Source organism: Anaerostipes sp. 992a (genome assembly GCF_001940245.1).
Classification (GTDB): domain Bacteria; phylum Bacillota; class Clostridia; order Lachnospirales; family Lachnospiraceae; genus Fimousia.
The window spans coordinates 979,453-1,037,123 of record NZ_MJIG01000004.1; the positions used below are offsets into that span (position 1 = coordinate 979,453).

Here is a 57,671-nt window from a genome sequence, read left to right on the forward strand (position 1 = left end):
TTAAGTATCCATTTATAAATCTTGTTTATATCATCGGAATCCAAATAACTGATCCGAATCTTTTCTGATGAAGCCTCCATTCCTTGTAAAAGCTTGTCATACACTTTTTGCTCTTCTTTCGAAAGCTGTTCGTAATAGAACCTTTCTTTCCCGGCACCCTCTTGCTTTGTTTCACTTTGTACTGTTTCTTCGGTTCCCTCTTCTGCCGTAGTAGAAGCTTCCTTTTGTTCTTTTACGATTGTATCCTGGTGATGCATCTCAAGTCCGATCTGATCCAAAATCAATTTCCCGGCAAAGAAACATATCCCCATCATAAAAAGCACCACCACTGTTGTTAAACATCCATGTCTCATATTTATCTCCCTTTTATGTATTCCCCTTGAGCTCGTTCTATAAGCAAGTATATCAGTCCCATCCTGCAGATGCAACGAATTTCCTGCCGTTGCAACCACCAGTTGCGTAATTTCTAAGGGCACTTGCTTGTTGCCATAAGCATAATTTACTATAATAAAAGCAGAAAAAGAAAAAAGAATCAATCCATTCTTTTTACGATAGGAGGATATTTATGAACTTATCAGAAAAAATAATTACTTTAAGAAAACAAAAACATTGGTCTCAGGAAGAACTGGCTGAGAAATTAAATGTTTCCCGCCAGGCCGTTTCTAAATGGGAAAATGCTTCTTCCATTCCAGATCTGGATAAAATCATTCTTTTAAGTGAAATTTTTGGTGTCAGTGTGGATGATCTAATTAAAGAAGATACCGAAGAGGTTTTATCTTTCTCCGATACCGAAAATATAAAAAATGATGCTTCCACCAGATTCGTTTCCATGGATGAGGCCAGTTCCTTTCTGCAGATGAAAGCAAAAACCGCCAAGCCTCTGTCTCTCGCCATTGCCATGTTGGTAATTTGTCCTGTTCCCCTGATTCTTCTGGGCGGACTTTCTGAATACCATCTGATTTCTTGGTCTGATAATATGGCTGGCGGGATTGGCGTTGTCATTTTACTGTTTCTCGTTTTGATCAACGTAGCCATTATTATCTATATTGGAATGCTGTTAAAGAAATATGAATATCTGGAAACAGAAGATTTGACACTTCCATATGGCATTACTGAAACCGTGGAACAGAAAAAAATAGCATTTGATAATACTCACCGTATTTGTACCGTTGCTGGAGTCTCTCTCTGCATCTTTAGTCCTATTCCGTTACTGACTGCAGCGGCATTTTCTTCCCCGGATATTATCTATATTTTTTGTGTGGGTATCTTGCTGCTTCTTGTAGCATGTGCTGTTTATCTGTTTGTCTGGTCTGGTACGATCCATGGCTCTTATAACATGCTGCTCCAGACAGACGATTATACAAAGAAGAAAAAAGCAGAAAATAAAAGAAATTCCTCTATCGGAGCAATCTACTGGTGCCTGATCACTGCCATCTATCTTGGAGTCAGTCTTTTTACCAACGCCTGGCATCGTACCTGGATCATATGGGCATGTGCAGGAGTTTTATGGGCAGCACTGTGCGGTATACTAAATTTACTGCAAAAAAACTGACACTATTTTATTGAAACTGCTGAAGAGAAGAGACCAAAATTGTAACTACTGGCGATACCTTACTAAAACAGAATGGTATCCAGCATGGATGTAAGTGCTTAGAAGCCGGTAAACTTTTGGATATCTTCACTCCTATGCGGGAAGATTTTGTCAAATAAATGCGGGTTTCTTTGACTATGGGATAGTGAGTGAGAACGAAATCATTCCGGTCAGCAATCAGGCTACGGAGCTTCCAAATCTGATACATGTTTTCTCTTGTTCTACACCATGACAGACGAAAATCTTATCCCTCGTCCAGGGACAAATGGCTATGTAAGCAAGCTTCCAGCCATTTGTCCTTATGGACGACCAAAAGCATCGCTTTTGGTAAAGATTTTCTGCCTGAGAAAACATGTAAGCTCCTCCGCAGATTGCTTTACCGGAATGGTTTCGTTCTTTGTAGTGTATTGGCTTCTCCCGTATTCATATGGAGAAACGGAACATGGAAAAGAAGAAAACTTCTCCGAAAGCGACATATGCGGAATGTTAGAACAACCTGTTGGCTGGATTCTATCACCAGAACTGCTTCAGGCATCGAAGATGACTGTTTTCCATAGGACAGTTGGTAGGGAAGTTTACTTACCTTTCCAACTGTTATGGAAAAAAGGAATGCAGTTCGTCTTGTACCATGCCAAGCCCGACTAGCGGAGCGGATTAGGGTTTGGCTCGGGGTAAATCCAGACAGCTTTGGTTGTTCTTACGTTCTGGCATCCTGGGCGCAGGAGGAGAAATTTTCTTCTTCATTTAGTCCACAAAACCCGTATTTATTATACCTATTTTATCATCTTCCTCATATCCTCCGGCACCTCAGCTACAAATTCCATTTCTTTTCCTGTGATAGGATGTGGAAACCAGATACGATAGGAATGCAGTGCCTGTCTTCCAATGTGGGTAAAATCAGGATAATACAGAAAATCTCCTGGAAGCGGATGCCCAATATGCTTCATATGCACTCGAATCTGATGAGTCCTTCCCGTTTCCAGTTGAATCGAAACATAAGAATATCCACCTCCATATCCAATTCTTTGATAATGAGTCACCGCCCTCTGACCATGGTAAGTATCCACCATCCGTTCAATAATCGAATCCGGCTTTCTGCCAATGGGTGCAGTAATGGTACCTTTTTCCGGAAGTTTTCCACATACCACCGCCCGATACTCTCTATGTAATCCACCTTCTTTTACACATTTCGACAATATGGCCCCGCTTAACATATGCTTTGCCAATAAAACCAGGCCGCTGGTATCCCGATCCAGACGATTCATACAGCGAAATACATATGCAATCCCCTGTCTATGATAATAGCCTGCAATTCGATTGGCCAGCGTACCATTCCGATGGTTGATGGATGGATGAACCGGAAGTCTGGCCGGCTTATTTACTACCAGAATATCCTCATCCTCATAGACGATAGACAATTCCCCCTCTTCCGGAACAATTCCAGGAGAGGGTTGATCCTCCACAAGAATGACTTTCAGAACATCTCCTACCTTCACATTGAGATTAGTAAAGGCAGGAGTATCGTTTAATAAAATCTGATTGGGTGCTTTCTTTAAAGCAGCAATCACCTTTTTGGAATACCCATGTTCCTTTAGAATTTTTTCAATGGGCTTTCCATCGCTTTCATTTTTTATTCTGTAACTGATTGTTCGTTTCATAATTTTTTCTTTTCTTCACCAAATATATACCATAGATTGGGATGACACAAAATCCTGCTGCTATGACATAAGGTACCATCGTTTTTGACTCTTTGAATACCACACCAGAGAATACTCCTTCCTCCGTCATAGCTTCCTCGTCTACTACCTGTCCTAACTTTCCTATAAAATCAGAGCATTCATAAACCTGTCCATTTTCAAATGGATATTCTTCAATTGCAGAAAAATATGGAATGATGTATTCTTTGCCAGAAGTAGTCTCAATATAAACAAAATTGGATTGATACATGGCTGCATGGACAAATTTTACTTCTGTCACAGTTTCCCCAGAATCTATGATGCTATTCTTCACTTTTTCTAAAATCGTTTGGTTGCTTTCAAATAGGATATTGGTATTTTCTACATGACTTTCCCATCCATATAGGTTGAATCCATCCGTAGATTCTACATGAATACTGCCGGATTCTCCATCCACAGTCGTCATTGGAATATCGATATAAGATTCGTCAGAAATCATATTTTTTAGCTTACCCATATTCTGATAATCTGTAATCATGGTAGAATCAATGCTATAAATACGCTTTGCTTCTTCTAAATCATAACTTGCAATTTCGTTGTTATCTACTTCTAAACTTCTGGATGTTCCATCCGAATGATGTTTCTCTTCCTCAATATTTTCTTGGATCTGCATCAGATTTTGCTGACTTAAAGACAATTCCTGTTCCAGAAGATCATTCAAATAATCGGCAGTCGCCATAACCTGTGCTTCCAATAACCATAGCATCATAGCAAAAACCGTACCATATCTAATTATTTTTTTCATAGTGCCCACTCCATTTCATTAACTTCAGTTATCAGAACTACAATGAATCAGAATTCAGAACCTCAACAAGGACTGTATTGGATGACTCTTGAATATAATTGATAGAAATATCACTTGAATCAACTTTAATCTCCTGTTTTTTCAATTCTGCTTTTTCCACACTGGAGTTTAGTAGTTCCTGTTTTTCGTTTTCAGTAACATCGCTCTCAAATTCAACTAGAGTTTTTACAGCAATTTCAAATTCATCGCCTTGCAACTGATTCACTTTATCGAACTCCACTTTTCCATTATTAGCACTGATAATTGAATAATCACCACTAGCCGTATCATTGCTTAAATATAAAATATATATCTGTCCTTTTTCTAGCTTTTCATACCCCTCTATATGGATATAATTATTATCATGAATTGCTGCATTATCTATAATTGTCAGTTTATCACCTGACTGAAATTGATCAGCATTATCCCCTCCATAGATCTCCAAAAGTTCTATATTTCTCAAACTATAAGCACTTGATATAGAATCAGTGTCTTCGGTATCCATTTCTATTACACTATTCTCTTTCGAAAGATCATCCATAATTTTTGCTTTTACGATTAACTTAGAAGTCTCCTTCAGCTCTTGGTAATCAAATAGAATAAATTCTGACTGAATCGGAATATCTTTTAATTTAGCAACTGACTCACTCTTTCCACAAGAACACAGCATAAGCATGATACCAACCATAATTGTCATCACAAATACTTTCTTTTTCATCTATTTTCCCCATTTCTTTCTCAACTCATCTTTTTCATAACTGGATACTGCAGCATAACTTTTTAATCCTTGATGCATAATATGCTGTTTTTCGCTATGACTACAATGAGCCATACTGAAAGCATGACCTGCCTCATGAATTAATGTAGCATGTTTATTGACTGAACTTGCAGATGAATTTTTATATACCGAACATGTTGCTTTCCACCAACGATCATTAATTCCCAATTCACTCCCCTCTTTTGTAAAAAGAAATGTCTGTACCAGCAATCCCGCAAGAGGTGGTTTGGTTAAATTGTATCTTATTCTGAATCTTGAATATTTGTAACTATCCCCTTCCTTCGTTAAATTTAAGTTACTTGAAAGAGCAGACCATTTTTTGGGATATGCAATCAACTTTTCCTTGATATCATTTTTATCCACAACTATAATTAGATTATCCATACATTACAGTTATCTGATTTTCTCAGATGTTGGTTTGCCGCCATTTGTTTTGTATGGATTTTTTATTTTTCCATAAAGCATCACTCCCTCGTATAATAAGTTTGTAAGCAAGAAAAAAGCTTACAGACTTTAATTACCTGATAAATAAACCGTTGCTACATACTGTCTATGAGTAGTAGTTCCATTTTTGAACGAACTATAAGTCATTGTATGATAACTCCCTCCATCCCACGGATCAAAATATCTAATCTTATTATTAGAAGTATTATACCCATGCATTGTAACAACATGTCCCCCTCCATTTTTATAAGAACCAAATAATAAAATAACATCACCTTGATCAATCTGCGTTTTTAAACTCGGATAAGAAAATGCACTATTACTTGCCTTATATGTTTTAGTATAGTTACTTGCATAATTAGCACTATTCTTTGTTTGGTTAATTGTTCCTCCTTTATTCACTTCACTACCATAAACTTTTTTAACAATACTATTTTGTGACTTCCATCCAGTTTTTCCTTTTTCAAAATATTCATATCTAACCGCATTTCTTGCACATGCAGCCCAGCACCATTTTGTTTTTTTCTGCGCTTGCCATCGTATACCATCCATAGTCAAATATTTACTAGTTGCACTTACTGTTAAGCAAGTGCTAAAGCTTAAAATCAATACTACAATTAAACAACTCATTTTCCTTTTCATATTTACAACACGCCTCCATTCTTCTTTTCCTCATACTAACCTGCACAAAGGAATTCCTCAATAGAATGGAGATTTTCGGTAACTATTTAAGATATTTGGTTATAATAATCCAATGAAAAGAAAGTAATCGTAGTAAGAAATGTTTTTTCTTTATATTCATATCGAATACTTCCACGATATTTTTTTACAATATCATTGGCATTGCTCATTCCGATTCCGTGAAGAAACTTTTCTTTTTTGGTCGTCTGTATTCTTTGATTTTGAATCGTTCTTTTCATCACAACTGGATTTTTGATTTGGACCTGCAGATGTTCCTGTACAAACCGCACATGAATATGAATCACAGGAAAGGATGTTTGTACCGCTGCCTCGGCTGCATTTAGAAAAAGATTGGAAAAAAGAATACACAAATCTGTATCTTTCATAGATATCCACTCTGGAAAGACTCCTGACCAATGCACGTCTACTGGATAGGTATGCACCAAATCATTGATTAAAATATCTAAAATTATATTTCCCGTCTGAATGACATAATTCATTCGCTCTTTCTTCTCCAGGCACTCCTCCAGATATGAAATTCCTCTATGATAATCCTGCTGACATAACAATTCCTTCAGACATAAAAATTGCTGATTCATATCATGTCTGAATTTTTTTGTATCTTCTTCTTTTTTTAGAAGCAATGTATAATATCGCTCCTGCTCCTCCAATAATCGATTCTTTATTTCTAATTCCTGCCTTAATTTTTGTTTCGATATATGGAAAAACAAAGCCTGCATGAGAAATAAACTAAGAAAAAAACCACAACATAAAATCCATTCTATCTTATCTGGAGAACTTATATCTCCTGAAAATTCCACCGTTCGTTGCTTTAAATAGAATAACTGTATAAAAAGAATTCCCAATAACAACTCCAGTAAATAAAAAAGTTTTCTTTCCATCTCTCTCCCCTTATCTCATTGGCATCAAATATTGATGGAATGCTTCCAAAAATTTCTTTTTCCGTGCTCTGGCCAGTGGAATCTCCGTTTGATCTTTCAATCTTATCGTTCTCTTTTCATAGTCCATAATAAACTGAAAATTTACGATATATTGATTGTGACACCGATAAAAACGATGATCTAATTCCAACTCCATTTTCTTTAAAGAGGCCCTTACGATCACTCTTGCATCTTTTGTATAAATACAGCTAAAATCTCCTAAGGATTCCATATAAATAATATCATGGAACCGAAAAAATACATTCTTCCTATCATCAGAAATGACAAACAATCCCTGCCTATCATCCATTTCTTCCAACAGCTCCCGCAATGCTTCCTCCGTTTCAAACTCCCACTGTTTCTTATACAGGTACCGGTATGCCCTTACCTTAAAGGCTTCTCTGACCCATTCTTCATGATTGGTAAGAAAGATAATCTTGCACTCTCCATGCTGTTCTAACAACTGTTTTGCCACTGCAAATCCATTTTCTTCTGGCATTTCTACATCCAAAAATACAAGATCAAACTTCTCTTTTTCATGTTCTCTGATCAATGCCTTTCCATTGAAAAAAGCAGAAAGAGAAACCATTCTTTCCCTTCTGGCAAAATACTGATTCAAAAACCTCCAGATACTCTTACAAAAAATCTTTTCATCATCACATATCGCAATCCGCATATTATTCCCCCTTATCACCCATATTGTATCCCAGAAAATGGAAAAAGACAAGAAAAAAGAGCTGCTACAGAGGAAAGAAATCAAACATTCCTTTTCTCTGCACCAGCCTCTTCTTTATACAAATTCCATATACTTCTTATAACATTTCTTCTAAGGTTGCTCTGACTGCTTTAATAAATCCTTCACTGTTTACTGCATTTACATTTTCAAGGCTTGTAATCAATGCCAGGTCTTTTGTCATAGTTCCGTTTTCGATGGTATCGATGGTTGCTTTTTCTAACTTATCTGCAAATGTCATTAACTCTTCGATTCCATCCAATTCTCCACGTTTTCTTAACGCACCTGTCCATGCAAAGATGGTCGCAACAGAGTTGGTAGAAGTTTCTTCTCCAGCTAAATGCTTGTAGTAATGTCTCTGTACAGTACCATGTGCTGCTTCGTATTCATAATATCCCTGAGGAGATACTAATACAGATGTCATCATAGCAAGAGATCCACATGCAGAAGAGATCATATCACTCATAACATCTCCATCGTAGTTCTTACATGCCCAGATGAATCCACCTTCTGCTCTCATAACACGTGCTACTGCATCATCGATCAATGTATAGAAATATTCAATTCCTAATTCATCAAATTTTTCTTTGTATTCTGCATCAAATACTTCCTGGAAAATATCTTTGAATGTATGGTCATATTTCTTAGAAATCGTATCCTTTGTGGCGAACCATAAATCCTGCTTGGTATCGATCGCATAGCTAAAGCAGCTTCTTGCAAAGCTTTCAATAGAATTATTGATGTTGTGCATTCCCTGTACGATACCAGGACTTGTGAAGTTATGTACCAATTCTCTTACTTCTGTTCCGTCTTCTGCTGTATAGACTAATTCTACTTTTCCCGGACCAGGAACCTTCATTTCAGATCCTTTGTATACATCGCCATAAGCATGTCTTGCAATGGTAATTGGCTTTTTCCAGCAAGATACCTTTGGTTCAATTCCCTTTACCTGGATTGGCGCACGGAACACTGTACCGTCTAAGATAGCACGGATGGTACCATTTGGACTCTTCCACATTTCCTTTAAGTCATATTCGGTCATACGCGCTGCATTTGGAGTAATTGTTGCACATTTTACTGCAACACCATATTTCTTTGTTGCTTCTGCAGAGTCTATGGTTACCTGATCGTCGGTTTCATTTCTATGTTCCAAACCTAAATCATAATACTCCGTATTCAAATCAATGAACGGATATAATAATTCGTCTTTAATCATCTGCCAGAGGATTCTGGTCATTTCGTCTCCATCCATCTCAACCAATGGTGTTGTCATTTTAATTTTATCCATATTGCATTCTCCTTTTCCATACAAAACTGGCTTTCTGTCTCTATTCTTTCATATCGGAAAGCTTTCTTATCTATCATACGCTCTCTATTATACAATATGAATTTTCATTTGTAAAATATTTCATAAATAATTTTTACCATGCATCAAATTTTATACAAGAAAAAGCACAGGATATCCATAATTTCCTATAAATATCCCATGCTTCTCTTTCTATATCTTTTTCTTTCGGAAGTACATGTTTCGTTTTAAAAATGTTGTCATTTAAACAAAATCATTCAAAATTTAATCTTTTCTATGTACTTTTTCCATGAAATTTATCTTTTTACCGGTGCCTGTGGCATTTCCCATGCATCATGATCTGTATGAAGAAGTGCGTGTGCCTTATGAGACAGCGGAGCCTCAAAATATTCTTCATAAGCCTGCAGTACAGAAGGATTCTCATGTGAAAATCGAAGTTCATAATTGCGGTCTAAGAAATATAAATTCTCTCCACGTACCTGGGCCAGCTCTTCTCCATCATGAATTGGCTGTCCGCCGCCTCCTACACATCCGCCAGGACAGGCCATAACTTCCACAAACTGATATTTTACCTTACCCTTCTTGATCGCTTTGATCAGCTTTCTCGTATTGCCCAATCCATGAACAACCGCTACTTTAATCTCTGTTCCAGCAATGTCAAAGGTCGCTTCTTTCCAGCCGTCCATACCGCGTACATCACGGAATGCGTCCGCATCTGGATTCTCTCCGGTAACCAGATAATATGCAGAACGAAGGGCTGCTTCCATTACTCCTCCAGTTGCACCAAAGATGACACCTGCACCTGTTCCTTCTTTTAATGGATCATCAAATTCTTCCTCTTCTAAAAGAGTTGCATCAATATGATCCGCACGAATCATACGATCGATCTCTCTCGTTGTTAATACCAGATCCACATCTCTTCCTGCAAATTCTTCATGGTATAATTCCATGGTACTTTCCTGCTTTTTGGCAAGACATGGCATAACAGAAATACAGAAAATCTTCTCTGGATCAATGCCTAACTTCTTGGCAAAGTAAGATTTTGTAGTTGCACCAAACATCTGCTGTGGTGATTTGGCAGAAGATAACTGAGGCACTAATTCCGGATACTGTGATTTAATAAATCGAAGCCATCCTGGACAACAGGAAGTGAACATTGGATACTGTTCCATATCTCCTTTTTTCAATCTATCAATAAATTCGCTTCCTTCTTCCATAATCGTCAGATCGGCAGAAAATACCGTATCAAATACATAATCTGCCCCCATCTTACGAATGGCGCTGACCAGTTTCTTGATCGTAGCATCTTCTCTCTTTAGGCCGAGACTTTCTCCCCATGCAGTCCGTACTGCAGGTGCAATCTGAACAACCGTTACTTTATCTGGATCAGCAAATGCCTCAAATGCCTTATCGGTATCATCACGTTCTCTTAAAGCACCTACTGGACAATGCGTAATACACTGACCGCATAATGCACAGTCTGCATCTTCAATCTTACGATTCAAGGATACATCAACATCGGTCCTGGATCCGGTATTGGCCACATCCCAGATATTTAATCCCTGTACTTTATCACAGATCTGCACACATCTCATACATTTTACACATTTGGAAGAGTCACGTACCAATGGAAAATCCTTAGACCAAGGCTTTTTTGTAAATTCCTGCTTATACGGAATATCAAGAATGCCAAGGTCATTGGCAAGTGTTTGTAATGTACAATTTCCACTTCTTACACAGGTCGCACAACGGCAGTCATGCTGAGATAAGATGAACTGTACCGTTCTTCTTCTGGATTGACGTACCTTCGGACTATTGGTATAGATGACCATTCCTTCTTCTACTACGTTATTACAGGAAATAATCAGTTTTTCTTTGCCTTCTAATTCAACCATACAGACACGACAGGCACCGATCTCATTAATCCCTTTTAAATAACAAAGCTTTGGAATTGGGATACCAGCCTCTTTCGCAGCGTCCATAATTGTAGTCCCTTCTGGTACACATACTTTTTTATGATCAATTGTAAGATTTACCATATTGTTTCCCTTCCTCCTTTAAAGATTCCATAGCCAAAGTGGTCACAGCGCAGACATCTGGAAGCTTCCTGTTTGGCTTCTTCACATGTCATACAGCCTTCCACGCCTTCAAAATCACATTTTCTTTCGTTCGCTTCTCTTTCTGGAAGTTCGACTCTGCCACATGGTGGGCGATCATCTAAACTTGCTGGTGGGATTTCAACTTCGCAGCTGATCTTATGATTGAATCCTAAGTATTCATCAATATTAGCTGCTGCAACTTTTCCTGCCTGAATCGCACGAATTACCGTAGATGGGCCAGTTGCACAGTCACCGCCGGCAAATACACCTGGCATACCATTAAAAGCAGTCGTGCTGTCCGCCTTGATCACACCACGTTCTACTGGAAGTCCAAATTTTTCAAAATGCTCAGATTCAATATCCTGTCCGATGGCTACGATAATAATATCTGCTTCCAGACGCATCTCTGGTTCTGTCGTTGCCTTTACACTGGCACGCCCTCTGGAAATCTTACTGATCATCTGAGGCTGTACCCATAACGCTTTTACTTTATTGTTCTCATCCGTTTCAATACGAACTGGTGATTTTAATCCTAATAATTCTGCACCTTCTGCAATCGCTCCTTCGATTTCTGCTGGAAGTGCCGTCATATCTGCCTGTCTTCTACGATATACGATGCTGGTCTTCTCTGCTCCGAGGCGAATAGAAGTACGCACGGCATCCATGGCTACGTTACCACCGCCGATGACGCATACTTTCTTACCGGTATAATCCATCTTCTGTCCATATCCTACATTACGCAGCATCGAAACAGCAGAAATAACTCCATCTGCAGTCTCACCTTCAATTCCAAGCTTCTTATCTGTATTGGCTCCAATGGTAACTAATACTGCATCGTACTGGTCATGAAGTCCTTCGATGGTAAGGTCTGTTCCGATTCTCTTACCATGTACCACTTTTACTCCAGTAGAAAGAATGACATCAATATCTTCCTGCAGGCGTTCCTTTGGAAGACGATAATTTGGAATACCATACATCAGCATGCCACCAAGTCTTGGCTGCATCTCATATACAGTAACCTGATGTCCCATAAGTTGAAGATAATAAGCCGCACTTAAGCCTCCAGGACCTCCTCCAATGACTGCGACCTCTTTTCCAGTAGATGGCCCACATTCTGGTGCCGGTACATATCCCGCATTATCCACTGCCATCTTCTTCAATCCACGGATATTAATGGAAGTATCGGTCATGTTTCTTCGACAACGTGCTTCACATGGATGTTCACAAATATGAGCGCATGTGGTTGGGAATGGATTATCCTTACGGATCAGACGAACTGCATCTGCATAACGACCTTCCTTTACCAATGCGATATATCCAGGAATATCTACTCTTGCCGGACACAAGGATACACACGGCACTGGGAGATTAATATTACAAATGCATCTTCCGTTGGTAATATGTTCTATGTAATCTTCACGGAATCCAATGATTCCTTTGTATACCATATTTGCCGCTTCATACCCAATGGCACAGTCGGCAGAATCCATAATGACCTTTGCGGTCTCTTCGATCAAATCAATATGAGAGAGCTCTGCTCTTCCCTCTAATACATCTTCTACTAAATTTTCTAATTGTCCTAAACCTACACGGCAAGGAATACATTTACCACATGTCTGAGCATGACATAATTTTAAAAAGGAAAGTGACATATCAATTGGGCATAATCCAGGAGGGCTGGCTACGATACGACTTTCCACATCTTTATACAATCCTTCTACTACTAATTGGGCATGATCTGGTGTCTGAATTGTCAATCTACTCATAACTACTACTTTCTCCTTTCTCGGTGTCTTATTGATATTATAAAGATGCTCTTAAAAAAAAGCAATAGCAAAACCAAAAAATAACCGTTAATTAATTAACACTAAAAACCATTCATTTTTGGCTTAAATAAGCCATTTATCACTTGTTATTTTTTTAACCATTTTCAATTTTAAGTCCAATAAAACGTACTATGTTTTTTTCATGGATTTCTATATTAATATAGAAATTCTGCATAAAACAAAGAAGGATTGTATATGCCTTTATACAATCCTTCTTGTGTATTCTTTTTTTACTTTTTCATCTGAAATCAAAAATTTCCGTTGTTTTTTTCCGTTAAGAAAATAACCTAAGTGAAAAAAATTTTCGATAAGCCTTTCTCAAATTCTATTTATTCACCTAACTTTAAGGCAATCACACATCCAAGAAGAAAGGCAATGACACTGGTGAGCACCGTCATAAGTGTAAGACTCGTAATCTGTGCCATGGCAAGAATCGCAATCGGTGATCCTACGATCAATCCCAGAATCGCACAATAAGCGATGGCTGGTGCATGCTCAAATACGTATTCTACGAACTTGGCAATGGCAAAGATACCAACGACCACTCCAATTCCAAACGGAATCAAAATCCATACATAGCTCATCATTCCAGCTGTATCCAAATCTGCCGCTGAAGAGATAAACCCTGTGATCGTATTGAGGATTGGGTTATAATATCCCAAAATCATCAGCATCATAGAACCACTGACTCCCGGAATGACCATAGTTGCTGCTGCAATAATTCCGACTACGATCAGCTTTAGAAACATTCCGATTCCCGGTGTTAAAATTACTTCTGTGCCAGTTCCATTTCCAAAGATCGGAAACAAAATAACAATAGCCAAAAAAACTAAAAATGCAACAATGGCCCCTGCTGTAATTCTCTGTTCTTTCGTCTTCTTCCATATAACAGGAAGTCCTCCTACGATCAGGCCAATAAATAATAAATTGGTCTGTACTGGATAATTGGCAAACAGCCACTTGATGACAAATGCCAAAATTCCAATTCCCAGCACTGCACCTATCACAATCGGAAGAAGAATCCGAAGACTCTTCTTAAAGTCTTTGAAAATATGAGTAACGGCTGTAATCAGCTTATCATAAATTCCCATGGATACTGCCATGGTCCCTCCACTGACTCCTGGAATAATATTGGCCACTCCTACCAATGATCCCTTTAAAATATCTTTCACAAACTCCATAAAATTCCCCTATGATCCTGTTCGGATTAAATTAATAAACCTAAGATTTCATTGCTCCTAGCGATGAATTTTGTCATAGACTCTGCATCCAATGGTCTGTTGGATAATTGAGCAAGATCATATAAATGCTGGCAGATCAATTCAGTATGCTCTCCCTCTGGCTGATCGATCACATATTGTACCAGTCGGTTATTGGCATTTAAGATCAACGTCTCTCCGCCTTCCATGCCGAACATTGCCGGATCCATATCCTGTCCCATATTATACATCTTCATCATTTCCTGCATACGTCTGGATTCTTCGCTAAGGGTTATCATAGCAGACACGCCTTCATTTTTCAATCTTTCTACCTTAATTGTAAGATTTTCTTTGGATAATGCCTTTTTAAAAATGTCTCCAAGCGTCTCACTCATGGATTTCATCTCTTCTTCATTGGCTTCCTCTGTCAGTGTATCGGCAACATCTGCATCAATTCGCAAGAATTTTACTTCCTGATTTGCCTGCTCTAAATGTGTGATAAAAGCACTGTCAATATTCTGTGTCAGATAAACTGCATCCATTCCCTGTTCCTTGAACATATTAATATACTGAGACTGTACCACTTCATCCGTTACATAAAATACCTTATTCTCATTCTTATCCTTGGCAGCTTCCAAATATTCCGGTAATGTAATATATTTTTTCTCCAAATTCTTAAATAAGATGTAATCTTTCATCTTTTTATTGAATTTTTCATCTTTTAAGCATCCAAATTTGATAAATGGGCTGATATCATCCCAGTATTTCTCATAAGATTCCTTTTCTGTCTTGCAAAGTCCAGCAAGCTTATCCGCAACCTTCTTTGTAATATAATCAGAAATCTTCTTTACAAATCCATCATTTTGTAATGCACTTCTGGATACATTCAGCGGCAGATCCGGACAGTCGATGACACCCTTTAATAATAACAGGAATTCAGGAATTACTTCCTTAATATTATCTGCGATAAATACCTGGTTATTATACAATTTAATCGTTCCTTCAATAGATTCATATTCATAATTAATTTTTGGGAAGTATAAAATACCCTTTAAGTTAAATGGATAATCCATATTCAGATGAATCCAGAACAATGGTTCCTTAAAGTCCATAAATACTTTTCGATAGAATTCTTTGTATTCTTCTTCCGTACATTCATTTGGATGTTTTGCCCAAAGTGGAACCGTATCATTGATTGGTTTTGGTTCTTCTGGTTTTTCTTCTTTCTCTTCAGTTTCCTCTTCCTTTACATCCTCATTGGTAAAATAGATTTCTTCTGGCATAAAAGAACAATATTTATTCAATATTTCACGAACACGGAACTCATTGGCAAATTCCACACTGTCTTCTCCAAGATATAATGTGATCTCCGTACCTCTTTCCGTACGCTCTCCATCGCTCATGGAAAATTCCGTTCCTCCATCACATTCCCAATATACCGGCACGGCATCTTCTTTATAAGAAAGTGTCTGAATGGTTACTTTATCCGCCACCATAAATGCAGAATAAAATCCCAGACCAAAATGACCGATGATCTGATCTTCGTTTGTCTTATCTTTATATTTTGCAAGGAAATCCTCTGCCCCAGAAAATGCGATTTGGTTAATATATTCTTCTACTTCATCGGCAGTCATACCCAGACCATTATCGATGACCTTAATCGTCTTATTCTCTGGACTTACCTTTACATCTACTCGGTAATGATTGTCTTCTGGTTCTTCAAATTCTCCAATCATATCCAGCTTTCTTAACTTTGTAATAGCATCGCATGCATTGGACACTAATTCTCTTAAGAAAATATCATGGTCGGAATATAACCACTTCTTAATAATTGGAAAAATATTTTCACTATTGATGGATAAGCTTCCTTTTTTGTTGCTCATGCTGATACATCTCCTTCTTTTTCTTATATCATGATTCATTCTATTCTAAATTTTGAAAATGCCTGCTGCATTTTCATCTGATATATATATTAATACCACCGAATTCCAATGTCAAGAAAAAATTAGCACTCATTCAACATGAGTGCTAATAATTTGTTTTTGTCCAAAATACTTCTCTACCATATCCTCCCAAAGCCGTTCCAATCCTTTTTCCAGCGTAAACGTCTTTAACGATACACCAGTAGTACAGCTTAACTGCCCCTGCTTATAGTAAATATTCAGGAATAACCCCCTTATATCCGACGGATGAATGGGCAGATGATTCTGCAGAATCATCTTTTCGGTATTCGTCGGTGAAAGCATCAGGATAATCTGCATATTCTCCGGAGTTTTATGTCCTCGGATCATGGAAAACAGCATATTCTTCTGCTCCTTCCACAGAGCATAGGTACGTCCACTCAGCAGTTCCTTCTCCGATTGATCATAAAAGTCCAGATTCAGCTTCCCATCCACCACATAGGATACGGACATCTTAATCTTGGCTTCATATAACCAGAAAGCATCAAAGGTATCCTTTGAAAACAATTGCAGCATAAATTGTTTTACGTCTTCAATCTGTAATGCCAGCATAAATATCTTCTCCATTCCTAAAAAATAATAGCCTAACCTGTCATATTTATGAAAACAGGTCAGGCTTATATTATAACATAGATTTTGAAAATGCACTTCTCATTTCGAAATGCAGATCAGGAATTTTGACTATTGTGCATCCTGCTTGCTGCCCAAAGTTACATTTAACGTCACATCTTTGTACTCACCCATCTGACTCTGACGTTTTACTTTTATCGTTACCTTTGTTCCAGCTGACTTTTTCTCCAGCTTATTCTGTAGATTCTCCATAGTGGTAACAGAACTTCCGTCAAATTCTACAATGACATCCCCAGCCTGCATACCAGCCTTCTGTGCCGGTGAATTCTGCTGAATCTCACTCACATAGATACCGGTTGGCATTCCATAGGCATTGGCCATATCCTCTGTCATATCGCCGCCTGTAATTCCCAGATATGCTTGCTTTGATTCTGGAATGGTTTCTTCATTGATCAGAGATTCAATGATCGGCTTGGCCGTATTGATCGGAATTGCATATCCCATGCCTTCCACTTCTTCAGAAGAATATTTTACTGTATTGATTCCCATCAGTTTACCTTCTCCATCCAGCAATGCCCCGCCACTGTTACCTGGATTAATAGCTGCATCTGTCTGAATTAGGGTCATCGTCTTATCCGTCAGCTGCACTTCTCGATTCAAAGCACTAATATAGCCAGCTGTCACAGATTGTCCATATCCCAATGCATTTCCAATGGCAATTGCCTGCTCACCAACATTAAGCTTATCAGAATCTCCCATGGTAATGATCTTAATCTCCTCCAACGTGGAAGATTTTATCTTTGACAAATCTACTGTAACCACTGCCAGATCCGCATCGCTATCCGTTCCTTTTATCTCTGCTTCTACGGTAGAATCATCGCAAAATCCAACAGCAAGTGAGGTTGCATCCTCTACGACATGGTTATTGGTAGCAATATATAAATAGTGGCTGTCCTTTCCCACAATAATTCCAGATCCACTTCCTTCAGATTCCTGTGAAGACTCTCTTCCAAAAAATCCATAACTATTCGTCTGGAAAGTTCCGGTAATAGAAACAATCGATGGCAATACACTTTCTGCTACAGCAGAGACATCGGATTTACTTCCAGATGATGTAGATACCGTCTGTGTTGTTGCTAGCTGCTTCTGGTTACCTCCAGCTATGCCCACTTTATTCAATCCATAGCTGACTCCCTGAAATGCAGCACCGCCAACCAAACCAAAGACAAGACCATATGCGGCCATTCTGGTCAGCTTTTTCGTAAATTCACTCATTGGTTTTCTTTTTTTCTTTGGTTTTCTTTTCTCCTTTTTCGGTTCCTCTTCTACCACTTCTTCAATCACTTCTTCTACGTATTCTACATTTGGATCATGTTCCACATTGGAATCTTCTTCTACATAACTATAATGATAGGTAGAATCTTCTTCCTGTTTTCCACTTTCTATATCCTTATCAAAAAATTCACTCATTGTTATTCCCCTTTCTGTTATAAAGACTGGTTCTTTCTATTTCATATGTTTCTTTCGTTTTTATTATCATAGCAATCAAATGTGTAAAAATTATGTTTTTTTAAGGTTTTTCTTAAGAAAATAGTCATTGTTTATCATATAGGATTATTGTAGAATAAATTATAGTTTAGAACAACAGGAAAAGAGGGGAATCCTTATGAGTAAAAAACAAAAGAAAAGAAAAAAGCAGAAACATTCTTTTTTTTATAAGTTTCTTCTGCTTTTAGAAATTGTAATCATCTTAGCATTTATTGTGCTAGGTCTGGCAATCAAATGTATCTCTGGTGTCAATACCACCGCTTTGGATGAATCACAGCTGGTAACGGTAAACGAAGATATTAATATGAGCAATTATACGAATATCGCACTCTTTGGTGTAGACACCCGTTCTGTTGACCTCGCCAGTGAATCCAGTCGTTCAGATGCCATCATCATTGCCACGATCAACAACAGCACAAAAGAAGTGAAACTGACTTCTGTATATCGTGATTCCTATGTAAGCGTCAACGGCACCTATACAAAAATCAATCATGCTTACGCTTATGGTGGTCCGGAACTGGCCATCAGTACACTGAATCGAAATTACGATCTGAACATCACCCAATATGCTACCGTCAACTTCAAGATTATGGCAAATATCATCGATGCGCTCGGAGGCATTGAATTAGAAGTAGAAGAAGACTTTATTGACGATTTAAATAAATACATCAAAAGCGTAAATCATTATAATGGAGGAAACTCTCCCGGATTTACTTCTGCCGGCGTCTATACCTTTGATGGGAATCAGGCAGTTGCCTATGCGAGAATCCGCCACAATCAAAATGGTGACATCAGCCGTGCCAATCGACAGAGGATCGTCTTAAAATCCATCATGAATAAGGCAAAATCCCATCCAATTACATTTATGAAGGCGATCAATCAGGTACTTCCTCAGGTACAGACCAATATGTCCACCAATGATCTTATGATGATGCTCCTCAATGCTCCACGCTATGAGCTGACGGAACAGGATGGATTCCCATATGACCATACGGAAGTTCGATTATCCGATGGACTGTTCTATGACGTACCTACCACATTAAAGGAAAATGTCATAAAACTTCATGAAAATTTATTTGGAACAGTAAATTACGAAGTCAGCGATGAATTAAATCGGATCAACGATAAAATCTGTTGGCAGACAGGCTATTATTAAACAATCAATGAAAAAAACATCCTTGATGAAATCACTATATAAAAACTTCGGATTCTTTTATCAAGGATGTTTTTTAGTATGTATTTTCATAGTAATATAAATATGGGTTTCTTTGACTATGGGATAATGTGTGAGAACGAAATCATTCCGGTCAGCAATCAGGCTACGGAGCTTCCAAATCTGATACATGTTTTCTCTTGTTCCACACCAGGACAGACGAAAATCTTATCTCTCGTCCAGGGACAAATGGCTATGTAAGCCAGCTTCCAGCCATTTGTCCTTATGGACGACCAAAAGCATCGCTTTTGCCAAAGATTTTCTGCCTGAGAAAACATGTAAGCTCCTCCGCAGATTGCTTTACCGGAATGGTTTCGTTCTTTGTAGTGTATTGATTTCTCCCATATTCGTGTGGAGAAACGGAGTGTGGTAAAGAAGAAGGCTTTTTCATAGACCATATCCCCGTTTTCCCAACCTATATAGATGCAAGAAAATACAAAAAAAGAACGGAAATGTTCCAGCAAGGCAATATTTGGAGGAGCTTGCTTAAGAATCATTTGCGGATGGGCGGCATATAAGATTTTCGTCCAGTCCCTACCACGAGAGCACTAAAAGCGAAGCGGCTGTGGCGAGTGGCAAAAACGCAAAGCATGTTAGTGATTGTTAAGCTCTGGAAACCTGATTGCCGGCTGGAATCATTCCGTTCTCATCGCTTGCATCTGTATTCCAGAAAACCCGCACTCTGCACCTTAAGAAGATTACTTCCTAGTTTGATAAACCCTTTGAACTTCACTTACACTTCCACTTGCAACAATCCTTCCATTCTCCAATAAAATCGCTTTATTACATATCCGCTCGACCTGTTCCATTGAATGAGAAACAAATAAAACAGTGGCACCACGGTCCATCATCTCCAGAATTTTTTGCTCGCTTTTTTCATGAAAATCCTTATCCCCTACAGCCAATACTTCATCCAGAATCAAAATATCCGGATCAACCTGAGTAGCGATGGCAAACCCTAATCTTGATCGCATTCCTGAAGAATAATTCTTTACTGGTATATCAATAAAAGAACGAAGACCAGAAAAATCTACAATCTCATCAAACCGTTCCTGTACGAATTTTTTAGAGTATCCCAAAACGGCACCATATAGATAGATATTCTCTGTCCCTGTATACTGCTTATCAAATCCTGCTCCCAATTCTAACAGAGGAGCAATCTTACCTCTGGTATGCACCGTTCCCTCTGTAGGTTTTAACACCCCTGCAATCACCTTCAAAAGAGTACTTTTACCTGCTCCATTCAACCCCAGAATTCCCAGTCGGTCTCCCTTCTCCAGCTGAAAGCTGATATCTTTGAGTGCCCAGAATTCCTGAAACTGTATCTGCTTTTTTAATCTACCAATGACATAATCCTTTAAGCTATCCACCTTTTCCGTACTCAATCGAAATTTCATTCCTACATCTTTTACTTCTAATGCAATATGCTCTTCCATAAATAACTCCTAAAGATATAAAATAAATTGATCCTCTTTTTTATAAAATAAATATATACCAACTCCTACTGTTAATACACAGCTTATCACTGCCAGCTTAAGCATACTAAGATCTAAGGGCTCTCCAAAGATTGCGCTGCGAAACATATCAATACAGGCATATAGCGGATTAATCTTAAATACCCATCCATTTCCCGTATTGATTACCTTTTCGGGCTGATAGAAGATGGCTGAAGTATACATGATCAGCATCAGGGCAATTCCCCATAAATATTCCAGATCCCTGAAAAATACAGCCAATGTTGCCAGAATCATTCCCGTTCCAAACGCCAATACCAGAAGCAAAAACAGAGGAATCAGTATCTGCATCAGATAGATGGAAGGTCTTACTCCCAATATTCCTCCAATGAGTACCAGAACACTTAGGGAAATCAGAAAGATCACATACTGAAAAAGTACACTGGACAAAGGATACATGTATTTGGGCACGTACACCTTCTTCATCATACCTGCATTCTTCCGCATAGAGCGCATACAGCCCTTGGTAGCGGTATTAAAAAAGGTGTACAGCAACCTTCCTGATAAAATATAAACTGGATATAGTCGGTCTCCCTGACCAAAAAAACCGCCGAATACTATCGTAAGGACTATCATCGTGCACAAAGGTTCTAACAGCGTCCAAAATAATCCCAGATAAGATCTTCGATATTTTAATACGATTCCCTTCTTTACTAGTTCACGAAGCAAAAATTGATACTTTATAAAATTTTTCCAAAATCCCACTACTTCGTTTTTCAAAATTTCACCTCATAACTGCAGATAGCCGCCCTGGTGAAACCATCAGAGATGGTTCATTTTCACCAGAACAGCTATCGAAATTTTCCATACTAATTTTCAGAAAGTCGCCTTATTCAATGTCAAATTTATCTTGAATTAATGTCACCAGATAATCTAACGCATGAGCTTCATCCGCACCTTCGCAGATCATTTCAATCTCATCACCTTTTTTTACACCTGCAGATAATACGTTTAACACACTTTTAGCATTACAATTTTTATTTCCGAATGTAAAATGTACACTACTGATAAATTTTAACGCCTCTTTACATAAAACTCCTGCTGGTCTTAAATGAAGTCCTTCTTCATTTGTAACTACAACTTTCTTTGAAACCATATTTTAGTCCTCCTCAGTTTGTGAATTTTCTTCTTCAACGATAATCTTAATCGTTCTATCCCCCGAAATCTTCACATTACTAATTTCTTCTAAAATAACTGAAACATTATGTTCACCCGGTTCTAACTCTCCAATATCAATCCGTGGCTTTAAATTATCCAAAGTTGCCTGCTTCAGACTGGAAGTTAATCCAGTCATATGAATCTGAATGGCCGAATCCACGAATTCCACCTTATACTGATGTGAATTATTCAAAATCTGTATATCTTTGTCTGATATCGTTAAATCCTTCTCCGATAATTTATCAATATTAACCTTTACCATAATTTCTTTCTCCTGCTGTGCAAGGGAAATTCCTTCTGGCAAAGTGATTGAATCCAAATTAATGCTCTCCTCAACTGTCGATTTCTTTCCATCAATGTCAATAGCCGGAAGATTGATCTCAGACAGATCAGAAAGATCTCTGGATTCCCCTGTTACATAAATATACTTTGGCTCATAATCAATCGTACCGACCGTATATCCATCTGCCGGTTCCCCTGTCGTCTCTATGGACAGTGGAAGCTTCTTGCTCTTCCATACGGCAATTTTAACCTTAATAGTATTCACATCCATGCTAATACGGCTTTGATCCACCTCTATCCCATCTGAATCATAGCACACCGGTCTCACTTTAGTAACCATGTCCTTGGAAATACCATCCACAGCTACCAGAACCTTTACCTGCTTGATTCGCTTTACAATACTGACTGGTCCTTTAATATTGACCAGATTAGGATTGGTCGTCTTCTTTCCTACGGTGTAACCACTCTTCGGTTCTCCTGTTGTTTCTGCCACAACAGGAACCTGCGCCTGCTGCAAATCTTCAATCTCCAGTTTCAGCGTCTTCTCATTGCCATATATGATCTCTATCTCATCTGCATATTTCTTCGCCTGAATCTTAATCGGAACTGCATTCACACTGGATAATTCAGACAAATCTGCAGTTACGGTAAAATCAGACTTCTTCAGCTTATCTACAATGGTCTTCTTCCCTTTTATCGAAAATGTAATCTTTTCTCCTTCTGTAATCTGATACGTCTGATTCAGACTATCCAGCACCTCTGTATGAATGATCTTTACCTCCATATTGGTAAACGTGCGGGTAGTAATTGGATCATCCGTATTAATTACAAACACCCACAGACATGATGCCAGAAATATCGAAAGAATTCTCAGGGATAAATTACTGGACAAATTATTCGTGAGTTTTTGTTTCATTTTTACCCCTTCCTTTCCATAATTTAAATATTTTCGAATCAGAATTGGTGTTCTTTAAAATCTGTAAATACTTCTTAAGAGACTCAGCATTCAGATTGCGATAAAGCTTTCCTCCACGGGCAATGGAAATGCCTCCTGTCTCTTCGGATACTACAATAGTAATACTATCAGACACCTCACTGATTCCAATGGCCGCACGGTGTCTGGTTCCCAGTTCCTTTCCAATCTCCAGGCTGTCCGTTAATGGCAAATAACAGGTTGCAGACACAATCCTGTTATTCCGAATCAATACCGCACCATCATGCAATGGTGTATTATGTTCAAAAATATTGATCAAAAGCTGACTGGTAATCTTTGAATCAATCGGTATCCCTGTACGCTCGTACTCTCCAAGTCCCACCTGGCGTTCCATTACGATCAATGCTCCCGTCTTCGCTTTTCCCATCTCTACGCAAGCCTTTGTAATCGCCTGAACACTCTTATCATCAAAAACCTCTTCCTCTTTGGAATCATCAAAATTGAAGATATTGGCAATAATATTTTTCTTTCCCAACGATTCCAGCGCCCTTCGTAGTTCCGGCTGGAAAATAATAATGGCCGCTGTGATACCAATGCTGAAAATCTTATCTAAGATCCACATAATCGTATGTAGCTGTAATATAGCTGCAACGATCGTAAATGCCAACAAAACGATCAGACCCTTGAATAACATCCAGGCCCTGGTATTACGAATCCAGCGTGCTACTTCATATATAATAATGCTTACAATCAAAATATCGATGATATCATTTACTCGAACATGCGGAAACGAAAACAAATTCAAATACTCTTCTAAGTTCATCAATACATTCTGCACAAAAAATCCCCTTTACTCTTTCTTATCTCTACGTCGGATCAAACTCTTTCTCCGTACATTTATCTTTTTTACATTAATGTCTTCTTCTGAAACAGACATCTTTGGCACTGCCTTAACATAATAATAATATTCATCATCCTCAAATTGCAAATTCTCCACTCTGGAATAATCAATAACCGAGCGGAAGAACTGAAGCACTTCCAATATCACTACGGACAGGATAAAAGATAGGATGCTATCAAGAATAGAAGTTCTGATCTCCATTAAAAAGCTTCCGTATAAATAGATGACCGCGTATATGATCCCTCCCAACGGGATGGATGCCTGCCATGCATAATTAAACTTCATCCGATACATCTGTCCTGCCACCAATGCGGTAATCACAAAGCAAAACAGATATAAAATCATCTCTTTATTGGCCATCATGGAATCTAGAACCATCTGATATAATGGCTGTGTATTCACACTCTTGGTCATTTCCAGTATAGCACGGTCCAAACTGGTAGAAAAGAAATAGATCATAATTCCCATTAACATCGGAGGAATTCCTAAAGGACCAGCAAAAATCCCAACAAAAATTGGCACTAATGCTGAAAGCTTGGTAGGCAGCAAAATAACCGTCAAAATTGCCACATAACCAAACCGAATAAAATTCCGGTTATAAATAATATAAAAAAGCAATAATGCTGCCGCCATCAGTAACATGATATCCATGGATACCTTTAACAGATTCAGGATACAGATTACACCAAACACCACATAGCTATACGAAAATGGAATAAACACACAAATCAGGGATGCCGCTGCCATAATAGATGGCTGCCGCAGAAAAGCAGAATATCCCATAAGCCCATTGATGCTTTGTATCATGATCATAGCTGCAACAAATTTACCAATAACACGAAGAATCAGATTTCTTTTATTTATAAACGAATTCACTTTTTCCCTAAAAATCAATAGTTTCTCCATCTAATTCCTCCTCAATTCTATCTTCTAGTTTCTCCTCTTTCGGATTGGTAATATTCTCTTCCTCCAATTCATACATAAAATGAAGTTTTGCAAGATTCTTTTTATAGGCCCGTACTCTGGGCCTTGCATCCAGATATCTCTGCTTCGCCCTTCCTCTCACAATCATGCCTTCTAAAAAAATAAATAATAAATATGCTACAACAAACAACAACATATACTTTCGAAACTGATGATTATTGACAGCTTCAATTACTTTATCCATCATCAACAAAAGGATAAAGCCCAGTGCAGCACAATACACAATAGTATTGACAATGACGGACTTAACAACTTCCATCTTCATATATTCATTTATATGAAAATGGCTGATTTCTAAATCCATCTTTCCTTTTCCCGATTCATAAATTGCCATCTTTGTCATAAGTTTTACTTTTTCTTCATTGACCATATGATTCACTCCTTTTAGAATCCGGTTTCTGAGACATAGCTAATCTATAATATTATATCATTAATAATTTCCATTTTCAATTATTTATAAAAAGGCAGAATAGTCACTACAACAAGGACCAACGATTACCGCAGATACGATATTCGTTGGCCCAGTTATTCTTCATTTATTCTTCTACTTTTCCACCTTCTACGACCACACTATCAATATCAACTTCTTTTCCATAAACTGGTTCCAAAGTTTCTTTATAATCTTTATGGAAGAATTCTTCATCTGCCAGACTCTCAATTTCCTTATTGATCCAATCTTTTAAGGTATCATTTCCTTTTGATACTGCTGGTGCAATGGTATCTGTATTACCTAAAGACGGAATTCCAACAGAATATCCATCATTCTGTAATGCCCATGCAAGAACTTCTGTATTATCCGTAGAAAGAGCATCTCCACGTCCATCTAATAATGCATTATAAGCTTCTGTATACTGGTCAAATTTCACTAATTCTACATCTGGATAATTTTCTTCAAAATAAGTTTCTGCTGTTGTTCCCTTTGCAACGATCAATTTTTTGCCATTCAGATCATCTGGATCTGTAATCAGCTTATCGTCAGGAGATACTACACCAAGTGCTACTTTCATATATGGAAGTGCAAAATCAACTTCTTCCGCACGTTCCTTTGTTACTGTAAAGTTCGCAAGGATTACATCTACTTTTCCAGTCTTTAAATATTCTACACGGTTGGCTGCTTCTGTAGACACGTATTCAACCTTTACTCCCAAATCCTTAGCCAGTCGTTCTGCAAAATATACATCATATCCCTGATAATTTCCATCTTCGTCTACATAGCCAAATGGATTCTTATCGCTGAATACACCAATTTTAATGGTTCCATCCTCTTTGATCTCATCCAATGTACGATAGACTTCTTTATTAGAGCTTTCTTTCTTTGTATCTTCTGATTCAGAAGAACCGCCACATGCAGTAAATGCAGTCACGGCCAATACAAGTGTTAATAGTAATGCAATGATTTTCTTTGTCTTTTTCATATTTACCCTTCCTTTTCTTCAATATTAAATGTAAATGTATTCAAAAACCGGCGTGCCCGCTCGGTCTCTGGATTTGTAAAAAATTTCTCTGGTGTACCAGTCTCTACAATATCTCCTCCATCGAAGAATACTACTTTATCCGCAACTGCACGTGCAAACTGCATCTCATGGGTCACGATAATCATTGTAGAACCGCTTTTTGCCAGTTCCAGCATAACATCCAGAACTTCCCTTACCATCTCTGGATCCAAAGCTGCTGTCACTTCATCAAATAACATGATTTCCGGATGCATGATCAGTGATCTTACAATTGCCACCCTTTGCTTCTGTCCTCCAGAAAGCTGTCTTGGATATGCATCCTTCTTATCCAGAAGCCCTACTCGATCCAATAGACGTTCCGCTTCCTGAATCACTTCTTTTTTTTGTTTTCCCTGAGCCTTCAGTGGCCCTAATAAAATATTATCAATGACAGACATATGTGGAAACAATTCATAGCTTTGGAAGACCATTCCAATCTTCTGTCTTACCTGTGTCCACTTTGTCTTTTCTGCCGTAATGACTTGTCCATCCAGAATAATTTCGCCTTGTTGTATGGATTCTAATCCATTCAAACATCGAAGAAATGTACTTTTTCCACAACCAGATGGTCCAATGATCACGACCACCTCGCCCTTCTGGATCGTCATGGATATATCTTTCAGGATTGGTCCGTTTCCATAATCCTTACTAAGATTTCGTACTTCTAATACAACTTCTGATTTTTCCAAATATATTCACCTCAATTCTTCCATCTCTTTTCCAGCCTTGTGGCCAAAAGAGAAATCGGCCAGCACACGATAAAATATAGGAAAAAGATGGTTCCATAAATCCAGAGAGCAGAATCCGGTACCGTATATCGGTTCGCCTCAATGATCTGTTGTGCTACCTTCATGACCTCAATAACTCCAATCAAAACGATCAAAGATGTGGTCTTAATCATTCTGGTAGTCAGATTGATGGCCAGAGGTATCAGTCTTCGCAATGTCTGTGGAATAATGATATAACGATAAATCTGTATACCAGAGAGCCCAAGCGCTGCTCCACTTTCATACTGATGCTTTGGAATAGAGATTAAGGCACTTCGGACCAAATCTCCCATTTCTGCTGTTCCCCAGAGGGTGAATACGATGACTGCTGAAAGCTCACCAGAAAGATTGATTCCAAAGGATTTTGTCAATCCAAAATATACTAAAAACAGCAGTACCAGCTGTGGCATAATTCGGATAAATTCTAAATATATCTTACTAACTGCCCTGGTAATTGGATTTTTCAAAGTCATGACCATTCCCAGCAAAATTCCAAATAGAATAGAAAGGATCACTGATATTAGCGAAATCTTAATGGTCACCCATAAACCGATCAACAATCTTTCAAAGTTATTTCCCATGAACAAGACTCTAATTCCCAAATCCTGCATATCTAAGCCTCCTTTCCAGCACAGCTGCTATGATGGAAATCGGAAGCAGCAAGATCAAATATGCAATGACCAGCATAAATAATGCTTCATCCGTTTTATAGTGCAAACCGATCAGATCCTTTGCCACATACATCAGGTCTGGCAGTGCCACTACGCTAAATACAGAGGTCTCCTTGATCAAAAATATCACATTGGCACAAAGTGCCGGAACGGATATGGAAAGTGCCTGTGGAAATACAATATACTGCATCACCTGTCTATGACTGAGTCCTATGCTGAGTCCTGATTCTAACTGAGTCCGGTCAATGGCTTCTAGTCCACTTCGAAATGCTTCCGCCATATAACTTCCACCTAAAAAGCTTAGTCCCAGTATGGCACATGCCTCTGAAGACCAACTGACTCCGATTTTGGGCAATCCAAAATATAAGAAAAATAATTGTACCAGCAATGGTGTATTTCTTGATAATTCTATGTAAATTCCTGTCACGCTTCGTAACACAGGTACTTTATAATATTGAATCAGTGAACAGATCAGACCTACTGCCAGAGAAAGTAAAATCCCAATCACACCTAACCGAAATGTCAATTTGGCTGCTTCTATATATAAAGGTACCTTTTCTACCATATACGCAATATCCAATTTCTCACTTCCCTTCCACCAATATTCCTATATCCATATAGGAACAATAGGATTATTTCCATAAAAAGAGACGCTGCACAAAAGTACCACGTCTCTATCATAATAACTCCTGTTTCTAAGATCGCAGATATTTTTTAAATATAATACATCCCCTGTTCATAATTACAGTAATCCAAATAATCATCTTCCAGATCGGCAAGAGTTACATTGCCTAATATACGATCCAGTTCCTGATTCACCTGATCAACTACCAGCTTCTGGATAGCTATCGAGATGCCCTGTACCTGATCTTCTTCAAAGACCTCCTCATCTTCAAGGTGATATGTGCCTTCCAGGATCTTCAGGATATCTGCCACCGTAATCTTCTCCGGAGCATGATTGAGCAGGTACCCTCCCTGTGGCCCTTTGATGCTTTTTACGATTCCTGCCCGGCGAAGACTGGCAAATACCTGTTCCAGATATTGGGGTGAAATATGATTTCGTTCCGCAATGCTGCATAATGATACATGTTCGTTTTTAGAATTTACGGCCAAATCAATCAATGCCCGTAAACCATATCTGCTCTTTTTTGAAAATTTCATAATTACCCCCATTCACAGTTCTTATAAAACGGCTTTAAATGCTTCATCCAGATCCTGAATAATATCATCAATGTGTTCTGTACCAATAGACAGACGGATGGTATTTGGTTTGATTCCCTGATCTAATAACTCTTCTTCTGTGCACTGGCTATGTGTTGTTGTTGCAGGATGAATCACTAAGGATTTTACATCTGCCACATTCGCCAATAAGGAGAATAATTCCAGATTATCGATGAAGTCTTTTGCCTTCTGTGCATCTCCTTTAATTTCAAATGTAAAGATGGAACCACCTCCATTTGGGAAATACTTCTTGTATAATGCCTGCTGACTTTCATCATCAGATACGGAAGGATGATGCACTGCCTCAACCTGAGGGTGATTATTCAGATATTCTACAACCTTTAATGCATTTTCTACATGACGTTCTACACGAAGAGATAAAGTTTCTAATCCCTGTAAGAAGAAGAATGCATGGAAAGGAGAAAGTGTTGCTCCTGTATCTCTTAACAGAATCGCACGAATTTTTGTAACAAATGCTGCTGGTCCTACTGCTTTTGTAAAGCTGATTCCATGGTAGCTTGGATTTGGTTCTGTTAAGGATGCAAACTTACCAGATGCTTCCCAATCAAATTTTCCACTGTCTACGATCACACCACCGATGGTTGTTCCATGTCCACCGATGAATTTAGTTGCAGAATGTACAACGATATCTGCTCCATATTCAATCGGTCTTACCAAATATGGTGTTGCAAATGTATTGTCTACTACTAATGGAATCTTATGAGCATGTGCAATCTGTGCAACCTTTTCAATATCCACAACATCAGAGTTTGGATTTCCAAGAGTCTCAATAAAGATTGCTTTTGTATTTTCCTGAATTGCTGCTTCTACTGCATCATAGTCAAAGATATCTACAAAAGTAGTTGTAATACCATACTGTGGTAAAGTGTGTGCTAACAAGTTGTAAGATCCACCATAAATATTCTTTGCTGACACAATATGGTCACCACTCTGTGCAAGGTTTTCCAATGCATATGTGATTGCTGCTGCTCCAGATGCTACTGCTAATGCTGCAACCCCTCCTTCCAAGGCTGCAATTCTTCTTTCAAAGACATCTTCTGTTGGGTTTGTCAGACGTCCATAGATATTACCGGCATCTGATAAACCAAAACGTGCTGCTGCATGATCACTGTTGCGGAATACATAAGAGGATGTCTGATAAATCGGAACTGCTCTTGCATCCGTAACTGGATCTGCTGTTTCCTGTCCTACGTGTAGCTGTAAAGTTTCAAATTTTAAATTTCTATTTTCTCTTGTAATTTTTTCACTCATTACTCTTACCTCATATTCTTTCTTTTCTTCTCTGTCCTTTGTATCAATCTGAATCTATTCTTATTCTGCAAAAAGTGGTGTGGAGTAGTATCTATCTCCAGTATCTGGAAGCAATGCTACGATTGTCTTTCCTTTGTTTTCTGGACGTTTTGCCAACTGGATCGCTGCATACAGTGCTGCTCCTGAAGAGATACCAACCAATACACCTTCTGCTTTTGCTAATAATTTTCCTGTTTTAAAAGCATCATCATTTTCAATAGGAAGAATCTCATCATAAATCTTCGTATTTAAAACATCTGGTACGAATCCGGCTCCAATTCCCTGGATTTTATGAGGACCACCCTTTCCTGTAGAAAGAACTGGAGATCCTGCTGGTTCTACTGCCACAATCTTCACATCTGGATTCTGAGATTTTAAATATTCTCCAACGCCAGTAAGTGTTCCACCAGTACCAACACCTGCTACAAAGATATCTACCTTTCCATCCGTATCCTTCCAGATTTCTGGTCCGGTTGTCTCTTTATGGATTCTTGGATTTGCTGGATTGACAAACTGTCCTGGGATGAAACTATCTGGAATTTCTTTTGCCAGCTCATCCGCCTTTGCAATGGCTCCCTTCATTCCCTTTGCTCCTTCTGTTAAAACCAATTCTGCTCCATAAGCTTTTAAGATGTTTCTTCTTTCTACGCTCATAGTCTCTGGCATGGTTAAGATTACCCGATATCCTTTTGCTGCTGCAATAGCTGCAAGACCGATTCCTGTGTTACCTGAGGTTGGTTCAATGATAACAGAACCTTCTTTTAATTTTCCGTTTTCCTCTGCATCTTCGATCATCGCCTTGGCAATTCTGTCCTTTACGCTTCCTGCTGGATTAAAATATTCAAGCTTTGCAAGAACAGTTGCTTCCAATCCTAATTCCTTTTCTACATTTGTTACTTCTACCAGTGGTGTATTACCGATTAAACCGAGTGTTCCTTTATATACATTTGCCATAATTGATTCCTCCTATATTTTTATTAACCCTATCAATTTACTATGTTTTAACGATAGGCTTATTATATTCCCATATCTCATATTTGTCAACTGGGTTTTTAAATTTTTTTCAACTTTTCCTATTGGAATACTAGTATATAGATTTTTCCCCCTTGCAAAAGGCCGGAATTGATATTCTATTCCAAATGATGTAAAATTAGATTAACGTAATGTATTTATTTTTATACAAGGAGGTATTTGGGTTATGAAGAAAATTATCAATGCAGTAGATCAGGTCGAGAATCAGATGATCGAAGGTATGGTCAAAGCGTATCCTCAGTATCTAAAGAAGTTAGACTGCGGTAATGTAGTCGTGCGTTCCAGCAGAAAAGAAGGCAAAGTAGCATTGATCAGTGGCGGCGGCAGCGGTCATGAGCCAGCTCACGGGGGTTATGTTGGCGAAGGAATGCTGGATGCAGCAGTTGCCGGAGCAGTTTTTACTTCTCCAACTCCTGATCAGATTTATGAAGGAATCAAAGCAATTGCCACCGATGCAGGAGTTCTGATGGTAATCAAGAATTATACTGGTGACGTTATGAACTTTGAAATGGCCAGAGAAATGGCTGAGATGGAAGGCATCAAGATAGAACAAGTCATCACTAACGATGATGTTGCTGTAGATGGAAGCCTTTATACCGTAGGAAGACGAGGCGTGGCCGGTACTGTTTTCGTCCACAAAATTGCAGGTGCATTAGCTGAAACTGGAGCTTCCTTAGAAGAAGTAAAGGCAGTGGCGGAAAAGGTCATTGACAATGTACGCACAATGGGAATGGCCATTCGTCCATGTACCGTTCCTGCTGCAGGTGTTCCTGGCTTTGAGCTTTCTGATGATGAGATGGAAGTCGGAATCGGTATTCATGGAGAACCTGGTACCCACAGAGAACCACTAAAATCTGCAGACGAAATTACAGATATGCTGTTAGATAAAATTTTAGCAGATATTGATTATGCCGGAAGTGAAGTTGCCGTTATGATCAATGGCTCCGGTGCGACTCCTTTAATGGAGCTCTTTATCATCAACAATCGAGTGGCTGATGTTCTGGCAGAAAAAGGTATCCAAGTTTATAAGACTATGGTTGGGGAATATATGACTTCTCTGGAGATGGAAGGCTTCTCTATCTCTCTTTTAAAACTGGATGATCAGTTGAAGGAATTACTGGATGCAAAGGCAGATACTCCAGCATTAAAGGCATAAGCAAAAATCAGGCTTGAAAGGAGCGATTTTCAATGGACAGTAACAAAGTACTGGAAACAATCAAAGCAATCGGAGATAAAATTGACGCAGAAAAAGATTATTTGACAGAGCTTGACAATATTATTGGTGATGGAGACCATGGCATTAATATGGCCAGAGGCTTTCAGATGGTAGAGAGTAAACTTCCTTCTTTAGAAGGAAAAGATATCGGAACTATTTTAAAGACGGTAGGCATGACCCTGGTATCTACTGTAGGAGGTTCTTCCGGACCATTATATGGAACTGCTTTTATGAAGGCAGGAATGGCTATGGCTGGTAAAATGGATATGGACTTGAATGATTTTCTATCCTGCCTGGACGTTGCCATTGAGGGGGTAAAGATGCGTGGGAAATCCACACAGGGAGAAAAGACCATGCTGGATGCCATGATTCCTGCTCTGGATGCTATGAGAACAGCTACAGAAAATAGTTCCGATTCTAAAACAGTTCTTGCTGCTGGAATCGAAGCTGCCAAAGCCGGTGTAGAATATACTAAAACCATTATTGCCACCAAAGGACGTGCAAGCTATATTGGTGAACGAAGCTTAGGCCATCAGGATCCAGGTGCTACTTCCTTTACTGATATTTTAGAAACCATTGGTTCCGCTTTATAAGAGTCAAGGAGAGAGAGCATGGTAGGAATTGTAATCGTATCTCACAGTCAGAAGCTGGCAGATGGTGTAGTGGATCTGACAAAGATCATGGCAGATGGTTGTCCCATTGCAGCAGCCGGAGGCATGGATGATGGAGGCTTTGGCACCAGCTATGAGAAAATCATGATGGCAATTGAAGAAGTCCACGGCACAGATGGCGCTATTATCCTAATGGATATGGGAAGTGCAGTTATGACTACCGAGATGGTGTTGGAAGATTTAGGATATGAAGACGTAAAAATGGTTGACTGTCCGATTGCTGAAGGTGCCGTTGCTGCTACTGTTGCTTCCATCAGTGGCAGAAGCCTGGACGATGTGATACAGGAAGCTCAATCAGCCGTACATACATCAAAGCTTTCCTAAACAACCTAAATTATTAATATAAAACGATGAGACTCTATTCTTTTTAGTTCTCATCGTTTTTTGTTCCTTTATCTTCTCCATCGACATGAGCTAGAAACTACGGGGTTTGTGGACTAAATGAAGAAGAAAATTTCTTCTTTGCCGCACTCCGTTTCTTCACACGAATATGGGAGAAGCCAATATACTACAAAGAACGAAACCATTTCGGTAAAGCAATCTGCGGAGGAGCTTACATGTTTTCTCAGGCAGAAAATCTTTGGCAAAAGCGATGCTTTTGGTCGTCCATAAGGACAAATGGCTGGAAGCTTGCTTACATAGCCATTTGTCCCTGGACGAGGGATAAGATTTTCGTCTGTCATGGTGTAGAAAAAAGGAAAACATGTATCAGATTTGGAAGCTCCGTAGCCTGATTGCTGACCGGAATGATTTCGTTCTGACACATTATCCCATAGTCAAAGAAACCCGCATTTATCATCATACCAGAATACTTATACTTTCTATAAGTTCAAGTTCTTTTCTTTATAATCCTTTGCCAGAGCAGCAAGTGTGATACCGTCTGCATAATCATTGATCACTTCTCTCATTCCTTCCCAGAAGGACAGTGTCGGACATTTACCACACCGAACACAACGATTAGGATAATCCTCAATGCAGGCAACTGGTGAGAGGCTCCCTTCGGTTGCTCTCAAAATCTCACCTGCTGTATATTCTTCTGGATTCTTTGCCAACATATATCCTCCGTTATTTCCCCGAAAGCTTCTCACATATCCAGCCCTCGTCAGAAGTGGCATAATCTGTTCCAAGTATTTTAACGTAATCCCCTCTCTTTCAGCGATATCCTTCAATCTCACACATGATCCATTCTCATAAACTGCCAGATCGATCATAATCCTTAAGGCATAACGGCCCTTTGTTGATATCTTCATCCTTCGTTCCCCGCTTTCTCCATAAAGTACATAAAATATGATGGCTGAGTCATATGAATCCTCAGCCACTCTCTTTACTACTATTATGATAGAGAATATCCTGTCCGTCAAGTTATTTCCCTATTTTTCCGATAGAAAAAGTCTATCCTTTTACTTTATTTCGTATCTTGCGCCTTGGTTTAATGTCTCTTTATCCATATGATAAATTGCATCAATGATTCGGTTTCGATAGGTTGCATTGACAGGTATCTCCGTCGCTGACCAGATCAATAGCACCAGTAACGGCTATGATACATCCTGCTTCTTTTGCAAAAAACTTTACAAATTGTATGGCTTCTGACAGATTTTCTTCTGTCACCGCATCTGCCACATCGTTAACGGTAACATAGTTGGTAATATTATGCACCAGTGGTGCACTATTTCTTACGTTTTCAATATAGGTTCCTAACATGATATATTCCTCCTAGGTTTTATAAATAATTTTCCTAATGCTTTTCTATCAGTCGAAAATAACTTCTATGGCACTCAAGTATGCCTTCTTTCCTCATCTTACTGATTTCCGCTGACATAGCACTCCTTTCCACACCAAGATAATCTGCCAGTCCCTGCCTGTCATAAGGAATGACAAATGCATCCTTTCCCTGCCTTCTGGCTTCCTGCAGCAGATACGCCATCAACTTTTCTTTTGTGCTCCGTTTTGCCAGAATCTCCATCTTTTGATTGAGATACAGATTTTTTCTCGCCACAATGCTGAGTAGATTTTCAACTAATATCCTATGGAATGGACAGGCATTTCTACAGGTCTTTAAAATTTTTTTACAATTAATCAGCATTACTTCACTATCCACAGTGGCATGAACGCTGACCGGCATTTTTTCAACCCCCGCACATGCGAAAGTTTCTCCAAAAAGCTCTCCTTCTCCTACCGTAGCTACAATAGATCGATTTCCATAGTAATCTTGTCTTGTAATCTGAACTGCTCCTTTCAGTACGATTCCAACAAAATCCGCCGGATCTCCCTCCATGAATATCGCCTGATTTTTCGAAATCTTTCTTACTTTTGTATTGAGACATTGCAGCATGTTCTCTAACTCTTCCGCTTCTATATGAACAAACAACGGACATGTCTTTAAAATCGAATCATAGATTTTCATATTTCTACCTTTCACATTCTTTATACATTTTTTTGATTTTGTTGGAATTCCAACATACATTTTACCACAAATATAATAAACTTAGCTTATCAAATGAAAGGAGTTTTTATTATGATTCGAAAAATTATTCGTATTGATGAAGAAAAATGTAATGGATGTGGTGCCTGTGCTGCTGCCTGTCACGAAGGTGCCATTGAGATGATAGATGGAAAAGCAAAGCTAACAAGAGAGGACTATTGCGACGGTCTGGGAGACTGTCTTCCTACCTGTCCAACAGATGCTATTTCTTTTGAAGAAAGAGAAGCACCTGCTTATAACGAAGCTGCTGTACTTGCTGCCAAAAAGCAAAAAGAAGCTGCTGTCCACAGCGGTTGTCCTGGAAGCCGCTCCAGAGCAATTCTTCATGCTCAAGAAGAATCCGAGGAAACCACCACGACGGTAACCAGCAGGCTTGCCCAATGGCCAGTACAGATCAAATTGGCACCGCTTCGCGCTCCATATTTTCAGAATGCCAACCTATTAATTGCCGCAGACTGTACTGCCTATGCATATGGTAACTTTCATAATAAATTTATGAAAAATCATATCACCCTAATCGGATGTCCAAAATTAGATGAAGGAAATTATGCCCAAAAGCTGACACAGATCATAGCCGGCAATGATATTAAAAGTGTCACCATCGCCCGAATGGAAGTTCCTTGCTGCGGTGGATTAGAACATGCGGTAAAACAGGCCTTACAGGCAAGTGGAAAATTCATTCCATGGCAAGTAGTGACCATCTCCACAGATGGCAGAATCTTGGAATCATAATTTAGAGGGGTACGTCTGATGATGTTACCCCTCTTTCCTTTTTTCCCAGACAAGTCACATGCTCTGTTCGAATATATTTTCAAAAATATTTTTGTAACTTTTCCTTTCCTAAGGTATTTCTATTGATTATAATAAAAATAAATATTCTATCAGGAGGTAACGGATATGGTTGATCCATCCATCAAATTTTGCAGTACTATCATGCGGTGTGATTCTATAAACCATTCCGCTTATCCCTCATTGCCTGATAATGTTACGTGTGGAATAATATCAGATGAATCAAATATTTTACAGAACAGGAGCTTACAGATATGAGAAAAAGCGTGAAAAAAAGAATGAATGAACTGTTAGAGATCCTGACAGTTGAACGAAAAATAGAAGTTACCGCTCTGGCAGAAAGACTGGGCGTATCCCAGGTTACCATTCGAAAAGATTTGGATGAATTGGAAGATAAGAAAATCGTAATTCGAGAGCATGGTTTTGCGATCTTGCGCAGCAGCGATGACATCAACGGTCGAATTGCTTACCATTACGAATCCAAAAAGTCCATTGCTCAAAAAGCTGCCACTCTCATTTCCAATGGTGATACGATCATGATCGAAAGTGGGAGCTGCTGTGCCCTTCTGGCAGAAACTCTGACAGAAACGAAAAAGGATCTTACCATTATTACCAACAGTGCTTTTATCGCTGATTTTATTCGAAAACGGGCAAATTTTCAGATTATCCTTTTAGGGGGAACCTACCAGCAGGATGCCCAGGTCATGGTCGGTCCCATGGTACGCCAATGTGCCCAGAACTTTTATGTACCATTGTTCTTTTTAGGCACAGACGGTTATTCCCAGAAAACTGGCTTTACCAATCAAGATCAAATGCGTGCTCAGGCAGTCCGCGATATGGCTCCCCAGGCAGAACAGATCATTATCCTAACAGAAAGTGAAAAATTCTCCCAGCATGGTATCGTTCCATTAAATTTACAAGAATACGAAAGAACGGTGATTACCGATAACCAAGTAAACGATACTATCGTAAAAGAATTAGAAGAACAGGGAATTGCTGTATTAACGGTTTGATAAATACGGGTTTTCTGGAATACAGATACAAGTGATGAGAACGGGGATATGGTCTATGAAAAAGTTTTCTTCTTTGCTACACTCCGTTTCTCCACACGAATATGGGAGAAGCCAATATACTACAAAGAACGAAACCATTCCGGTAAAGCAATCTGCGAAGGAGCTTACATGTTTTCTCAGGCAGAAAATCTTTGGCAAAAGCGATGCTTTTGGTCGTCCATAAGGACAAATGGCTGGAAGCTTGCTTACATAGCCATTTGTCCCTGGACGAGAGATAAGATTTTCGTCTGTCCTGGTGTAGGACAAGAGAAAACATGTATCAGATTTGGAAGCTCCGTAGCTTGATTGCTGACCGGAATGATTTCGTTCTCACACATTATCCCATAGTCAAAGAAACCCTTATTTATCTTCATTCTATAATCACATTTTTCGTACCACCCAACCTGGCCCATGACTCAAATTCTCCCATTTGTTCCTTTGTATAAAGCTTTGGATTTTCTTCAAAGCAATATTCCCTGTCAATCAGGTGATACTTTGCTTCCGCCAGAGGATTATAATTTAAGATCTCATAAGAAACTTCCGGATAAATACTGCTGATATAAGCAGAAATGTCCTGGATATTTTCTTTCACTGCTGTGATTCCAGGAATCATCGGCGTCCGAATGACAACGTGTTCTTTCTTTTCTGATCCCAGCAGAAGCTTTAAATTCTCCTTGATCCTTTTATTGGATACCCCTATATACTTCTGATGCTTTTTCTCATCTGCGATTTTAAAGTCTGCAAAGATATGGTCCAGATAAGGAAGTACTTTTTTCAGTACCTCCCCATCTGTATATAAAGAAGTTTCTATGGCTGTATGGATGCCTTCCTTTTTGCATTGCTTTAAAATCTCTAATGCAAATTCCCATTGGAACAGTGGTTCACCACCAGATAACGTAATTCCACCTCCATGTCGATAGAAAACCAGATCCTTTCGAATCTCCTGCATGATTTCTTCTACGTCACATTCTCTGGAATCCATCTCCAGAGCTCCTGCCGGGCACCAGTCAATGAGCCTCTCCCAATCTTCTTCTTTCTCTATATGAAGCTGGATGCTCCCTTCTTTTTGTTCTACTCCACCGTTTTTGCATTTCGCCACACAGGTGCCACAGTGGATGCACCGATTTTCAAAATGAAGAGGGCGTTTTTTTATAGAAATTCCCTCTGGATTCTGGCACCATGCACAAGCGAGTGGGCATCCTTTTAAAAATACGGTAGTACGAATCCCATCTCCATCATGGGTAGAAAAGCGACGAATATCAAATATTCTCCCCTTCATACTTAAATATCTCCATAACTTGTTCTGGCAATGATCTCATTTTGAAGCTCATCTGCCAGTTCTGTAAAATATGCTGTATAGCCGGCAACACGGACGGTAAGTCCTCTGTATTGTTCCGGATTCTCTTTCGCTGCGATCAAATCTTCCTTGCGAACAACGTTGAACTGGATGTGTGGAATTTCAAGGTCCACAAAGCTTCTTAAAAAGTTCGCAAATTTCTGAATACCTGCTTCATTTTTAAAGAATTCTGGAAGGAACTTCATATTCAAAAGTCCCCCATTGGTCGTTAAGTTCTTGTCCAGCTTTGAAACGGACTTTAAGACAGCTGTTGGTCCAGTAATATCACGTCCATATACCGGAGACATGCCTCCATCTGCCAAAGGTTCTCCTGCATAACGTCCATCTGGTGTTGCTCCTACATTCTCTCCCATTGGAACATGAGCAGATACCGTATACATCCCTGTATGATATGGACCTTTCCGATAATTCTGAAACGTACGCAGGCGTTCCTTAAAATATTCTGCCCATTTTGCTCCCAGTGCATCTACCCAGTCCACATCATTTCCAAACTTTGGTACCTTATTCAACATCATAGCACGAAGAATCTCATAGCCTTCAAAGTTTGCCGTTAAAGCATCTAAGAATTCCTTCTGACTTACCCTCTTTTCATCATATACCAGCTGTTTGATGGCAGCCAGACTGTCTGCCAGGTTTGCTACCTGAATCATCTGGATTCCAGACAAATTATATTTTGCTCCTCCTGCTGTAACATCCATCCCTTCTTCCATACAATTGTCAATGGATGCAGATAAAAATGGGGATGGCAATAAGTCAATATGAACCTTTTCCACTTCTTCACATGCCAGAATCATCTTATCCATAAAGTAATCGATCTGCTTTTGGAATGCAGCTTCTAATTCCTCAAAGGTCTGATAGTCTTCCATATTTCCAAAATCCGGAGCAATCTGTTCTCCTGTCAGAAGACATTTTCCACCCGTCATAGTGACCTCCAGAGCTTTATTCAAGTTAAACATAGCGGAATCGCTCCATCCCAGGTTATTTCCCTGTGTGGTCAGTTCCACACATCCAACGATCGCATAATCCAGAGCATCCTTTTCTTCGATGCCAAGCTCCATCATAGACGGAATGACTGCTTTATCATTAAAGAACTGAGGCATACCGCTTCCTTTTGCCACCGTTCGTACTGCTTCCTTTAATAATGCTTCTCCTGTTCCTTCATGAAGTCTGACAGACAAATTTGGCTGTGGAAGTCCAAGATGCTTTTGTGCTTCTAAGAATAAGAAGGATAAATCATTAGAATAATCATTCCCCTGCTCATCCTGTCCACCAATGGCAATATTAAATCCAATCGGAAAGCCCGCAAAGTATTTTGCTCCATGAGAATTTCTCATATATACGATTTCATTGAATTTTAACCACATACACTCTATGATTTCCAACGCATCCTGTCTGGTCAGTTTTCCTTCGGCCAGATCCTTTTCATAGAAAGAAATCAGGTGCTGGTCCAAACGTCCTGGTGAAAAAGAAGATGCATTGGATTCCATCTGAAGAATGACAAATAAAAACCAGGTAGATTGTACTGCCTCATGAAAGGTCTGTGCTGGCCGAATACTTAAATTTCTACAATTCTCGGCAACCTTTAACATCATCGCTTTCTTTTCCTCATCTGCTTCATGAGAAGCCATCTCTACAATCAAATCATGATAGCGAACCATAAAGTTTCTGGCTCCTTCCATAACCAGATCTACACTTCGATAAAAATCCTTCTTATCCTCTCTGCATGTCTTTAATTTTTCCTTGGCTTCCTTCTGCAATCCAGCAGGTCCCATAGCGAGCCATTTTTTACAATTTGGACAAATATGCCCCTGAGCATGATCCTTCTGATTGATTTTTACCACTTTTCCGATTTCATTGATTTCTTTTCCATATCTTTCATTCAACACATCCTCTAAGGATTTTCCTTCCCAATATGGTTTGATGACCTTGCGGAAGGTCTCAATATCCTCTGGATGCACATGGAACCTGTCCTGTGGTCTGGTTGGCAATGTTTCGAACTCTTTGTCTACCCATGTGCTCCCACTTTCTGGAAATACAACCCCGTAGCGGACCCCTGCCGTACGATTCCCAACGATCAACTCCTCTGCTTCCACACTGATCTGAATCTGCTCCAAAGCAGCTTTTAAGGATAATGCACGCTGAATGATTCTTGGCTGATGTTCATTCTGTTTATAACATTCTGTAATGATCAACGCCTGTTCAATGGATGCGTAACGAGGCTCTGATAACATCTTATCCTTCAAATACCCAATTCTATCTGTCTGAAATAGCATAACAATACTCCTTCCCATTATTCGTATTTTATTACTTTCCATTGTTATTTATTATTATAAATTATTTTTTATTGTTTTTCAAGTTATTTCTGTTCCGGTTTGAAATGTCTGATAGAGTTCGCTTTTTTATTAGAATCTATAAAAAAACTGTGAATGAAGGATGTGCACAAAAAAATGGCATCGTAGTTACGATCTTTCAATCGTTACTGCGACGCCATTTTTCTTATTTTTTATCAGTCTTCTACAGACATGCTTTGATGGTCTCCTTCATCTGATCTGCTGTCAATCCAAAGGCTTCCTGCAGATATTCAGCGGTTCCTACCTGTCCAAACTTCTCATCCACGCCAATGCGTTTTAATGGAACTCCAATATTAGATTCTGCCATTACTTCTGCTACTGCGCTTCCCAATCCTCCATAGATAGAATGATTCTCAATGGTTACTATCAACTTCTTTCCCTTTGCCTCTTCTAAGATCAATTGCTGATCCAGCGGCTTAATTGTAAACATATCAATAACTTGAGCAGAAATTTCTTCCTTTTCCAGATTCTTTGCACAATCCATAGCATCAGAAACCAGCTGACCAGCTGCAATAATCAGAATATCTTCTCCTTCCTTTAAGATATTTCCTTTTCCAATAGTAAAAGAAGATCCCTTTTGATATACATTTCTTACCGCCTTTCGGTTACCTCTCACATAATGGATTCCTTCCATGTTGGCAAATTCTTTTAAGATCCATTCCATCTGAACATCATCTGCTGCATCACAAACAATGGCTCCAGGTATCTCTCTCATCAAGGCAACATCCTCCCATGAAGTATGCGTTCCCCCATTGGCACCAACAGCAAATCCAGGATCAGATCCATATATATTGATGGTATTTCCTGCATAAGCTCCAGATAGATACAACTGATCGAACACTCTCCTTGTTGCAAATGGAGCAAATGTGTGTACAAATGGCTTAAATCCAGTGATGGACATACCAGCCGCCACGCCAATCATATTGGCCTCCGCAATCCCACACTGTACAAAACGGTCTGGATTACTTTTTTGAATTTTGGTGAAACCGCTAGCTCCACCTAAATCTGCTTCCAATGCTGTTACCTTATCATCATAAGACATGATTTCCTGAATTGTCTCTACAACACAGCTTCTTAATTCACGTCCTTTTTCCCGTGTATGTTCTGCTAACTGAAACATATTATCTGGCACCTCCTTCAATGAATTTCTGTAAATCCTGAATCGCTTTATGATTTGCCTCCAGAATTTCATCATGATTGAATTTTACAGAATGATTGCCGTCAAGCTGTTCAAAGTAAGGTACGCCAGCTCCTTTCACAGAATCAAGTACGATGCATGCCGCCTGATTTTTCACAAGCTTTGCATTTTCAATGGCCGCATCAATGGCTTCCTCATCATTTCCCTTTACTGTCTGTGTATGGAATCCAAATGCTTTCATCTTATCTGCAATGCTAAATGGATTCATAATCTCTTCTGTAGTTCCATCCAACTGCTTTTTGTTCTCATCAATGATGACAATACACTGATTTAATCGATAATGGGCAATATACTGGAAAGCTTCCCAGCATTGTCCCTCATTCAGTTCTCCATCTCCTACGATCAGATACACATACTGTCCGCTTCCCTTCATACGAAATCCTGTAGCAATTCCAGCTGCGGCCGAAGTTCCCTGCCCCAAAGAACCTGTTGTCATATCCACTCCTGGTGTCTTTAATCGATCTGGATGAGAAGGAAGATTGGTTCCGCCATCATTCAAGGTAAACAACCATTCTCTTTCAAAAAATCCATTTTCTGCAAGAGCGCTGTACCATGCTGGTCCAGCATGTCCTTTTGACAATACAATCATATCTCTGTCTTCCCATTTCGGATTTTTTGCATCATATCTTAACTGTTTTCCGTAAAGTACGCTCATTAATTCTACTATGGATAAAGAACCACCCATATGTCCATATCCACGTTTTTCCAACATTTCCAAAATATCTTTCCGGATTTTTGCTGAAAGGATTTTTAACTCCTGCAATTTTTGCTTTTCCATACTATATAAATCCTCTTGTCTATTTTTCAAATTCTGCTTTTAATTTTGTTTCCAATTCTGCTTTATCCATGATGTTATTTAAAACAACGACTCTTGGAAGATGCTTTACAAAGTTTTCAAGGTCTTTTCCTACCACAAACAGATCTGCTGCTCCTTCTGCTGCATCAGATAAAGAAGAATGTGTAACAGACACCCCTGAAACTCCGATTTTTTGTAATGTTTTTTCTACGTTCATTCTTACTAACATACTGGAACCAAGTCCGGAACCACAACAACACATAACAGATTTAATCATAATACTACCTCCTGATTTGTTTTCTTTTTCTTATTTCTAAATACTCCGGGAACTTAAACAGTTCCCAGAGCATATTTTTATGTTTTACGCTTCTTTTTTCTTAGGTGCAACTATGTTATAAATAATTGGCAATAAGAATAAGATTATACATACTGCAAATAATCCGCCACCTTTTACAAACTGTGCAATATTTCCTAAGATAATACCTGCGATAGAGAAATCTGCATCAGAGAATGTACAGTTTGCAAAGTTTAAAGATCCCATAACCGGCATACAGATAGCTGGAAGGAAGGTAATCAATAATCCATGGAGGAAAGAACCAACCAGGCATCCTTTTAAGCCACCTTCTGCATTGGCAAATACTCCGGCAGTTGCTCCACAGAAGAAATGAGGAATAACACCAGGTAAGATCAATGCTACTGGAATTAATGCTTTGTTAATTCCACCAAGAATAAATAAACCTACGATACCACCTAAGAAAGATACTAAGAATCCCATCAATACTGCATTCGGTGCATATGGGAATACAACTGGACAGTCAATGGCTGGTTTTGCATTTGGTACGATCTTTTCTGCAATTCCACGAAAAGCAGGAACAATTTCACCAATGATCAAACGTACCCCACTTAAGATAATATAAACACCACCTGCAAAGCTTAAGCCTTTGGTAATCGCCCATACTAACCAATGTGTCTGTGTTTCGCCCTGGAAGAACGCTGCAATGGTTGGATCACTCATACCATCTCTGATTACAACAGCTACAAAGGTTACGATAACAAAGAATACAGTCATGGTTAAACCAATGGCAACGGTCGTATCACGTAAGAAGGAAATTCTCTGTGGGAAATTTACTTCTTCTGTAGATTTGCTCTTTCCTTTAAATAACTTTCCGATCTGAGCTGCAAACCAGTATCCAAATCCCCCAAAGTGACCAAAACCAAGTTCATCGGTTCCTGTAATTTTACTCATTGTTGGCTGGCAGATTGCCGGAGAAATCACCATGATCAATCCAAGAATCAGTCCACCAGCAATCCATAACATTGGACCATTTAAGTTTCCTACATTTAAGATTACTGCCAGCATACAAGCCATATATAAGGTATGATGACCCGTTAAGAAGATGTAATGCAATCTTGAAAATCTTGCCAAAATAATATTGGCAACCATTCCGATACACATAATATATGCTGTATCACTTGCAAATTCTGCTAATCCTAAAGATACGATTGCTTCGTTGTTTGGTACAACCCCCTGCATGTTAAATGCATAGTTAAAAATTGTCCCAAAATCATTTAATGAGCCTGTCTGTAAGAAGCTCGCCCCTGCAGTCAGAACTAAAAATCCTACAATCGTCTTAACAGTTCCTTTTACTACTTCTTCTATCGGTTTTTTCTGTAAGATTAATCCAAATAATGAGATCAAACCTACTAAAATTGCAGGTGTTGATAAAATATTAATAATAAAACTCATTTTTATCCTCCTCGATATTTTCTAATTTTTCAATTTCAAATTCTTTATGCTGCTTCCACAAATAAATCATAGATTTCTTTTTCACTAGAAGCCTCCAACACTCTATTCATACTTTCTGGATCAGAGAAAAGCTCTGACATTGCCTGTAGGACTTCCATATGAGATTCCGGATCTGTAGCAGCCAGTGTGACCATAATACGCACATCACAGCCATCTTCTTTAAACTTCACAGGCTCTCTTAATAGCGTAATCGCAATCTGGCGCTTTAACACTCCCTGGTCCGTACTTCCATGTACCAATGCGAGATTCTCGCAAAGTACATAATAAGGTCCCAGCTTTTCTGTATTTTTGATAATTTCGTCAATATATCTTGGTTCACAATAACCACCATCTACTAAAGGCTGAACTGCGACATGAATGGCTTCTTTCCAGTCCTTTACGCCCGGAAGAATTCTTACATTCTCCAATTTCAGCATATTGTATATTTCTTTCATATTCCCTCCTATAAAAGCTGACATATCATATTTTTTATATTCTCAGCAGTTTCTGATTTCCATATCATTTCTTCATTTTCACTTTCGGAAAAAATCGTCATAATATCATTGAGCAATCGAATATGTGCTTTATGGTCCTGTGCAGATAATGTCAAAATAATTTTTGCATACCTCTTCTTTCCATCCAATGCCGTAAACTCAATCGGCTTTTTAAATACAGTAAGCTCAATTCCCATTTTATTCGCTCCATGCTCAATTTCTGAATGTGCCAGAAATACGTGCTTGGTAATAAACATATAGGGACCATACTGCTTTGTTTTCTGGATAATGCTGTCAATATAAGACTGCTTGATGAATTTCTCATTCAAAAGAGTTTCTCCTGAAATCTGTACGGCATTCTCCCAGGGCATGCTGTCTTTTACGATATGGATATATGATTTTTGTAGCATTTCCTGAATCCCCTTTTGTGAACTTCCCCTTTTTACATACTTTTTCAATGAAGTTTTTGAAAAATGTTCCATCAGTTCTGCCTTAAACTCTTTTAAATTTTTCTCTGTCATATATTTGGATGCAATTTCCGTAATCTGTGTAATATTCACATGATTGCTGTACTCATACTTCATACACTTTTTCAACACTGTCATACGATCATTGTCTGTTAGAATCGGATGTACCAATATTAGGTTTTTCTCCTCTTCTATGACAACTGTGGAAATTACAACATTATAATTATGCTGTTTTTGATAATCTTTCAAAGAACGGATATCTACCGTTTCCGCATTTGGAACTAATGTTTTGATTTCACCTCGTATCATGTTCGCTGTGCTCAACCCATTTGGACATACGATCAGAACTCTTAACTGCTCTTCCTGCTGCTGTCCTGATGTAATAAATGCTCCAAAATGTAATGTAAGATATGCAATCTCCCCATCTGGAATCGGAACTCCAATCTCTTTTTCTAAATACTTGCAGGCTCTTGCTGTAACTTCAAACAAATCTCCATACTCACTTTTAATGTTATCAAGCATTGGATTGGCCAACTGTACTCCATATCGATAACGGTATAGAGAAGTTTTTAAATGTGCAGCGATTGCCTGTACTAATTCATCTTCTTTGGAAAAACCGATTCCGGTAATTCTGGAAAATGCTTCTACTAATATTCTGGAAAGCTTTTGCGTCTCCTGCCCTGTTTTTTCATTCATAAAATCAACTGGGATACTTTGTATCCTGGAACCCAGTAAATGCAAAGCCAAGTATAATCGTTCACTTTCATCTAATTCCTCAAATCGCTTAGATACCATTTCATATTCTTTGGTATACATAATCTCAGATTTTTCATCTTCTGAAAATTCCAAAATATCTGTACGATTATCGATAGTTGAAAAGAACACCGCAATGGTATATAACGTCCCCTGTACATATTGGACATCTAACGCGTTCTCAATGTCCTTTAGTTTTTCAATAATCTGCTGTACTTTTTCGGGATCATCCAAAGGTAGAATCTCTTTCTTGTAAAAGTCAGCAATGGAACTGAAATAAGCAAAATAAATGCTTCGTTTCCGCACCAAGTCACCTACAATATGATATCCTTTTCCATTTTCATAAATAAGCTGCAGCTGATATTCGGAAATCACCTTCCCTGCCTCTTTCATATCATTAATGGTCGTGTTCCTGCTTACCTGACAAAGTTCCATAAAATCATCTAAAAAAAGATTTCTATTTCTTTGCAGAATGGAACAGATAATGATTTTGATTCTTTCAACCGGTGTAAAGACATAAGCCAGTTTGGGTGGAATCATCTTAAGCTTTGTGCGTATTAACGTTTTCTGCTCTTCATCAATCCATATTCCCTTTTTTCGTTCAATTTCCAATGGAGTAAGCTCCTGTGCTTCCAGCCATTCATTAATTTTGCGTATATCATAATATACGCTTCGTTTTGAAATTCCTTTTTCTTCTGCAAGCTGTACTACTGTCGTATATCCATCTTGATATAACAGATAATTCAGTATTTCATAACACCTTACATCCAGGTTATATATGATTGACATTTGCTACCTCCTGACATTTGCTACCTCCTTGCGCTTTCCATAATCTAATCATACCCAATGGACCAGAAAAAAGAAAGTCCAAGAAATGTACGAACCAAACCATAGAAAATGCACAAATTATACAGTGCAAAAATGGAAAACTTTATATATTTTTATGTGCAAAAATTAGACGCCTATAAAAAAACAGTTCCGCAATAAAACTACGAAACTGCTTTTTCTAATTCCATTAATCAATTCATAATATTATCATAGCCAAAATTAGCTTAGAAAAAAATATCCATAATTCAGAATACAAAAAATCCCGCTCACACGAAGCGGGATTTCTTTTTTATTGAAAAGAGAGGATAAAAAATATATGAAAAACTATGTTTTTATTATATCCCAATCTACTCATAATTCAATTTCTTCCATATAAACTTTTCTAAACAAAGAATGAAATTATCTTAACTATTTTCTACAAATCTTAAGACTCCCTGATTTTTGTTTACATCCTAAATAAGCTTAAGCTGTCATACCCTAGACAAACCTATAATTCTATCTTCTGTGGAAATGCTTCTCTTCTCCAATACCATCATCTGTAAAGAAGCCAGCCGGTGTCTTCACCGTCTGACTTCTTTTTCTCTCATCTGCTATAATATAGTTGGATTATTTCCCATATTGATGTAGCTTGCCACAGAACAGTCAAAACCTTTGATATGGCCATACAGCCAGTCAATCACATTCTTATTCACCGCCTGAACAAATGCATCCGTTGGTCCTTCTACTTCTTCTAACATCTCATAAAGCTCTTTAATGGAACTTTTAAATTCCTCATGTTTTTGTTTGTGCTCTTTGATTCCTGGGTAATCTACCTCTTCCTGCAGCTTTTCTTCTGCTCCAAAATGAAATTCTGTATAATCAGCCAGATAATCCAGCATCTTGATGGCTTCTAGCTTTCCGCCACCTTCTTCCACACATTTTACCAGCTTATTGATCTTCTCAATTAATTCTTTATGCTGTCCGTCAATGACTTCATTCCCTGTTACTAAGCTTTCATCAAATTCTGCGTACATCATAATCACTTCCTCCTTGACAGATTATTTTTAATGCTATATAAAATTATATCATTAAAATCGTCCAAGTCAATTCGTAGTTTTATTTCATTGATTCAATCAACGCATCCGCAAGAGTTTCAAATTCCGGAGCATTAGATTCCCCGGCTGAAGAATTCACGCTTACCTGTGAGCCAAGTACTTTGCATTCTTTCAATTCTTCATTGATAAATTTCTTCATCAAACTTCCAGATTTGATTGCCCATGTGCCATTTTCAATCAAGCCGAAGGTACGCTTCTGGAAATTTAATATCTTCAGATGATGAAGGAAGTCATACATTAACGGATAAATGTTCAGATTATATGTAACAGATGCAAGTACGATATGACTATACTTAAATGCCTCTGCAACCAGATAGGATACATGCGTTTTTGATACATCATATACTGATACATTTGTCATTCCTTTCTCACAAAGTCTGGATGCTAACTGCTGGGCAGCGGCTTCCGTGTTGCCATACATAGAAGCATATACAATCAAAACCCCTTTTTCCTCTGGTTCATAGCGACTCCATTTGTCATGCTTATCGATAAAATATCCTAAATCTGTACGCCACACTGGACCATGGAGTGGACAAAACATCTGAATCGGAACTGTAGCTGCTTTTTTAAGCAAAAGCTGAACAAATGGACCATATTTTCCAACGATATTGGTAAAATATCTTCTGGCATCATCAATCCAATCTCGATCAAAATCAACTTCATCATTAAAAAGCTTTCCATCTAAGGAACCAAAACTTCCAAAAGCATCTGCTGAGAAAAGCACTCCGTTAGTCGTATCAAAGGTAACCATGGCTTCCGGCCAATGAACCATTGGCGCAGCTACAAATGTCACCGTATGTTTACCAAAGCATTTCGTATCTCCTTCTTTTACGATTTCTTTACGTCCCTCTACAACAAATCCAAACTGGTGCATAAACATAAATGCTTTCTCATTGCTAATGACCTTGCAGTTCGGATAACGAATCAGCACTTCTTCCATAGATGATGCATGATCCGGTTCCATATGATTCACTACCAGATAGTCAAGATCTGCTCCATTTAGGACTTCCTCTATATTTTTTAAAAATTCTCTACATCCAGACCAATCCACTGTATCAAATAAAACCGTCTTCTCATCCATTAAAAGATAGGAATTATAGGATACACCTCTCGGAATTGGATGAATATTCTCAAACAAATGAAGGCGTTTATCATTGACGCCGACCCAATATAAATCTTCTGTTACTTTTCTAACACAACCCATATTCTAACCTCCAATACAATCTAAGATGTTTATGCTGGAATAAAATTCGCTTTTTCTTCACCACAGTCTGGACAAGTCCATCCCTCTGGAAGATTCTTGTAGCTAGTTCCTGGAGGAATATCTGCATCTTCATCACCGCGTTCTGGTATGTATTCATATCCACATCCAAGACATACATATCTGCCAACTGGTGCTGGCTTTGCTTCCTCCACTACTGCACGTTTCATTTTTACCATCGGTGGTGCCGGTTTCTTCGGATTACCATCATCTAATGCTGCAGTTAATAATGGAAGAATCTCATTCACATCTCCTACAATACCGTAATCTGCATTTTTGAAAATCGGAGCATTGGCATTGGTATTGATTGCTACAATGGTTGAAGCATCCTTAATTCCTTTCAAATGCTGAATTGCTCCAGAAATACCGCAGGCGATATAAAGGTTACCAGCAAACTTCTGACCACTCATGCCAACATAACGATCCAACGGTAGGTATTGTAATTGCTCCGCCACCGGTCTGGAACATCCGATTGCTGCACCTGCAGCTGCTGCTAAATCTCTCACCAGCTGCATATTCTCTTCGCTTCCAATTCCTTTTCCTGCGCTGACTACTCTTTCCGCTTGAGCAATCGGAGTATTGATATCGATTCCTACTGTAAAATCATGTCCATCTGCTTTTAATGCCTCTACCAGATTCGCTACGTTATCACTGGCATTTCCACCATTGAAGATTTTGGTTCTTCTTGTGCCGGTAACAGCTCCACTCTTTTTCTTACCTTTTGCCGGAGCAGCAGATGCCTTTGCTGCTTTTCCAAGAATATGGGCTGCAATTACCACGTTCTGAATTTCATTGGTTCCTTCATATATTGTACAAATCTTCGCATCCCGATATGCTCTTTCTACATCCATTCCTTTCAGATAGCCAGTACCACCAAAAATCTGCAGTGCATCATTGACAATCTCCAGACATACATCTGATGCATATTTCTTAGCCATAGCTGCTTCCATACCATAAGGTTCATGGTGTTCCTTCAGCTCTGCCGCACTGTATACCAGAAATCTTGCTGCACGAAGCTTAGTAGCCATTTCAGCGACCTTAAACTGAATCGCTTGCAGTTGTGCAATCGGAGCATTAAACTGCTCTCTTTCTTTTGCATATTCCACAGAAGCTTCATATGCTCCCTGAGCAATTCCTAGTGCCTGAGCTGCAATACCGATACGTCCTCCATCCAATGTAGACATGGCGATCTTAAATCCCTGCCCTTCCTTGCCAAGAAGATTTTCTTTTGGAACTTTCACATTGTTAAAAAGTAGCTGAGCCGTTGCAGAAGAACGGATTCCCATCTTGTCATAATGATCTCCAAAGGTAAATCCTTCCCAGCCTTTTTCTACGATAAAAGCACTGATTCCCCGAGTACCGATTCCAGGCGTAGTAACAGCAAAAATAACATAAATATCTGCCTCTCCGCCATTCGTAATGAATATTTTCTCTCCATTTAACAGATAATAATCACCACAAAGTTCTGCCGTCGTTTCCGTTCCACCTGCGTCAGACCCTGCATTTGGTTCTGTCAAACCAAATGCACCAAGTTTTTCTCCTTTTGCCAGCGGAATTAAATATTTCTGCTTCTGTTCTTCCGTACCATATGCGAAAATTGGATAGGTGCCAAGAGACACATGTGCGGATAAAATAACCCCAGTTCCGCCATCTACCCTGGATAATTCTTCAACCCCAATTGCATAACTTAAAATATCCTTTCCCATACCTCCATATTCTTCCGGATATGGAAGGCCAAGATATCCAAGAGCCCCAAATTCTTTCATCTGCTCTCTTGGAAATTCATTGTTTTGATCAAGCATAAATGCAATAGGCTTAATTTCCCGCTCTGCCCATTCACGAATTTTTGCTCTTAATTCTTCATGCTCCTGAGTCGTTTTAAAATACATTATATTCCCTCCTTCACCGTTGCTATAATAAAATTGTAATTTTATAATTTTATTATATTCTAAATATAAGCTAATGTATGTAACAATAGTTACGTATAAATCTTATTTTTTAATATTTTTCTGTTTTCTTATATATATTTTATTTTTTATCTGATAATAATGACTACTAAAATGAACTTATTCCTGTTTTACCATACAATAGCCAATACCAATATGTGTCTGAATACACTTATTCAAGGGATCCTTCTTCTCAATCTTCTTCCTGACAGTTGCCACATGTACCCGAAGAGACGCGATGTCTCCTTCAAAAGAACTTCCCCAGATTTCTTTTGTGATATTAATATGTGTCAATACCCTTCCCATGTTCTTGGCTAAGAGGCATAAAATCTTATATTCAATCGGCGTTACATGAATTTCTTCATTTTTTACATATACCGTCTGCATTTTGTAATCGATTTTCAGACTTCCATTTTGAAAAATCGGCTCTCCTCCCTGAAGATTATTCTGAAAATACATAATCCTTCGATAGGTTCCTCTGATTCTGGCAAGAAGCTCCGCTGTAGAAAATGGTTTTGTAACATAGTCATCTGCCCCTGCATCCAAAGCATCAATCTTATCTTTATCATCACTTCTTGCACTAATTACAATAATTGGGACGGTTGACCAGGAACGTATCTTTTTTATCACATCAACACCATCCATATCGGGCAGCCCCAGATCAAGAAGAATCAATTCCGGATACTGGGTGGCTGCCTCTATAATAGCTTGATCGCCACTTTTAGCTATACGATATTTATAATTTTCCATCTCCAGTGCTGTCGTGATCAAATTACGAATTGCAAAATCATCTTCTACTACTAAAATATTAGAATTACTCATGTATTTCTACCTCCTCAGCTGGCAATGTAAAATCAAAAATCGTTCCCGTTGGTTGATTATCATACACCTCTATTGTTCCACCATGTGCCATTACAATGGATTTACACAGAGCTAGTCCTAATCCTAAACTTCGTTTTGCATCTATGATTTTTCCATTTGTTGTATAAAACATCTCAAAAATATGTGGTTTATCTTCATCTGAAATTCCATTCCCATGATCAACAATCCGTACATGCACATATTTTCCCTTCTTTTTCGTGGAAATAAGAATATCTCCACCTGGGGGTGTGTATTTTATTGCATTGTCCACAATATTGATGATAACCTGCAGAATTAGTCTGGAATCTACATTAACCAACTGCATTTCATCTTCCATTTTTACTTGAATATTGTACTCTCTGCTTCTCCAACTGATATGCCTTAATGCCTCTTTAATCAAATCCTCCAACAAGTCTGCCTGCTTCTTAATCTCTACACCCCCTTCTTCAATCCTTGTAACCGACAACAAATTTTCTACAAGATTGATCAACCACATACCATCTTCATAGATATATTTATATATCTTTTGCTTTTTCTTCTCCTCCAGATTGTTTTGTAGGAGCATATCCGCATTGCCACAAATACTCGTAAGGGGCGTTCGGAGATCATGGGAGATTGAACGCAGCAGATTGGCCCGCAATTTTTCATTATTGGCCTTTTGCATTGCCGCCTCCTCTTTGGTGCGTAACACCTCATGTTCCATAACCATCGCTGACTCGGCAAGCACCGCCATAAGCACATTATTCTCAAACGCAGTGAGAGAATCTCCATGCCCCATTTCAATGCCTACTACACCATAAACTTCACCAAGGCTTCTGATTGCCAGATAATAACATGCAGAATCACTTAACGTAGCGGTAGATGCTCCCGCACGCGTATTATTCTTAAAAACCCATTCTGCCACCGCTCTCTCATTTTCAGTAATCAGCTCTGGCTTCTTCAGTGAACTTACAAGCCCTTTCTCCTTATAGATTACCGGTATATCAAGATGTTCGCCGTTCCATCCATAATAGACCACCGTTCGATTCAAAACTTTGCTGAGCTGTTCCGCCATCGTACTTCCAATTTGGTTAATGTCCTTTCCATTTTGCAGCATTTGGTTAATATCCAGTATGATTTGGGTACGATATGCTGATTTTGCCAATTCTCTTGTCTGCTTCTTCATCTTTAGAGCAAGGCTACTTGTAATCAGAGCTGCAATAAAAGTAATCAGAAAGGTGATTGGATATCCCGGATCATAAGTATCCAGAGAAAACCTTGGATCTGTAAAAAAATAATTAAATACAATGACACTCAACACCGACTGTATAAATGAAATTTCACGACTGGAAGTAAGAATCGCCGAAATCATGACACCAAGAATATATACCGTAATAATATTCGTATCGCTAAATTCCATTGCATAAAAAAGGAAACCAATGATGGTCGACACAATCAGACAAGTCATGGATATGATAACATTTTTCGTATTTATGGTTTCTTCCGTCTCATATCGAAATCTTTGTTTTGCTTTTGTCATTTTACTATCCGGAATAATATAAATATCCATATCGGGCGCATACATGGAAAGCTTATCTGTAAATGAGTATTTCCGCATAAATCCCCGGCCATTAGCACTTCGCCCGGTAACGATTTTAGAAACGCCTGAGTTTCTCGCATATTCCGCAATCAGAAAAGCAACATCTTCTCCACATACCGTCTCAATTTTTGCCCCTAGCTGCTCTGCTAAATGTATATTAGCCTTTAATCTGTTTTTATCGTCCTGGCTTCTTTTTTCAAAATCCGGCGTTTCCACATGAAGTCCAATCAGTACTCCCCCAAAGGCTTTTGCCATTCGTGCGGCTGTTCGTATAATCTTTGGATTGGATGGAGAGGTGGAAATTCCGACCAAGATTTTTTCTTCTGTATAATATTCCCCTCCGACTTCTTTCTTCGTACGTTCAGTGACAAGCTTTACCCTGTCTGCAGTTCGTCGTAATGCAATCTCCCGTAGTGCTGTTAGCTTCTCTATTGTAAAAAAGTTTTCCATAGCTCTGGAAGCCTGTTCTTTCTGGTATACTTTTCCCTCCTTCAGTCTCTTTAACAGAACTTCTGGCTCAATATCAACGATCTGAACCTCATCTGCCATATCAAAACAAGAGTCAGGAATCCGTTCTTTCATAACAATTCTGGTTATGGATGCCACAATATCACACAAACTTTCAATGTGCTGTACATTTACGGTTGTATAGACATTGATTCCTGCCTTGAGTAATTCCTCCACATCCTGATAGCGCTTCTGATGACGGCTTCCTTTTGCATTTGTATGTGCATATTCATCCACTAATACTACTTCCGGTGGCCGTCCCAAAATAGCATCAATATCCATTTCCTTCAATTTTATACCGTTATAATCAATCTGTTTTACCGGAATTACCTCCAGACCTTCTGCCATCTTCATGGTTTCTGGTCTTGCATGGGGTTCCAGATATCCGATTACCACAGCCGTACCGTCTTCTTTTAATGCCTGAGCCTCCTCCAGCATGGCATACGTCTTTCCTACACCGGCAGCATAACCAAAAAATATTTTCAACTTTCCTCGTTTTTTCTTTTCTTCTTCTAATACAATTTCTTTTAAAATCGTCTCAGGATCAGGTCTTTCTTTTTCCATGAACCTACTCCCTTCCTACTCTGAATAATAATGGAAACGGAATCAGGCCCAGCGTATATTTGTATATATCCGAGCCTTATTTCCGTTAGATGACAATCCTTTTCCTCAGGATAACACTCCTTGAAGAATGAGATTTACCTTCAGTACATTGACTGTTTCTTCACCAAAAATTCCAAGTATCTTATGTGTTGTACATTTGTCGATAATTTTTTCTATTTCATTTTCCGTCATTCCATTTTCCTTTGCCAGTCGTGGAATCTGATATCTTGCTGCTGCAATGGAAATGTCAGGATCCAATCCACTTCCGGAACAGGTTACCAGATCTTCTGGAATCTGATCACTCTTTGCATCTGGATTAGCTGCTTGTATTCTTTTAACTCTCTGTTCAACCAGTTCTTTATAATCCTGACTTTTCGGACTTAAGTTGGAAGGACCAGAATACATCTTTGTATTACCATTCTGGTCTGTAAATGCGGAAACATTCATAACTCTTCCCCACATATACTCATCCCCTGTAAATTCCTGTGCCAGCAATTCACATCCATATTTTTTACCATTAACTTCAATTACACTTCCATTAGCCTTCTTTGAAAAGAAAATCTGTGCCAACCCTGTAACTACTGCCGTATACAGTACTCCACAGATTAGCGTCATAGCCAATACCATAGTGACTGCCTTTATAAGAATACCATTTTCTTTCTTCATATCTAATTATCTCCTTCACTTCTTCATTCTCTTATACAATCCCACAGATAACCAGTAGAATATCGATCAGCTTAATAAAGATGAACGGTGTTATAATTCCTCCATGTCCATACACCAGAAGGTTTCCAGATAGCAGTTTTCCGGCAGACACCTCTCTGTATCTAACTCCTTTTAACGCCAGTGGGATTAAAGCTATAATGATCAGAGCATTATAGATAATCGCAGATAGTACGGCACTCTGTGGACTGTAAAGTCCCATAATATTTAATTTTCCAAGTCCCGGATAAAGTCCCATAAATAGAGCCGGGATGATGGCAAAGTATTTTGCTACGTCGTTTGAGATACTAAAGGTTGTCAAACTTCCTCTTGTCATCAAAAGCTGTTTTCCGATTCTTACAATATCAATCAGCTTTGTAGGAGAAGAATCCAAGTCCACCATGTTACCTGCTTCCTTTGCAGCCTGAGTTCCACTATTCATTGCAACTGCCACATCTGCCTGTGCAAGTGCAGGAGCATCATTCGTTCCGTCTCCGGTCATGGCTACCAGATGTCCTTTCTTTTGAAAATCACGAATCATTTCGAGTTTTCCTTCCGGTGTTGCTTCTGCAAGAAAATCATCCACACCTGCTTCTGCGGCAATGGCAGCTGCAGTCAATGGATTATCACCAGTAATCATAATGGTTTTAATTCCCATTTTACGAAGATCTGCAAATTTTTCTTTTACCCCATCTTTAATGATATCTTTCAGATAGATAACACCCAATACAATATGGTTCTTTGCAACAACCAGAGGAGTTCCTCCTTTAGAGGAAATCTTTTTCACAATCTCATCACATTCTGGAGAATAGGTGCCTCCTCCGCTTACTACATATTCTTTAATTGCATCTGCTGCACCTTTACGGATTTCTACACCATCGTAGTTCACACCACTCATACGGGTTATTGCTGTAAATGGAACGAATTCCATATTTTTATCAGAAAGCTTTCTTTCTCTGATTCCAAATTCTTCTTTTGCAAGTACAACTACGCTTCGTCCTTCTGGTGTTTCATCAGCCAGAGAAGAAAGCTGTGCTGCATCTGCCAATTCTCTCTCTGAAGCCCCATCCACTGGTATAAATGCATCTGCACGACGATTTCCCAGTGTAATGGTTCCTGTCTTATCCAGCATCAAAATATCTACATCACCTGCTGCTTCAATGGTTGTCGGTGCAAGACAAACCAACAGAGCCACTAATG

The 57,671-nt window shown here is 38.8% G+C and carries 56 protein-coding genes and 2 pseudogenes (2 of these 58 only partly in view); 10 read left to right on the forward strand and 48 right to left on the reverse strand.

All coding sequences use genetic code 11. The annotated features are described in order from the left end of the window. On the reverse strand, window positions 1–353 hold the 5' end (the start) of the coding sequence (locus BHF69_RS08970) for a transglutaminase domain-containing protein (protein ID WP_075670792.1). The gene continues 868 nt to the left of window position 1, outside the view; the window shows 353 of its 1,221 coding nt (coding positions 1–353); its start codon is at window positions 351–353; its stop codon lies off the left edge, out of view. A 212-nt stretch (window positions 354–565) separates the two neighbouring features. Between BHF69_RS08970 and BHF69_RS08975 the strand changes: the two genes are divergently transcribed. From BHF69_RS08975 to BHF69_RS13995, 3 genes and pseudogenes are all read left to right on the forward strand, one after another. Continuing rightward, complete coding sequence (locus BHF69_RS08975) at window positions 566–1,552, forward strand: helix-turn-helix domain-containing protein (RefSeq protein ID WP_075670794.1); 987 nt, start codon at window positions 566–568, stop codon at window positions 1,550–1,552. Between the two features lie 29 nt (window positions 1,553–1,581). Continuing rightward, window positions 1,582–1,710, forward strand: a pseudogene (locus BHF69_RS14760) (cupin domain-containing protein); the annotation flags it as partial. 109 nt (window positions 1,711–1,819) lie between these two features. Next, window positions 1,820–2,236: a hypothetical protein gene (locus tag BHF69_RS13995; protein ID WP_143249521.1), complete on the forward strand. Its 417-nt coding sequence runs from the start codon at window positions 1,820–1,822 to the stop codon at window positions 2,234–2,236. A 128-nt stretch (window positions 2,237–2,364) separates the two neighbouring features. Here the strand turns inward: BHF69_RS13995 and BHF69_RS08990 are convergent, their stop codons facing one another. From BHF69_RS08990 to BHF69_RS09055, 14 genes are all read right to left on the reverse strand, one after another. After that, window positions 2,365–3,249, reverse strand: a complete 885-nt coding sequence (locus BHF69_RS08990) for an RluA family pseudouridine synthase (RefSeq protein ID WP_075670798.1) — start codon at window positions 3,247–3,249, stop codon at window positions 2,365–2,367. After that, window positions 3,215–4,072, reverse strand: coding sequence for a hypothetical protein (locus BHF69_RS08995; protein ID WP_075670800.1), 858 nt, complete (start codon window positions 4,070–4,072; stop codon window positions 3,215–3,217). Before BHF69_RS08995 ends, BHF69_RS08990 begins: the two co-directional genes overlap by 35 nt. 37 nt (window positions 4,073–4,109) lie before the next feature. After that, window positions 4,110–4,829: a hypothetical protein gene (locus BHF69_RS09000; protein ID WP_075670801.1), complete on the reverse strand. Its 720-nt coding sequence runs from the start codon at window positions 4,827–4,829 to the stop codon at window positions 4,110–4,112. Continuing rightward, the gene (locus BHF69_RS09005; protein WP_075670805.1) at window positions 4,830–5,273 is read right to left on the reverse strand and encodes a hypothetical protein; all 444 of its coding nucleotides are present in this window, start codon (window positions 5,271–5,273) and stop codon (window positions 4,830–4,832) included. It lies immediately after the preceding gene. Window positions 5,274–5,402: 129 nt separating this feature from the next. Further along, window positions 5,403–5,975 (reverse strand): C39 family peptidase, encoded by a 573-nt coding sequence (locus BHF69_RS09010; RefSeq protein ID WP_075670807.1) that lies wholly within the window; start codon window positions 5,973–5,975, stop codon window positions 5,403–5,405. 86 nt (window positions 5,976–6,061) lie between these two features. Then, window positions 6,062–6,916 carry a GHKL domain-containing protein gene (locus BHF69_RS09015; protein ID WP_075670809.1) on the reverse strand — a complete coding sequence of 285 codons (855 nt, stop codon included), beginning with the start codon at window positions 6,914–6,916 and terminating at the stop codon, window positions 6,062–6,064. A gap of 10 nt (window positions 6,917–6,926) precedes the next feature. After that, window positions 6,927–7,631: a LytR/AlgR family response regulator transcription factor gene (locus tag BHF69_RS09020; protein WP_075670811.1), complete on the reverse strand. Its 705-nt coding sequence runs from the start codon at window positions 7,629–7,631 to the stop codon at window positions 6,927–6,929. Between the two features lie 136 nt (window positions 7,632–7,767). Next, entirely contained in the window at window positions 7,768–8,976 is a 1,209-nt protein-coding gene (locus tag BHF69_RS09025) for an NADP-dependent isocitrate dehydrogenase (protein WP_075670813.1), read from the reverse strand. Window positions 8,977–9,290: 314 nt separating this feature from the next. After that, on the reverse strand, window positions 9,291–11,033 hold the full coding sequence (locus BHF69_RS09030) for an NADH-dependent [FeFe] hydrogenase, group A6 (protein ID WP_075670815.1): 1,743 nt from the start codon (window positions 11,031–11,033) through the stop codon (window positions 9,291–9,293). Beyond that, complete coding sequence (locus BHF69_RS09035; RefSeq protein ID WP_075670817.1) at window positions 11,027–12,859, reverse strand: NAD(P)-binding protein; 1,833 nt, start codon at window positions 12,857–12,859, stop codon at window positions 11,027–11,029. The genes BHF69_RS09030 and BHF69_RS09035 overlap by 7 nt, the downstream gene beginning before the upstream one ends. Before the next feature lie 389 nt (window positions 12,860–13,248). Continuing rightward, window positions 13,249–14,100, reverse strand: coding sequence for a DUF368 domain-containing protein (locus tag BHF69_RS09040; protein ID WP_075670819.1), 852 nt, complete (start codon window positions 14,098–14,100; stop codon window positions 13,249–13,251). A gap of 26 nt (window positions 14,101–14,126) precedes the next feature. Then, a complete protein-coding gene (htpG, locus tag BHF69_RS09045) occupies window positions 14,127–16,001 on the reverse strand; it encodes a molecular chaperone HtpG (protein ID WP_075670821.1) in 1,875 nt (624 codons plus the stop codon). Window positions 16,002–16,130: 129 nt separating this feature from the next. Further along, window positions 16,131–16,631, reverse strand: a complete 501-nt coding sequence (locus BHF69_RS09050; protein ID WP_075670823.1) for a DUF5721 family protein — start codon at window positions 16,629–16,631, stop codon at window positions 16,131–16,133. Between the two features lie 129 nt (window positions 16,632–16,760). Continuing rightward, complete coding sequence (locus BHF69_RS09055; RefSeq protein WP_075670825.1) at window positions 16,761–18,119, reverse strand: S1C family serine protease; 1,359 nt, start codon at window positions 18,117–18,119, stop codon at window positions 16,761–16,763. 196 nt (window positions 18,120–18,315) lie between these two features. Between BHF69_RS09055 and BHF69_RS09060 the strand changes: the two genes are divergently transcribed. Beyond that, window positions 18,316–19,353 carry an LCP family protein gene (locus BHF69_RS09060; protein WP_075670827.1) on the forward strand — a complete coding sequence of 346 codons (1,038 nt, stop codon included), beginning with the start codon at window positions 18,316–18,318 and terminating at the stop codon, window positions 19,351–19,353. A 78-nt stretch (window positions 19,354–19,431) separates the two neighbouring features. Continuing rightward, entirely contained in the window at window positions 19,432–19,611 is a 180-nt protein-coding gene (locus BHF69_RS14170; RefSeq protein WP_158022573.1) for a hypothetical protein, read from the forward strand. Window positions 19,612–20,108: 497 nt separating this feature from the next. Here BHF69_RS14170 and BHF69_RS09065 read toward each other — a convergent pair whose 3' ends face one another. From BHF69_RS09065 to cysK, 14 genes are all read right to left on the reverse strand, one after another. Then, entirely contained in the window at window positions 20,109–20,846 is a 738-nt protein-coding gene (locus tag BHF69_RS09065; protein ID WP_075670829.1) for an ABC transporter ATP-binding protein, read from the reverse strand. A gap of 9 nt (window positions 20,847–20,855) precedes the next feature. Further along, window positions 20,856–21,644 (reverse strand): ABC transporter permease, encoded by a 789-nt coding sequence (locus BHF69_RS09070; protein WP_330393098.1) that lies wholly within the window; start codon window positions 21,642–21,644, stop codon window positions 20,856–20,858. A gap of 109 nt (window positions 21,645–21,753) precedes the next feature. Continuing rightward, window positions 21,754–22,020 (reverse strand): HPr family phosphocarrier protein, encoded by a 267-nt coding sequence (locus tag BHF69_RS09075; protein WP_075670831.1) that lies wholly within the window; start codon window positions 22,018–22,020, stop codon window positions 21,754–21,756. 3 nt (window positions 22,021–22,023) lie between these two features. Beyond that, window positions 22,024–23,280, reverse strand: a complete 1,257-nt coding sequence (locus BHF69_RS09080; protein WP_075670833.1) for a CdaR family protein — start codon at window positions 23,278–23,280, stop codon at window positions 22,024–22,026. Next, window positions 23,258–24,136 (reverse strand): diadenylate cyclase CdaA, encoded by an 879-nt coding sequence (cdaA, locus tag BHF69_RS09085; protein WP_330393099.1) that lies wholly within the window; start codon window positions 24,134–24,136, stop codon window positions 23,258–23,260. The genes BHF69_RS09080 and cdaA overlap by 23 nt, the downstream gene beginning before the upstream one ends. Window positions 24,137–24,148: 12 nt before the next feature. Continuing rightward, window positions 24,149–25,105 (reverse strand): hypothetical protein, encoded by a 957-nt coding sequence (locus BHF69_RS09090; protein ID WP_075670835.1) that lies wholly within the window; start codon window positions 25,103–25,105, stop codon window positions 24,149–24,151. Next, window positions 25,083–25,553: a hypothetical protein gene (locus BHF69_RS09095; protein WP_075670837.1), complete on the reverse strand. Its 471-nt coding sequence runs from the start codon at window positions 25,551–25,553 to the stop codon at window positions 25,083–25,085. The genes BHF69_RS09090 and BHF69_RS09095 overlap by 23 nt, the downstream gene beginning before the upstream one ends. 166 nt (window positions 25,554–25,719) lie before the next feature. Further along, window positions 25,720–26,598 carry a cysteine ABC transporter substrate-binding protein gene (locus tag BHF69_RS09100; protein ID WP_075670839.1) on the reverse strand — a complete coding sequence of 293 codons (879 nt, stop codon included), beginning with the start codon at window positions 26,596–26,598 and terminating at the stop codon, window positions 25,720–25,722. A 2-nt stretch (window positions 26,599–26,600) separates the two neighbouring features. Next, on the reverse strand, window positions 26,601–27,365 hold the full coding sequence (locus BHF69_RS09105) for an amino acid ABC transporter ATP-binding protein (RefSeq protein WP_075670841.1): 765 nt from the start codon (window positions 27,363–27,365) through the stop codon (window positions 26,601–26,603). Between the two features lie 11 nt (window positions 27,366–27,376). After that, the gene (locus BHF69_RS09110) at window positions 27,377–28,054 is read right to left on the reverse strand and encodes an amino acid ABC transporter permease (protein ID WP_075670843.1); all 678 of its coding nucleotides are present in this window, start codon (window positions 28,052–28,054) and stop codon (window positions 27,377–27,379) included. Next, window positions 28,035–28,694 carry an amino acid ABC transporter permease gene (locus tag BHF69_RS09115; RefSeq protein ID WP_075670845.1) on the reverse strand — a complete coding sequence of 220 codons (660 nt, stop codon included), beginning with the start codon at window positions 28,692–28,694 and terminating at the stop codon, window positions 28,035–28,037. The genes BHF69_RS09110 and BHF69_RS09115 overlap by 20 nt, the downstream gene beginning before the upstream one ends. A 134-nt stretch (window positions 28,695–28,828) precedes the next feature. After that, window positions 28,829–29,275 (reverse strand): RrF2 family transcriptional regulator, encoded by a 447-nt coding sequence (locus BHF69_RS09120; protein ID WP_075670847.1) that lies wholly within the window; start codon window positions 29,273–29,275, stop codon window positions 28,829–28,831. A gap of 21 nt (window positions 29,276–29,296) precedes the next feature. Then, window positions 29,297–30,607 (reverse strand): O-acetylhomoserine aminocarboxypropyltransferase/cysteine synthase family protein, encoded by a 1,311-nt coding sequence (locus BHF69_RS09125; protein WP_075670849.1) that lies wholly within the window; start codon window positions 30,605–30,607, stop codon window positions 29,297–29,299. A 60-nt stretch (window positions 30,608–30,667) separates the two neighbouring features. Beyond that, window positions 30,668–31,600 carry a cysteine synthase A gene (gene cysK / locus BHF69_RS09130; RefSeq protein ID WP_075670851.1) on the reverse strand — a complete coding sequence of 311 codons (933 nt, stop codon included), beginning with the start codon at window positions 31,598–31,600 and terminating at the stop codon, window positions 30,668–30,670. Between the two features lie 244 nt (window positions 31,601–31,844). Between cysK and dhaK the strand changes: the two genes are divergently transcribed. The 3 genes from dhaK to dhaM are packed head-to-tail and all read left to right on the forward strand — an operon-like array spanning window position 31,845 to window position 33,889. Continuing rightward, window positions 31,845–32,834: a dihydroxyacetone kinase subunit DhaK gene (gene dhaK / locus BHF69_RS09135; RefSeq protein WP_075670853.1), complete on the forward strand. Its 990-nt coding sequence runs from the start codon at window positions 31,845–31,847 to the stop codon at window positions 32,832–32,834. 32 nt (window positions 32,835–32,866) lie between these two features. Then, a complete protein-coding gene (dhaL, locus tag BHF69_RS09140; protein WP_075670855.1) occupies window positions 32,867–33,487 on the forward strand; it encodes a dihydroxyacetone kinase subunit DhaL in 621 nt (206 codons plus the stop codon). 18 nt (window positions 33,488–33,505) lie between these two features. Beyond that, window positions 33,506–33,889, forward strand: coding sequence for a dihydroxyacetone kinase phosphoryl donor subunit DhaM (gene dhaM, locus BHF69_RS09145; protein WP_075670857.1), 384 nt, complete (start codon window positions 33,506–33,508; stop codon window positions 33,887–33,889). A gap of 497 nt (window positions 33,890–34,386) precedes the next feature. On the opposite strand, the gene BHF69_RS09150 is transcribed toward dhaM, so the two are convergent. From BHF69_RS09150 to BHF69_RS09160, 3 genes and pseudogenes are all read right to left on the reverse strand, one after another. Next, complete coding sequence (locus BHF69_RS09150) at window positions 34,387–34,815, reverse strand: RrF2 family transcriptional regulator (RefSeq protein ID WP_075671800.1); 429 nt, start codon at window positions 34,813–34,815, stop codon at window positions 34,387–34,389. A gap of 150 nt (window positions 34,816–34,965) precedes the next feature. Next, window positions 34,966–35,188: pseudogene (locus BHF69_RS09155) on the reverse strand (hypothetical protein); the annotation flags it as partial. A 112-nt stretch (window positions 35,189–35,300) separates the two neighbouring features. Then, a complete protein-coding gene (locus BHF69_RS09160; protein WP_075671802.1) occupies window positions 35,301–35,969 on the reverse strand; it encodes a Crp/Fnr family transcriptional regulator in 669 nt (222 codons plus the stop codon). Between the two features lie 111 nt (window positions 35,970–36,080). Between BHF69_RS09160 and BHF69_RS09165 the strand changes: the two genes are divergently transcribed. Then, on the forward strand, window positions 36,081–36,779 hold the full coding sequence (locus BHF69_RS09165) for an ATP-binding protein (protein ID WP_075670861.1): 699 nt from the start codon (window positions 36,081–36,083) through the stop codon (window positions 36,777–36,779). A gap of 311 nt (window positions 36,780–37,090) precedes the next feature. Further along, window positions 37,091–37,849, forward strand: coding sequence for a DeoR/GlpR family DNA-binding transcription regulator (locus tag BHF69_RS09170; RefSeq protein ID WP_202816995.1), 759 nt, complete (start codon window positions 37,091–37,093; stop codon window positions 37,847–37,849). 245 nt (window positions 37,850–38,094) lie between these two features. Here BHF69_RS09170 and BHF69_RS14175 read toward each other — a convergent pair whose 3' ends face one another. The 16 genes from BHF69_RS14175 to kdpB form a co-directional block, all read right to left on the reverse strand. Next, complete coding sequence (locus BHF69_RS14175; RefSeq protein WP_158022574.1) at window positions 38,095–38,262, reverse strand: hypothetical protein; 168 nt, start codon at window positions 38,260–38,262, stop codon at window positions 38,095–38,097. Further along, window positions 38,259–39,167 carry a glycyl-radical enzyme activating protein gene (locus tag BHF69_RS09180; protein WP_075670865.1) on the reverse strand — a complete coding sequence of 303 codons (909 nt, stop codon included), beginning with the start codon at window positions 39,165–39,167 and terminating at the stop codon, window positions 38,259–38,261. The genes BHF69_RS14175 and BHF69_RS09180 overlap by 4 nt, the downstream gene beginning before the upstream one ends. A gap of 2 nt (window positions 39,168–39,169) precedes the next feature. Continuing rightward, window positions 39,170–41,518, reverse strand: a complete 2,349-nt coding sequence (locus BHF69_RS09185) for a glycyl radical protein (RefSeq protein ID WP_075670867.1) — start codon at window positions 41,516–41,518, stop codon at window positions 39,170–39,172. Window positions 41,519–41,759: 241 nt separating this feature from the next. Beyond that, window positions 41,760–42,716: a transketolase family protein gene (locus tag BHF69_RS09190; protein ID WP_075670869.1), complete on the reverse strand. Its 957-nt coding sequence runs from the start codon at window positions 42,714–42,716 to the stop codon at window positions 41,760–41,762. Between the two features lies 1 nt (window position 42,717). Beyond that, window positions 42,718–43,602, reverse strand: coding sequence for a transketolase (locus tag BHF69_RS09195; protein WP_278276981.1), 885 nt, complete (start codon window positions 43,600–43,602; stop codon window positions 42,718–42,720). Further along, on the reverse strand, window positions 43,592–43,867 hold the full coding sequence (locus tag BHF69_RS09200; RefSeq protein WP_083651192.1) for a PTS sugar transporter subunit IIB: 276 nt from the start codon (window positions 43,865–43,867) through the stop codon (window positions 43,592–43,594). Before BHF69_RS09200 ends, BHF69_RS09195 begins: the two co-directional genes overlap by 11 nt. Before the next feature lie 84 nt (window positions 43,868–43,951). Next, entirely contained in the window at window positions 43,952–45,337 is a 1,386-nt protein-coding gene (locus BHF69_RS09205) for a PTS ascorbate transporter subunit IIC (protein ID WP_075670875.1), read from the reverse strand. 44 nt (window positions 45,338–45,381) lie between these two features. Continuing rightward, complete coding sequence (locus tag BHF69_RS09210) at window positions 45,382–45,831, reverse strand: PTS sugar transporter subunit IIA (protein ID WP_075670877.1); 450 nt, start codon at window positions 45,829–45,831, stop codon at window positions 45,382–45,384. Between the two features lie 8 nt (window positions 45,832–45,839). Continuing rightward, the gene (locus BHF69_RS09215; protein ID WP_075670879.1) at window positions 45,840–47,879 is read right to left on the reverse strand and encodes a BglG family transcription antiterminator; all 2,040 of its coding nucleotides are present in this window, start codon (window positions 47,877–47,879) and stop codon (window positions 45,840–45,842) included. A 629-nt stretch (window positions 47,880–48,508) separates the two neighbouring features. Beyond that, window positions 48,509–48,931: a bacteriohemerythrin gene (locus BHF69_RS09220; protein ID WP_075671806.1), complete on the reverse strand. Its 423-nt coding sequence runs from the start codon at window positions 48,929–48,931 to the stop codon at window positions 48,509–48,511. 82 nt (window positions 48,932–49,013) lie between these two features. After that, a complete protein-coding gene (locus BHF69_RS09225; protein ID WP_075670881.1) occupies window positions 49,014–50,216 on the reverse strand; it encodes an FprA family A-type flavoprotein in 1,203 nt (400 codons plus the stop codon). A 29-nt stretch (window positions 50,217–50,245) separates the two neighbouring features. Continuing rightward, window positions 50,246–52,162: an acyl-CoA dehydrogenase family protein gene (locus BHF69_RS09230; RefSeq protein WP_075670883.1), complete on the reverse strand. Its 1,917-nt coding sequence runs from the start codon at window positions 52,160–52,162 to the stop codon at window positions 50,246–50,248. Between the two features lie 177 nt (window positions 52,163–52,339). Continuing rightward, on the reverse strand, window positions 52,340–53,041 hold the full coding sequence (locus BHF69_RS09235; RefSeq protein ID WP_075670885.1) for a response regulator: 702 nt from the start codon (window positions 53,039–53,041) through the stop codon (window positions 52,340–52,342). After that, entirely contained in the window at window positions 53,034–55,730 is a 2,697-nt protein-coding gene (locus tag BHF69_RS09240) for a sensor histidine kinase (RefSeq protein ID WP_075670887.1), read from the reverse strand. Before BHF69_RS09240 ends, BHF69_RS09235 begins: the two co-directional genes overlap by 8 nt. Before the next feature lie 105 nt (window positions 55,731–55,835). Beyond that, the gene (gene kdpC, locus BHF69_RS09245) at window positions 55,836–56,435 is read right to left on the reverse strand and encodes a potassium-transporting ATPase subunit KdpC (protein WP_075670889.1); all 600 of its coding nucleotides are present in this window, start codon (window positions 56,433–56,435) and stop codon (window positions 55,836–55,838) included. Between the two features lie 31 nt (window positions 56,436–56,466). Beyond that, window positions 56,467–57,671, reverse strand: the 3' portion of a protein-coding gene (gene kdpB / locus BHF69_RS09250; protein WP_075670891.1) for a potassium-transporting ATPase subunit KdpB. It continues 784 nt past the right edge of the window; 1,205 of the gene's 1,989 nt are visible here — the last part of the coding sequence; the start codon falls outside the window, past its right edge; the stop codon is at window positions 56,467–56,469.

Bases quoted from the DNA above. Each gene is read 5' to 3' on its own strand.
- dhaL (WP_075670855.1), top strand. From the start codon at position 32,867: ATGGACAGTAACAAAGTACTGGAAACAATCAAAGCAATCGGAGATAAA.
- BHF69_RS09075 (WP_075670831.1), bottom strand. From the start codon at position 22,020: ATGGTTTCAAAGAAAGTTGTAGTTACAAATGAAGAAGGACTTCATTTA.
- BHF69_RS09125 (WP_075670849.1), bottom strand. From the start codon at position 30,607: ATGAGTGAAAAAATTACAAGAGAAAATAGAAATTTAAAATTTGAAACT.
- dhaM (WP_075670857.1), top strand. From the start codon at position 33,506: ATGGTAGGAATTGTAATCGTATCTCACAGTCAGAAGCTGGCAGATGGT.
- BHF69_RS09215 (WP_075670879.1), bottom strand. From the start codon at position 47,879: ATGTCAATCATATATAACCTGGATGTAAGGTGTTATGAAATACTGAAT.
- BHF69_RS09055 (WP_075670825.1), bottom strand. From the start codon at position 18,119: ATGAGTGAATTTTTTGATAAGGATATAGAAAGTGGAAAACAGGAAGAA.
- BHF69_RS09010 (WP_075670807.1), bottom strand. From the start codon at position 5,975: ATGAAAAGGAAAATGAGTTGTTTAATTGTAGTATTGATTTTAAGCTTT.
- BHF69_RS09120 (WP_075670847.1), bottom strand. From the start codon at position 29,275: ATGAAATTTTCAAAAAAGAGCAGATATGGTTTACGGGCATTGATTGAT.
- BHF69_RS09025 (WP_075670813.1), bottom strand. From the start codon at position 8,976: ATGGATAAAATTAAAATGACAACACCATTGGTTGAGATGGATGGAGAC.
- BHF69_RS08995 (WP_075670800.1), bottom strand. From the start codon at position 4,072: ATGAAAAAAATAATTAGATATGGTACGGTTTTTGCTATGATGCTATGG.
- BHF69_RS09030 (WP_075670815.1), bottom strand. From the start codon at position 11,033: ATGGTAAATCTTACAATTGATCATAAAAAAGTATGTGTACCAGAAGGG.
- BHF69_RS09165 (WP_075670861.1), top strand. From the start codon at position 36,081: ATGATTCGAAAAATTATTCGTATTGATGAAGAAAAATGTAATGGATGT.
- BHF69_RS09180 (WP_075670865.1), bottom strand. From the start codon at position 39,167: ATGAAGGGGAGAATATTTGATATTCGTCGCTTTTCTACCCATGATGGA.
- BHF69_RS14175 (WP_158022574.1), bottom strand. From the start codon at position 38,262: ATGAAGATAAATAAGGGTTTCTTTGACTATGGGATAATGTGTGAGAAC.
- BHF69_RS09235 (WP_075670885.1), bottom strand. From the start codon at position 53,041: ATGAGTAATTCTAATATTTTAGTAGTAGAAGATGATTTTGCAATTCGT.
- BHF69_RS09015 (WP_075670809.1), bottom strand. From the start codon at position 6,916: ATGGAAAGAAAACTTTTTTATTTACTGGAGTTGTTATTGGGAATTCTT.
- BHF69_RS09005 (WP_075670805.1), bottom strand. From the start codon at position 5,273: ATGGATAATCTAATTATAGTTGTGGATAAAAATGATATCAAGGAAAAG.
- BHF69_RS08990 (WP_075670798.1), bottom strand. From the start codon at position 3,249: ATGAAACGAACAATCAGTTACAGAATAAAAAATGAAAGCGATGGAAAG.
- BHF69_RS14170 (WP_158022573.1), top strand. From the start codon at position 19,432: ATGTATTTTCATAGTAATATAAATATGGGTTTCTTTGACTATGGGATA.
- BHF69_RS09040 (WP_075670819.1), bottom strand. From the start codon at position 14,100: ATGGAGTTTGTGAAAGATATTTTAAAGGGATCATTGGTAGGAGTGGCC.
- BHF69_RS09065 (WP_075670829.1), bottom strand. From the start codon at position 20,846: ATGGAAGAGCATATTGCATTAGAAGTAAAAGATGTAGGAATGAAATTT.
- BHF69_RS09240 (WP_075670887.1), bottom strand. From the start codon at position 55,730: ATGGAAAAAGAAAGACCTGATCCTGAGACGATTTTAAAAGAAATTGTA.
- BHF69_RS09100 (WP_075670839.1), bottom strand. From the start codon at position 26,598: ATGAAAAAGACAAAGAAAATCATTGCATTACTATTAACACTTGTATTG.
- BHF69_RS09190 (WP_075670869.1), bottom strand. From the start codon at position 42,716: ATGTTTCAGTTAGCAGAACATACACGGGAAAAAGGACGTGAATTAAGA.
- kdpC (WP_075670889.1), bottom strand. From the start codon at position 56,435: ATGAAGAAAGAAAATGGTATTCTTATAAAGGCAGTCACTATGGTATTG.
- cysK (WP_075670851.1), bottom strand. From the start codon at position 31,600: ATGGCAAATGTATATAAAGGAACACTCGGTTTAATCGGTAATACACCA.
- BHF69_RS09000 (WP_075670801.1), bottom strand. From the start codon at position 4,829: ATGAAAAAGAAAGTATTTGTGATGACAATTATGGTTGGTATCATGCTT.
- BHF69_RS09090 (WP_075670835.1), bottom strand. From the start codon at position 25,105: ATGGAGAAACTATTGATTTTTAGGGAAAAAGTGAATTCGTTTATAAAT.
- BHF69_RS09205 (WP_075670875.1), bottom strand. From the start codon at position 45,337: ATGAGTTTTATTATTAATATTTTATCAACACCTGCAATTTTAGTAGGT.
- BHF69_RS09185 (WP_075670867.1), bottom strand. From the start codon at position 41,518: ATGCTATTTCAGACAGATAGAATTGGGTATTTGAAGGATAAGATGTTA.
- BHF69_RS09210 (WP_075670877.1), bottom strand. From the start codon at position 45,831: ATGAAAGAAATATACAATATGCTGAAATTGGAGAATGTAAGAATTCTT.
- dhaK (WP_075670853.1), top strand. From the start codon at position 31,845: ATGAAGAAAATTATCAATGCAGTAGATCAGGTCGAGAATCAGATGATC.
- BHF69_RS09225 (WP_075670881.1), bottom strand. From the start codon at position 50,216: ATGGGTTGTGTTAGAAAAGTAACAGAAGATTTATATTGGGTCGGCGTC.
- BHF69_RS09220 (WP_075671806.1), bottom strand. From the start codon at position 48,931: ATGTACGCAGAATTTGATGAAAGCTTAGTAACAGGGAATGAAGTCATT.
- BHF69_RS09170 (WP_202816995.1), top strand. From the start codon at position 37,091: ATGAGAAAAAGCGTGAAAAAAAGAATGAATGAACTGTTAGAGATCCTG.
- BHF69_RS09150 (WP_075671800.1), bottom strand. From the start codon at position 34,815: ATGAAGATATCAACAAAGGGCCGTTATGCCTTAAGGATTATGATCGAT.
- BHF69_RS09095 (WP_075670837.1), bottom strand. From the start codon at position 25,553: ATGGTCAATGAAGAAAAAGTAAAACTTATGACAAAGATGGCAATTTAT.
- htpG (WP_075670821.1), bottom strand. From the start codon at position 16,001: ATGAGCAACAAAAAAGGAAGCTTATCCATCAATAGTGAAAATATTTTT.
- BHF69_RS09160 (WP_075671802.1), bottom strand. From the start codon at position 35,969: ATGAAAATCTATGATTCGATTTTAAAGACATGTCCGTTGTTTGTTCAT.
- BHF69_RS09060 (WP_075670827.1), top strand. From the start codon at position 18,316: ATGAGTAAAAAACAAAAGAAAAGAAAAAAGCAGAAACATTCTTTTTTT.
- BHF69_RS09200 (WP_083651192.1), bottom strand. From the start codon at position 43,867: ATGATTAAATCTGTTATGTGTTGTTGTGGTTCCGGACTTGGTTCCAGT.
- BHF69_RS09020 (WP_075670811.1), bottom strand. From the start codon at position 7,631: ATGCGGATTGCGATATGTGATGATGAAAAGATTTTTTGTAAGAGTATC.
- BHF69_RS13995 (WP_143249521.1), top strand. From the start codon at position 1,820: ATGACAGACGAAAATCTTATCCCTCGTCCAGGGACAAATGGCTATGTA.
- BHF69_RS08975 (WP_075670794.1), top strand. From the start codon at position 566: ATGAACTTATCAGAAAAAATAATTACTTTAAGAAAACAAAAACATTGG.
- BHF69_RS09110 (WP_075670843.1), bottom strand. From the start codon at position 28,054: ATGCAGGATTTGGGAATTAGAGTCTTGTTCATGGGAAATAACTTTGAA.
- BHF69_RS09035 (WP_075670817.1), bottom strand. From the start codon at position 12,859: ATGAGTAGATTGACAATTCAGACACCAGATCATGCCCAATTAGTAGTA.
- BHF69_RS09050 (WP_075670823.1), bottom strand. From the start codon at position 16,631: ATGCTGGCATTACAGATTGAAGACGTAAAACAATTTATGCTGCAATTG.
- BHF69_RS09230 (WP_075670883.1), bottom strand. From the start codon at position 52,162: ATGTATTTTAAAACGACTCAGGAGCATGAAGAATTAAGAGCAAAAATT.
- BHF69_RS09080 (WP_075670833.1), bottom strand. From the start codon at position 23,280: ATGAAACAAAAACTCACGAATAATTTGTCCAGTAATTTATCCCTGAGA.